The organism is Streptomyces sp. NPDC006743 (assembly GCF_040703815.1).
Lineage (GTDB): Bacteria > Actinomycetota > Actinomycetes > Streptomycetales > Streptomycetaceae > Streptomyces.
In genome coordinates this window covers 1-56,001 of the sequence record NZ_JBEYJA010000039.1, presented here as the reverse complement: position 1 = coordinate 56,001, position 56,001 = coordinate 1, and the positions used below count along the sequence as shown (strand labels likewise).

The 56,001-nt window shown below is 72.0% G+C and carries 50 protein-coding genes, 1 tRNA gene, 1 pseudogene and 1 riboswitch (1 of these 53 only partly in view); of the genes and pseudogenes, 21 read left to right on the top strand and 31 right to left on the bottom strand.

Features of this window, described 5'->3' with window-relative positions:
• From ABZ719_RS26900 to ABZ719_RS26880, 5 genes and pseudogenes are all read right to left on the bottom strand, one after another.
• A protein-coding gene (locus tag ABZ719_RS26900) for a GNAT family N-acetyltransferase (protein ID WP_366727741.1) crosses the window boundary here: on the bottom strand, positions 1-605 show its 5' portion. It extends 262 nt beyond the left edge of the window; only the first 605 of its 867 coding nucleotides appear in the window; the start codon lies at positions 603-605; its stop codon lies off the left edge, out of view.
• A gap of 356 nt (positions 606-961) precedes the next feature.
• Positions 962-1,444: an NUDIX hydrolase gene (locus ABZ719_RS26895; protein WP_366727740.1), complete on the bottom strand. Its 483-nt coding sequence runs from the start codon at positions 1,442-1,444 to the stop codon at positions 962-964.
• A gap of 217 nt (positions 1,445-1,661) precedes the next feature.
• Positions 1,662-1,769: pseudogene (locus tag ABZ719_RS26890) on the bottom strand (LysR family transcriptional regulator); the annotation flags it as partial.
• A 260-nt stretch (positions 1,770-2,029) separates the two neighbouring features.
• Positions 2,030-3,211, bottom strand: coding sequence for a cystathionine gamma-lyase (locus ABZ719_RS26885; protein WP_366727739.1), 1,182 nt, complete (start codon positions 3,209-3,211; stop codon positions 2,030-2,032).
• Between the two features lie 120 nt (positions 3,212-3,331).
• A complete protein-coding gene (locus ABZ719_RS26880) occupies positions 3,332-3,709 on the bottom strand; it encodes a phage holin family protein (RefSeq protein WP_037856278.1) in 378 nt (125 codons plus the stop codon).
• A 47-nt stretch (positions 3,710-3,756) separates the two neighbouring features.
• Here ABZ719_RS26880 and ABZ719_RS26875 point away from each other — a divergent pair, with 47 nt between their 5' ends.
• The 4 genes from ABZ719_RS26875 to ABZ719_RS26860 all read left to right on the top strand — a co-directional run bounded on the left by ABZ719_RS26875 (position 3,757) and on the right by ABZ719_RS26860 (position 6,108).
• On the top strand, positions 3,757-4,074 hold the full coding sequence (locus ABZ719_RS26875; protein ID WP_366727738.1) for a cupin domain-containing protein: 318 nt from the start codon (positions 3,757-3,759) through the stop codon (positions 4,072-4,074).
• Between the two features lie 187 nt (positions 4,075-4,261).
• Positions 4,262-4,474: a DUF5326 family protein gene (locus ABZ719_RS26870; RefSeq protein WP_018566258.1), complete on the top strand. Its 213-nt coding sequence runs from the start codon at positions 4,262-4,264 to the stop codon at positions 4,472-4,474.
• 362 nt (positions 4,475-4,836) lie between these two features.
• A complete protein-coding gene (locus ABZ719_RS26865) occupies positions 4,837-5,571 on the top strand; it encodes a helix-turn-helix domain-containing protein (RefSeq protein WP_366727759.1) in 735 nt (244 codons plus the stop codon).
• Between the two features lie 99 nt (positions 5,572-5,670).
• Positions 5,671-6,108, top strand: coding sequence for an SsgA family sporulation/cell division regulator (locus ABZ719_RS26860; RefSeq protein ID WP_037856285.1), 438 nt, complete (start codon positions 5,671-5,673; stop codon positions 6,106-6,108).
• Positions 6,109-6,190: 82 nt separating this feature from the next.
• Here the strand turns inward: ABZ719_RS26860 and ABZ719_RS26855 are convergent, their stop codons facing one another.
• A complete protein-coding gene (locus ABZ719_RS26855) occupies positions 6,191-7,696 on the bottom strand; it encodes a YibE/F family protein (RefSeq protein WP_366727737.1) in 1,506 nt (501 codons plus the stop codon).
• A 71-nt stretch (positions 7,697-7,767) separates the two neighbouring features.
• Positions 7,768-7,945, top strand: a riboswitch (TPP riboswitch).
• On the opposite strand from ABZ719_RS26855, the gene thiC reads away from it, so the two are divergent.
• A complete protein-coding gene (thiC, locus tag ABZ719_RS26850) occupies positions 7,938-9,743 on the top strand; it encodes a phosphomethylpyrimidine synthase ThiC (RefSeq protein WP_366727736.1) in 1,806 nt (601 codons plus the stop codon). (Overlaps the previous riboswitch by 8 nt.)
• 244 nt (positions 9,744-9,987) lie before the next feature.
• Here the strand turns inward: thiC and ABZ719_RS26845 are convergent, their stop codons facing one another.
• The 3 genes from ABZ719_RS26845 to ABZ719_RS26835 form a co-directional block, all read right to left on the bottom strand.
• Positions 9,988-10,851 carry a hypothetical protein gene (locus ABZ719_RS26845; RefSeq protein WP_366727735.1) on the bottom strand — a complete coding sequence of 288 codons (864 nt, stop codon included), beginning with the start codon at positions 10,849-10,851 and terminating at the stop codon, positions 9,988-9,990.
• Positions 10,852-11,032: 181 nt separating this feature from the next.
• Positions 11,033-12,130, bottom strand: a complete 1,098-nt coding sequence (locus tag ABZ719_RS26840; RefSeq protein ID WP_366727734.1) for a metallophosphoesterase — start codon at positions 12,128-12,130, stop codon at positions 11,033-11,035.
• Between the two features lie 198 nt (positions 12,131-12,328).
• Positions 12,329-13,441 (bottom strand): LacI family DNA-binding transcriptional regulator, encoded by a 1,113-nt coding sequence (locus ABZ719_RS26835; RefSeq protein ID WP_366727733.1) that lies wholly within the window; start codon positions 13,439-13,441, stop codon positions 12,329-12,331.
• A gap of 416 nt (positions 13,442-13,857) precedes the next feature.
• Between ABZ719_RS26835 and hisC the strand changes: the two genes are divergently transcribed.
• On the top strand, positions 13,858-14,937 hold the full coding sequence (gene hisC, locus ABZ719_RS26830) for a histidinol-phosphate transaminase (RefSeq protein ID WP_366727732.1): 1,080 nt from the start codon (positions 13,858-13,860) through the stop codon (positions 14,935-14,937).
• A gap of 192 nt (positions 14,938-15,129) precedes the next feature.
• Here the strand turns inward: hisC and ABZ719_RS26825 are convergent, their stop codons facing one another.
• Positions 15,130-15,504, bottom strand: coding sequence for a cyclophilin-like fold protein (locus tag ABZ719_RS26825; protein WP_366727731.1), 375 nt, complete (start codon positions 15,502-15,504; stop codon positions 15,130-15,132).
• Between the two features lie 211 nt (positions 15,505-15,715).
• Here ABZ719_RS26825 and ABZ719_RS26820 point away from each other — a divergent pair, with 211 nt between their 5' ends.
• The 3 genes from ABZ719_RS26820 to cydD are packed head-to-tail and all read left to right on the top strand — an operon-like array spanning position 15,716 to position 21,806.
• Positions 15,716-17,224, top strand: a complete 1,509-nt coding sequence (locus ABZ719_RS26820; RefSeq protein ID WP_366727730.1) for a cytochrome ubiquinol oxidase subunit I — start codon at positions 15,716-15,718, stop codon at positions 17,222-17,224.
• A gap of 18 nt (positions 17,225-17,242) precedes the next feature.
• Entirely contained in the window at positions 17,243-18,247 is a 1,005-nt protein-coding gene (gene cydB, locus ABZ719_RS26815) for a cytochrome d ubiquinol oxidase subunit II (RefSeq protein WP_366727729.1), read from the top strand.
• Between the two features lie 52 nt (positions 18,248-18,299).
• Entirely contained in the window at positions 18,300-21,806 is a 3,507-nt protein-coding gene (gene cydD / locus ABZ719_RS26810; protein WP_366727728.1) for a thiol reductant ABC exporter subunit CydD, read from the top strand.
• Between the two features lie 265 nt (positions 21,807-22,071).
• Here the strand turns inward: cydD and ABZ719_RS26805 are convergent, their stop codons facing one another.
• The 5 genes from ABZ719_RS26805 to ABZ719_RS26785 all read right to left on the bottom strand — a co-directional run bounded on the left by ABZ719_RS26805 (position 22,072) and on the right by ABZ719_RS26785 (position 26,965).
• The gene (locus ABZ719_RS26805) at positions 22,072-22,998 is read right to left on the bottom strand and encodes an HAD-IIB family hydrolase (protein WP_366727727.1); all 927 of its coding nucleotides are present in this window, start codon (positions 22,996-22,998) and stop codon (positions 22,072-22,074) included.
• Between the two features lie 49 nt (positions 22,999-23,047).
• Positions 23,048-23,950 carry an LLM class flavin-dependent oxidoreductase gene (locus ABZ719_RS26800; RefSeq protein WP_366727726.1) on the bottom strand — a complete coding sequence of 301 codons (903 nt, stop codon included), beginning with the start codon at positions 23,948-23,950 and terminating at the stop codon, positions 23,048-23,050.
• Positions 23,951-23,992: 42 nt separating this feature from the next.
• Positions 23,993-24,454 carry a hypothetical protein gene (locus ABZ719_RS26795; protein ID WP_366727725.1) on the bottom strand — a complete coding sequence of 154 codons (462 nt, stop codon included), beginning with the start codon at positions 24,452-24,454 and terminating at the stop codon, positions 23,993-23,995.
• Positions 24,455-24,464: 10 nt separating this feature from the next.
• Complete coding sequence (locus ABZ719_RS26790; protein ID WP_366727724.1) at positions 24,465-25,013, bottom strand: RNA 2'-phosphotransferase; 549 nt, start codon at positions 25,011-25,013, stop codon at positions 24,465-24,467.
• 182 nt (positions 25,014-25,195) lie between these two features.
• Positions 25,196-26,965, bottom strand: a complete 1,770-nt coding sequence (locus ABZ719_RS26785) for an SDR family oxidoreductase (protein WP_366727723.1) — start codon at positions 26,963-26,965, stop codon at positions 25,196-25,198.
• Positions 26,966-27,232: 267 nt separating this feature from the next.
• On the opposite strand from ABZ719_RS26785, the gene ABZ719_RS26780 reads away from it, so the two are divergent.
• The 5 genes from ABZ719_RS26780 (at position 27,233) to ABZ719_RS26760 (ending at position 31,094) form a co-directional block, all read left to right on the top strand.
• Entirely contained in the window at positions 27,233-28,207 is a 975-nt protein-coding gene (locus tag ABZ719_RS26780; RefSeq protein WP_366727758.1) for an ABC transporter ATP-binding protein, read from the top strand.
• The gene (locus ABZ719_RS26775; protein WP_366727722.1) at positions 28,197-29,114 is read left to right on the top strand and encodes an ABC transporter permease; all 918 of its coding nucleotides are present in this window, start codon (positions 28,197-28,199) and stop codon (positions 29,112-29,114) included. Before ABZ719_RS26780 ends, ABZ719_RS26775 begins: the two co-directional genes overlap by 11 nt.
• Complete coding sequence (locus ABZ719_RS26770; RefSeq protein WP_366727721.1) at positions 29,111-30,022, top strand: ABC transporter ATP-binding protein; 912 nt, start codon at positions 29,111-29,113, stop codon at positions 30,020-30,022. The genes ABZ719_RS26775 and ABZ719_RS26770 overlap by 4 nt, the downstream gene beginning before the upstream one ends.
• A 9-nt stretch (positions 30,023-30,031) precedes the next feature.
• Positions 30,032-30,751, top strand: a complete 720-nt coding sequence (locus ABZ719_RS26765) for an ABC transporter permease (RefSeq protein ID WP_366727720.1) — start codon at positions 30,032-30,034, stop codon at positions 30,749-30,751.
• A 106-nt stretch (positions 30,752-30,857) separates the two neighbouring features.
• Positions 30,858-31,094, top strand: coding sequence for a hypothetical protein (locus ABZ719_RS26760; RefSeq protein ID WP_366727719.1), 237 nt, complete (start codon positions 30,858-30,860; stop codon positions 31,092-31,094).
• Between the two features lie 326 nt (positions 31,095-31,420).
• On the opposite strand, the gene ABZ719_RS26755 is transcribed toward ABZ719_RS26760, so the two are convergent.
• The 9 genes from ABZ719_RS26755 to ABZ719_RS26715 all read right to left on the bottom strand — a co-directional run bounded on the left by ABZ719_RS26755 (position 31,421) and on the right by ABZ719_RS26715 (position 41,453).
• The gene (locus tag ABZ719_RS26755; protein ID WP_366727718.1) at positions 31,421-32,257 is read right to left on the bottom strand and encodes an HAD family hydrolase; all 837 of its coding nucleotides are present in this window, start codon (positions 32,255-32,257) and stop codon (positions 31,421-31,423) included.
• Positions 32,254-33,531, bottom strand: coding sequence for a serine--tRNA ligase (gene serS / locus ABZ719_RS26750; protein ID WP_366727717.1), 1,278 nt, complete (start codon positions 33,529-33,531; stop codon positions 32,254-32,256). The genes ABZ719_RS26755 and serS overlap by 4 nt, the downstream gene beginning before the upstream one ends.
• Before the next feature lie 551 nt (positions 33,532-34,082).
• Positions 34,083-35,015, bottom strand: a complete 933-nt coding sequence (pheA, locus tag ABZ719_RS26745) for a prephenate dehydratase (RefSeq protein WP_366727716.1) — start codon at positions 35,013-35,015, stop codon at positions 34,083-34,085.
• Positions 35,016-35,110: 95 nt separating this feature from the next.
• A complete protein-coding gene (gene efeB / locus ABZ719_RS26740) occupies positions 35,111-36,412 on the bottom strand; it encodes an iron uptake transporter deferrochelatase/peroxidase subunit (RefSeq protein ID WP_366727715.1) in 1,302 nt (433 codons plus the stop codon).
• 6 nt (positions 36,413-36,418) lie between these two features.
• Positions 36,419-38,377 (bottom strand): copper resistance protein CopC, encoded by a 1,959-nt coding sequence (locus ABZ719_RS26735; protein WP_366727714.1) that lies wholly within the window; start codon positions 38,375-38,377, stop codon positions 36,419-36,421.
• Positions 38,378-38,390: 13 nt separating this feature from the next.
• On the bottom strand, positions 38,391-38,870 hold the full coding sequence (locus ABZ719_RS26730) for a copper chaperone PCu(A)C (protein ID WP_366727713.1): 480 nt from the start codon (positions 38,868-38,870) through the stop codon (positions 38,391-38,393).
• Positions 38,867-39,517, bottom strand: coding sequence for an SCO family protein (locus tag ABZ719_RS26725; RefSeq protein ID WP_366727712.1), 651 nt, complete (start codon positions 39,515-39,517; stop codon positions 38,867-38,869). Before ABZ719_RS26725 ends, ABZ719_RS26730 begins: the two co-directional genes overlap by 4 nt.
• A 119-nt stretch (positions 39,518-39,636) precedes the next feature.
• Positions 39,637-40,374 (bottom strand): YcnI family protein, encoded by a 738-nt coding sequence (locus tag ABZ719_RS26720; protein WP_366727711.1) that lies wholly within the window; start codon positions 40,372-40,374, stop codon positions 39,637-39,639.
• A 206-nt stretch (positions 40,375-40,580) separates the two neighbouring features.
• Complete coding sequence (locus ABZ719_RS26715) at positions 40,581-41,453, bottom strand: hypothetical protein (RefSeq protein WP_366727710.1); 873 nt, start codon at positions 41,451-41,453, stop codon at positions 40,581-40,583.
• Between the two features lie 224 nt (positions 41,454-41,677).
• On the opposite strand from ABZ719_RS26715, the gene ABZ719_RS26710 reads away from it, so the two are divergent.
• On the top strand, positions 41,678-42,121 hold the full coding sequence (locus ABZ719_RS26710) for an ATP-binding protein (RefSeq protein WP_366727709.1): 444 nt from the start codon (positions 41,678-41,680) through the stop codon (positions 42,119-42,121).
• A 72-nt stretch (positions 42,122-42,193) separates the two neighbouring features.
• Here ABZ719_RS26710 and ABZ719_RS26705 read toward each other — a convergent pair whose 3' ends face one another.
• The 3 genes from ABZ719_RS26705 to ABZ719_RS26695 form a co-directional block, all read right to left on the bottom strand.
• The gene (locus ABZ719_RS26705) at positions 42,194-43,585 is read right to left on the bottom strand and encodes a PLP-dependent aminotransferase family protein (RefSeq protein WP_366727708.1); all 1,392 of its coding nucleotides are present in this window, start codon (positions 43,583-43,585) and stop codon (positions 42,194-42,196) included.
• 67 nt (positions 43,586-43,652) lie between these two features.
• Positions 43,653-45,113: an aminopeptidase P family protein gene (locus tag ABZ719_RS26700; protein WP_366727707.1), complete on the bottom strand. Its 1,461-nt coding sequence runs from the start codon at positions 45,111-45,113 to the stop codon at positions 43,653-43,655.
• A 112-nt stretch (positions 45,114-45,225) separates the two neighbouring features.
• Entirely contained in the window at positions 45,226-46,773 is a 1,548-nt protein-coding gene (locus ABZ719_RS26695) for a PP2C family protein-serine/threonine phosphatase (RefSeq protein ID WP_366727706.1), read from the bottom strand.
• 501 nt (positions 46,774-47,274) lie between these two features.
• Between ABZ719_RS26695 and ABZ719_RS26690 the strand changes: the two genes are divergently transcribed.
• A complete protein-coding gene (locus tag ABZ719_RS26690) occupies positions 47,275-47,940 on the top strand; it encodes a bifunctional DNA primase/polymerase (RefSeq protein WP_366727705.1) in 666 nt (221 codons plus the stop codon).
• 278 nt (positions 47,941-48,218) lie between these two features.
• Positions 48,219-48,770 carry a hypothetical protein gene (locus tag ABZ719_RS26685; RefSeq protein WP_366727704.1) on the top strand — a complete coding sequence of 184 codons (552 nt, stop codon included), beginning with the start codon at positions 48,219-48,221 and terminating at the stop codon, positions 48,768-48,770.
• A gap of 265 nt (positions 48,771-49,035) precedes the next feature.
• Here ABZ719_RS26685 and ABZ719_RS26680 read toward each other — a convergent pair whose 3' ends face one another.
• From ABZ719_RS26680 to ABZ719_RS26670, 3 genes are all read right to left on the bottom strand, one after another.
• Positions 49,036-50,001, bottom strand: a complete 966-nt coding sequence (locus ABZ719_RS26680; protein ID WP_366727703.1) for a DUF5926 family protein — start codon at positions 49,999-50,001, stop codon at positions 49,036-49,038.
• A gap of 528 nt (positions 50,002-50,529) precedes the next feature.
• Positions 50,530-51,168 (bottom strand): ATP-binding protein, encoded by a 639-nt coding sequence (locus ABZ719_RS26675; RefSeq protein WP_366727702.1) that lies wholly within the window; start codon positions 51,166-51,168, stop codon positions 50,530-50,532.
• Between the two features lie 246 nt (positions 51,169-51,414).
• Positions 51,415-52,242, bottom strand: coding sequence for a glycerophosphodiester phosphodiesterase (locus ABZ719_RS26670; protein WP_366727701.1), 828 nt, complete (start codon positions 52,240-52,242; stop codon positions 51,415-51,417).
• Between the two features lie 256 nt (positions 52,243-52,498).
• Here ABZ719_RS26670 and ABZ719_RS26665 point away from each other — a divergent pair, with 256 nt between their 5' ends.
• Positions 52,499-54,136, top strand: coding sequence for a trypsin-like peptidase domain-containing protein (locus ABZ719_RS26665; RefSeq protein ID WP_366727700.1), 1,638 nt, complete (start codon positions 52,499-52,501; stop codon positions 54,134-54,136).
• Between the two features lie 79 nt (positions 54,137-54,215).
• Positions 54,216-54,302, top strand: a tRNA-Ser gene (locus tag ABZ719_RS26660).
• 174 nt (positions 54,303-54,476) lie between these two features.
• On the opposite strand, the gene ABZ719_RS26655 is transcribed toward ABZ719_RS26660, so the two are convergent.
• Complete coding sequence (locus ABZ719_RS26655; protein ID WP_366727699.1) at positions 54,477-55,232, bottom strand: GntR family transcriptional regulator; 756 nt, start codon at positions 55,230-55,232, stop codon at positions 54,477-54,479.
• Positions 55,233-55,310: 78 nt separating this feature from the next.
• Between ABZ719_RS26655 and ABZ719_RS26650 the strand changes: the two genes are divergently transcribed.
• Together ABZ719_RS26650 and ABZ719_RS26645 are read left to right on the top strand one after the other, a co-directional pair.
• The gene (locus ABZ719_RS26650; RefSeq protein WP_366727757.1) at positions 55,311-55,589 is read left to right on the top strand and encodes a hypothetical protein; all 279 of its coding nucleotides are present in this window, start codon (positions 55,311-55,313) and stop codon (positions 55,587-55,589) included.
• Between the two features lie 12 nt (positions 55,590-55,601).
• Complete coding sequence (locus tag ABZ719_RS26645; protein WP_366727698.1) at positions 55,602-55,919, top strand: hypothetical protein; 318 nt, start codon at positions 55,602-55,604, stop codon at positions 55,917-55,919.
• Positions 55,920-56,001: the final 82 nt, after the last annotated feature.

Here is a 56,001-nt window from a genome sequence, read left to right as displayed (position 1 = left end):
CAGGCAGCCGCGTAACCGATGATCCGGCCGTTGTCTTCCGCCACCCGGAGGTGGTCGGCGAACGCGGGCAGCCGGGTGATCAGAGGGGTCCGGTCCACTCCGAAGACCTCTTCGTCCAGCCGGAGGATGCCGGCCAGGTCGTCGGCCGAGGCCGGACGCGTGACCGGGCCGCCCGGCCGCTCCTCCGGCACGAAGCGGCCGAGGACCATCTCCGACATGCCGGTGACCTTGAAGCCCAGCTCCTCGTACAGCGGACGTCCGTGGGGGGTGGCGTACAGGGTCATCGGTGTGGTGCCCGCCACCGAGACGACGTGCCGCATCAGCCGGCGGCCGACGCCCTGGCGCGCGTGGCGCTGGGCGACCAGGACCATGCCGACGGCGTGCAGGTCCGGTCGCGCGGGCGGCCCGTACTCGGTGACGACGCAGGCGGCGGCCAGTCCCCCGTCGGGGTCGTCGATGCCGAACCCCTTCCCGGCGGAGAGGAGCAGGCCCCACTTGTGTTCCTCACGCTGCCAGCCCCGGTTCTCGGACAGGTCTGCGCAGGCGGTGAGGTCATGGCGCGTCAAGGAGCGGATGGGCAGAGCGGCGGGGGAAGGAGTCGACACGCAGGTCAGGCTGTACGACGGAGGGTGTCGGCGTCCACCCGTTTCGAGAGAGACGTACTTGCTTTTGGCCATGTCCCGGCGGTCGGCCGACCCGAGACCGCCGGGACAGGCTCTCGGCCGTGGCCCGGCTCCGCACCCGGTATCGGCTGTTTCACGTGAAACGTGGACCACAGCTCCCCAAGAGCTGCGGACAAAGGGAGCCCCGGCGGGCGGCGCCCGGCACACTCCCTCACCGCGTTGCCGAAAGGCCCTGGCAGCAGCGCCACAAGGACCTTTTGGCGCCTTGCTATCGCGCGCACCGGACATCCCTCGCTGAGCGGACCCCACTTCTGTCCGCAGCTCCAAGCCGTGGAGGATCAGCCGATATCCGGGGCGTGCAGGGCCCGTACGCCCTCGATGTTCCCGTCCAGGTAGTGCCTCAGAGACAGCGGTACGAGGTGGACGGAGGCGATCCCGATCCGGGTGAAGGGCACGCGCACGATCTCGTACTCCCCGGCCGGCTCGTCGACCTCCGGTCCGTGGCGCAGGGCGGGGTCCATCGACTCCAGGCGGCACACGAAGAAGTGCTGCACCTTCACGCCGGTCGCGCCGCCGTCCTCGCCGATGTGCTCCACGGTGTCCACGAAGCAGGGGACGACGTCGGTGATCTTGGCGCCCAGCTCCTCATGAACCTCTCGGTGCAGGGCGTCGACGACGGTCGTGTCGCCCGCTTCGACCCCGCCGCCCGGAGTGACCCAGTAGGGATCGACTCCTGGTCTGGTGCGCTTGATCAGGATCAGGTCGTCGCCGTCGAGCAGGACGGCGCGGGCGGTGCGCTTGACCACGGGTCGGACGGTCATGGGAGAAATGTGGCCCGGCTGGTTCCACGTGAAACATCGCGGGAACGTCCTCGTGCGCGGATCCGCGGGTGCCGGTCCGGGCAGGCGGCGAGCAGCCGCCGAACACGTGCCGCGCGCCCGACGTGACTCCCGCGCCGGGCCTGCTCAGCCACGGTCGCCCGCCGCGCCCATAGCCACTCGTGTGCCCCCGCGATGTGGGCCAGCGCCGTGAGCCGGTACGTGCCGTACTGATCACCAGGTCGTGGTGGCCCCCCGACGGCCCCTCCAGGGACTCCTCGGCCGTTCCGAAGGAGACACGCGGGGCGAAGCGCTGCCCGTCGCCCCCGGCCGTCCCGCTCGTGCACGAACCGGCGCGTGGACGGTCGCCGAAGGTGCGCAGCACCGCCAGGACCACGGCACCCCTGCCCTCTCGCCGCCCTTTGCCCGCCCTCGGCCACGCCCACCCGTAAGTACGTCGGCAGGTTTCTGCGGCCGGGGTGACGGGAGGCTGACTCAGCGCCAACGGACCTCGTCCCCGGAGTTCTCCGCGCGCGGAACTGAGGACGGTCCGAGTCACGAGGAGGCGGACCGTCCGCCGCGCATCGGTCAGTGCGCCGACGCGTCCAGGGCGCGCAGCACGTCCGCCACCAGGTCTGCCGGGTCCTCGGCGCCGACGGACAGCCGGATGAAGCCTTCCGGGACCGCGTCGCCGCCCCAGCGTCCACGCCGCTCGGCCGTGGACCGCACACCGCCGAAACTCGTGGCGTCGTCCACGAGCCGCAGCGCGTCGAGGAAGCGCTCGGCACGCTCGCGTGTGGGCAGGACGAAGGACACCACACACCCGTAGCGCCGCATCTGACGCGAGGCGATCGCGTACGAGGGGTCGTCGGGCAGCCCGGGGTAGCGCAGTCCGGTCACCTCGGGGCGGCCGCGCAGCGCCTCGGCGACGGCCAGCGCGGAGGTGTTCTGCCGGGCGACACGCAACTGCAGGGTGGCGATCGAACGGTGGGCCAGCCAGGTCTCCATGGGGCCGGGAATGGCTCCGACGATCTTGCGCCACCGTCGCACGGCCGCCATGGTCTGCGCGTCGCGGCCGGTCACGTAGCCCAGCAGGACGTCGCCGTGCCCGGTGAGCTGCTTGGTGCCGCTGGCCACGGAGAAGTCCGCACCCAGGTCCAGCGGCCGCTGGCCCAGGGGCGTGGCGAGGGTGTTGTCGACGGCGACCAGGGCGCCCCGCGCATGTGCCGCCTCGGCCAGCCGCCGGATGTCGCACACGTCGAGCCCGGGGTTCGACGGGGACTCGATCCACAGCAGCCGTGCGCCGTCCAGCACGCCGAGCTGGGCGTCCCCGCCGGTCGGTGCGGTCCGCACCTCGATGCCGTACGCCTCCAGCTGGGTGCGGACCAGGGGCAGCGCCTGGTAGCCGTCGTCGGGCAGGACCACCGTGTCTCCCGAGCGGAGCTGGGAGAAGAGCACCGAGGAGATGGCCGCCATGCCGGAGGCGAACACGAGGGTCTCGACGTCGTCCTCGCCGGGCACCTCCAGCTCGCCGATGGCGCTCTCCAGCAGGGACCAGGTCGGGTTCTCGTCGCGCCCGTAGGTGTACGGGCCCGTCGGGTCGCCGGGCAGGTGGAAGTGGGCGGCGAACACGGGCCCGGGGAGCGTGGGTTCGTGTTTGACCGGCTCGGGGAGCCCGGCCCGTACGGCGCGTGTACCGTCACCGGCACCGGCAGGCGCGCGGGTGCCCCTCCGCGTGCCCTCTGCGCCGTTCGCAGCGGAATCGTTCATGCCGCCCGTCCCTTCACATGCTCTCGTGCCGTGGCGAGCAAGCCCTGGCTCACCGTCTCCCCCACTTTCTCAGGACACGGCAGCCGGGCCGGTGGGGCACCCCTGGGCCGGGTGAGGTCCTCAGTCCTCGTCCGGCAGGACCATGTGCAGGGCCCAGGAGACGACCGAGATGATCAGTCCGCCGACGACGGCGGTCCAGAAGCCCTCCACGTGGAAGCTCAGGTGGACCTTGCCGGCCACCCAGGAGGTCAGCAGCAGCATCAGGGCGTTGACGACCAGGGTGATCAGGCCCAGCGTCAGGATGAACAGGGGGAAGGTCAGTACTTTCACCACCGGCTTGACGAGGAAGTTCACCAGGCCGAACACCAGCGCGACACCGATGAGGGTGCCGGCCTCCTTGGCCTTGTTGTCCCCGGTCAGGGTGATCTTGTCGAGCAGCCAGACGGCGACCGCCAGGGCGCCCGCGTTGGCGATCGTCTTGACTACGAAATTCTTCATGTGTCTGATCGTGGCAGACGAGATCGACGACGAACACGGGCGAGGCGATGAAGGCATTCCGGCTGGACGAACTGGAGGCGGAGCGGGCCGCCAACGACGGTGCGTACCTGCAGTTCCTGCGGGAACGGAACATGTCGGTGGGGCTGTACGCACTGGACGCGGGGGCGAAGGACCCGCAGAACCCGCACCGCCAGGACGAGGTCTACTTCGTCGTGAGCGGGCGCGCCTCCATCACGGTCGGGCTGGAGACGACCGAGGTGGCGCGCGGCAGCGTCGTCTACGTGCCGGCCGGAGTCGCCCACAAGTTCCACCACATCAGCGAGGACCTGCGGGTCCTCGTGGTGTTCTCTCCGCCGGAAGCGTGAGGCGCCGTCTCAGGGTTCCCTAGGGGAAGGGTCAGGGACGGACAAGGGATGCGAAAGCCCCGCTCAGGCCCCCGCCGGCCCTAGCATCGAAGCAGGACGTACGACAGGTCCGACAGGTCCGGCACCGCGGTTCGCGGGCCGTTCGGGAATCCGGCGCAGGGCCGGCGAAGAGGTAAGGACGAGGGCAATGCGAGAGGTCTTCACGGGTCTGCCGTGGTGGGTGAAGTGGATCGCGGTACCGGTCATCGCCCTGGTCGTCTTCGGCAGCCTGATAGCGACGGTCGTCGGCTTCGTGATCGGTCTGCTGTTCAAGCTGCTGATCTTCGTCGCGCTGATCGGCGGGCTGATCTACATCGTGCGGAAGTTCATGTCGAGCTCTTCGTCGCGCGGCGACTGGTGAGTCTCCCGGGGCGCCGGTGAACCCTGACGGGCCGCACCGGTTCCCTCGCGGGAGGGAAGTTTTCCGGACAGGCCGTCCTGGAGCGGTGACAGGCCGATAGGGTCCGGGAATCGACGCGGGGGCCGGCCCCCGCGGGCAGCGTTCCCCCACCCGTGTCTCCCCGCACGGGCTGCCCCCTCGCGCTACGGGAGTGACCCTTGGCCACGGTTGACACCGCACCCGCCGAACCGCACGCGCCTCCGGCTCCCCGGGTGCCGTCCGGTTCCACGGGGCTCCCGGCGCAGCCGCGTTCCGCACCCGCGCTCCAGCGCCCGCGCGTCGGCGTCCCGGAGCAACCGCCCGCACCGGCGGCCCAGACCCTCATCGGATCCGTGCAGCGCGCGATGCGTCTGCTGGAGACCGTCGCGGGACACGAGCACGGCGCCCCCGCCAAGCAACTCGCACGCGAGACCGGCCTCGCCCTCCCCACCGCCTACCACCTGCTGCGGACGCTGGTGCACGAGGGCTATCTGTACCGGGACAGAGGACTGTTCTTCCTCGGTGAGGCGGCCGAACGTCTGAGCAGCCGCGGAGCGGCGCAGAAACGTCGCAGCACGGTCGTCGACTCGCTCGCACAATGGCGTGATCTGATCGGTGTTCCGGTCTACTACGCGATGTACCGGGACGGTGAGATCGAGGTCGTGTGCGTCTCCGACACCCCGGGCACTCCGGCGGTCCAGGAGTGGGCCGACTTCCGGGAGACCGGCCACGCCCACGCCATCGGCCAGTGCCTGCTGGCGCAGCTGGACGAGAGCGCGCGCCGCGACCACCTGTCGCGCTATCCGGTCCAGTCCCTCACCCCGTACACGGTCCGTGACGACCACACCCTGCTGCGACGCCTGGAGCGGACGGGGCGGATGCAGCCCGTCACGGAGCGGCAGGAGTACGCGCTGGGGACGGTCTGCGCGGCCATCCCGATCACCGTGGGCGCCGTGGCCGCGACGATGGCCCTCTCGCTCCCCGCGCACCAGGCCGACCGGCTGCTGCCCGCGGCTCGGCAGCTGCAGAGCGAGGTGGGACGGCGTGTCGGCTCCCTGGCGCTCGCTATCAGTATCTGAAAACTCACTCCTTGTGATCTGCCATATACGTTCAGCAAGATGCCACCAGTGTTGATGGGGATCATTCCCGGCCAGTCGACGGCAGATGACGGGGTAGTGATGCGCGAGTCCGTACAGGCAGAGGTCATGATGAGCTTTCTCGTGTCCGAGGAGCTCTCTTTCCGCATTCCGGTGGAACTGCGGTACGAGGCCTGTGATCCCTATGCCGTACGGCTGACCTTCCATCTGCCCGGAGACGCCCCGGTCACCTGGGCGTTCGGACGCGAACTGCTGGTCGACGGCGTGGGCCGGCCGTGCGGGGACGGTGATGTGCGGGTCTCGCCCGCCGACTCCGACTCGCTCGCCGAGGTGCTGATCCGCCTTCAGGTCGGCGGTGACCGCGCGCTGTTCCGCTCCTCCACGGCGCCTCTCGTGGCGTTCCTCGACCGCACGGACAAACTGGTGCCGTTGGGACAGGAAGGCGCTCTGGCGGACTTCGACACGCACCTCGACGAGGCGCTGGACCGCATCCTGGCGGAAGAACAGAGCGCGGGCTGAAGCGTTTCTTCAACCGGCGGCGTGCGGTGGAGTAACGCTTCACCGCACGCTTCGAGGACAGCTCACCGCTCTCGGGAACAGTTCACCGCTTGCGCCGTCGGCCCCTGCCGCCGCGGGCCGGCGCGGGCAGACCGGCCGCGGCCCTGGGAGGCGCCGCACCCGGGCGGTCGGCCGAGACGACCAGAGCCGCCAGGGCGGTGGTGACCGGTACGGACGCGACCAGGCCGATCGATCCCACGAGCGTGCGGACGATCTCCTCGGCGACGAGTTCGCTGGTCGCCACGGTCCCCACGCTGCTCCGCGCGATCGAGAAGAGCAGCAGCAGCGGCAGGGCCGCACCCGCGTAGGCCAGCACCAGGGTGTTGACCACGGACGCGATGTGATCGCGCCCGATGCGGATACCGGCACGGTACAGCCCCCGCCAGCCCATCGCCGGGTTGGCCTCGTGCAGCTCCCACACCGCCGACGTCTGCGTCACCGTCACATCGTCCAGGACACCGAGCGAGCCGATGATCACGCCGGCCAGCAGCAGGCCGCTCATGTCGATCGACGGATACAGGCCATGGATCAGGCCCGTGTTGTCGTCCGTGTTGCCGGTGAGCGCGGCCCAGCCGATGAACAGCGAACCCAGGATGCCGATCAGCACCAGGGAGATCAGTGTGCCGAGCACGGCCACCGAGGTCCGGGCCGACAGACCGTGGCACAGGTAGAGCGCGATCAGCATGATCGCGCTCGATCCGACCACCGCCACCAGCAGCGGATTCGACCCTTGCAGGATCGCGGGCAGGATGAAGAGGTCCAGCACCAGGAAGCTGATGGCCAGTGCGACCAGCGCCATGACGCCCCGCATCCGCCCGACGACCACGACGGCGAGTGCGAAGATTCCGGCCAGCAGCGCCATGGGGAAACCCCGGCTCACGTCCGTGACCGAGTACTGCAGGTCCCGCGGGGCGGCGGGCTCGTAGGCGGCGACGACCTTCTCCCCCTGGTGCAACTGCCGTGACTGGTCCGGCTGCACGATCTCGGTGAAGGTGCGCCCCTTGTCCTTGCCGGTGTCGACGCGGATCGTGGCCTTCTTGCAGGTGCCGGCCGACTGCGCCGGGGCCGAAGGGCCCTCGGCGGTGGAGGTGTCACCGGCCGGCGTGTCACCGGAGGCGTTCACCGCCTTGCAGCTCACCGACACCACCGAGGTGACCGTGGCCTGCTGCGTCTGCCGGTCGAAGCCCACGCCGGTGCGCTCGTGGGCGGGGCTCCCGCCCGGCCAGAGCACGGCGAGCCCGACCGCCACCGCGGCGGCGAAGGGGATCAGGACCGCGGCGATGACCTTGCGGAGGTGCTGCGAGACCGGGGCGGCAGGACCATGGCTGTGACTGTGGGCGTGGCCGTGTGCGTGGTCGCCTCCCGGACTGTCCGGGCGGCCGGTCCTGTGGTCGTCCGTGCGCAGGGTTCCCTCGGCCTGTCCGTTCTCGTGGCCGTGCTCGTGCCCCTGTCCGCGCTCGTGTTCCTGCCCGTGTTCTCGCCCGTGCCGGGTGCCGGATCCGCGCCGCGGCTCGGGGGGTGGAGGGGGGAACTGCTGCGTCGTGGTCACCGCCAGATCATCGCAAGAACGGCCGGGGCCCACTGTTCACCGCGCCATGGATGACGCTAGCGTGGAGGCACCTTTGCACACGCGGGAGCTCGGAGCACCGGGCTGAGAGGGCGCTGACCTCCGTCTTCGCGATGTTTCACGTGGAACGAGCGACGTTCCGCGGGAAACGCCGCCGGACGGAAGCCGCTGCGTCGACCGCCGAACCTGTTACCGGGTAATGCCGGCGTAGGGAGTAGGTCTCATGACCAACAAGGACGTACGCACGCCTGCCTCCGAGCAGTTGTCCAGCGACGGGGAGCAGACCGCTTCCCGTGAGGAGACCGGGAAGTCCATCGGCTGGCACAAGGCGTATGTCGAGGGCTCACGCCCCGACCTGCGGGTGCCGGTCCGTCAGGTGCACCTCACCAACGGGCAGTCGGTCACGTTGTACGACACGTCGGGCCCGTACACCGATCCGCTCGTCGACACCGATGTCCGCCGCGGTCTGGCTCCGCTGCGGGAGAACTGGATCGTCGCCCGCGGCGACACCGAGGAGTACGCGGGCCGTCCGGTCCGCCCCGAGGACGACGGGGTCAAGCACACCTCGCCGCGCGGGGGGCTGCGCAACCTCGACGCGGTGTTCCCGGGCCGGCCGCGCCAGCCGCGGCGGGGCCGGGACGGCCAGGCCGTGACGCAGCTCGCCTATGCGCGCCGTGGGGAGATCACACCGGAGATGGAGTACGTGGCGATCCGGGAGAACGTCTCTCCCGAGGTCGTCCGTGAGGAGATCGCGGCGGGCCGCGCGGTGCTCCCGGCCAACGTCAACCACCCGGAGACCGAGCCGATGATCATCGGCAAGCGCTTCCTGGTGAAGGTCAACGCGAACATCGGCAACTCCGCGGTGACCTCCTCGATCGAGGAGGAGGTCGAGAAGATGACGTGGGCGACCCGCTGGGGTGCCGACACCGTCATGGACCTCTCCACCGGCCGCAACATCCACACCACCCGTGAATGGGTGCTGCGCAACTCCCCCGTCCCCATCGGCACGGTGCCGCTCTACCAGGCCCTGGAGAAGGTCGACGGCAGGGCCGAGGAGCTGACCTGGGAGATCTACAAGGACACCGTCGTGGAGCAGGCAGAGCAGGGCGTGGACTACATGACGGTCCACGCCGGCGTACGCCTGGCGTACGTGCCGCTGACCGCGAACCGCAAGACCGGCATCGTCTCCCGCGGTGGTTCGATCATGGCGGCCTGGTGCCTCGCGCACCACAAGGAGTCGTTCCTCTACGAGCACTTCGAGGAACTCTGCGAGATCCTGGCCGCCTACGACGTCACGTACTCCCTCGGCGACGGACTCAGGCCGGGCTCGATCGCGGACGCCAACGACGAGGCGCAGTTCGCGGAGTTGCGGACGCTCGGGGAACTCAACACGATCGCCAAGCGTTTCAACGTACAGACCATGATCGAGGGCCCGGGGCACGTCCCGATGCACAAGATCAAGGAGAACATCGACCTTCAGCAGGAGATCTGCGATGAAGCTCCGTTCTATACGCTCGGACCGCTGACGACGGACGTCGCTCCGGCGTACGACCACATCACCTCCGGGATCGGCGCCGCCATGATCGCCTGGTGGGGCACGGCGATGCTCTGCTACGTCACGCCCAAGGAGCACCTGGGCCTGCCGAACCGGGACGACGTCAAGACCGGCGTCATCACCTACAAGATCGCCGCGCACGCGGCCGACCTCGCCAAGGGACACCCGGGTGCCCAGGAGTGGGACGACGCCCTCTCCGACGCCCGTTTCGAGTTCCGGTGGGAGGACCAGTTCAACCTGGCCCTCGACCCGGACACGGCACGGGAGTTCCACGACGAGACCCTGCCGGCGGAGCCCGCGAAGACGGCCCACTTCTGCTCGATGTGCGGCCCGAAGTTCTGCTCGATGAAGATCTCGCAGGACATCCGCCGGGAGCACGGCACCAGCCGGACCGAGATCGAGGAGGGCATGGCCCAGAAGTCCAAGGAGTTCGCCGCGGCGGGCAACCGGGTGTACCTGCCGCTCGCGGAGTAGAAGTGTCGGCTGCCGGGCGGGGGTCGGGCGGGTTTCCGGGCATCTGCCTCCCGCCCGGCGGCCCGGTCTCCGGGTGGTGCGTGGGGAGGCCGGCGGGTCGTGGCTCGGATGTGTGGGGCCTTGCCGCTCGCGTCGCGGGTGTGCGGAGCCGCTGACCGCTCGCGGCGCGGGAGGGCAACCCGTGCCGGACGTGCCGCCGTGTGCGTCCGGTGGGGAGCCCGTGGGCCCGTACCGGCCGGGGTGGTCACTCCGGTCGGTGTTCCGGTCCTCCGAAGTCCGGGCTGCTGAAGTCGGGGCTGGAGAAGCTCGGGCGGGAGCCCGTGACCTGGTCGCCCGGGCTGCTGAAGCCCGGGCGGCCGTAGCCGAGCTGCGGCATGCGGCCGCCCGGCGCCGACGGGTCCGTCCGCTGCGCGGTGGCGGTTCCGGCGGCCGCGAGGGCGTCGCGGAGGAAGGGCAGGATGCCGCGTTCGAGCAGCGCGTCGTGCCAGGCGTCGCGTGCGCGGGCGAGTTCCTCGTCGGCCTCCCCGTACGGCGCGGAGCCCGCGGAGGGGCGGTTGCGCAGCGCGGTGAGCAGCAGAGCCACCCCGGCCGCGAGGATGGCGGCCGCGGTCACGGCGCCGAAGACCCAGCCCACGGTGACCAGGCTCTGGGCGAACGCCGGCACCGGGTCGAGCATCTTCAGGGCGTATCCGACGAGGAGGAAGAGGGCGGCGGCGATTCCCGCGAGGACGGGGGCGAGGACCGCGACCACGGCGGCGGCGCCGGCACCGCTGGTCTCGACGGCGTCTCCGACGGCGGCCGCCAGCCCGGCCGTGGTCCCGCCGGTTTCTGCGGTGCCCCTCTCGCGGACGGACGTCGCGACGGAGGGCGCCGGCCGGCGCAGTTCCTCACGGACCTTCACGTAGTGCTGGTACTCGGTCGCCGCTGCGGCGGTGATCAGGGCGGTGGCGTTGAGGGCCATGGTGCGCAGTTGTCCGGTGGTGAGCCGCTGTCCGACGGCGGTCGGGTCCAGGCGGTCCGGGGCGGAGCGCAGCGCCTCATCGAGGATCCGCTCGTACGCCTGGCGGTCCTCGCTCAGCAGGTGCTGCGGAACGCTGTTCATGTGCATCCCCCGATGCTCCGTAGGGCTTGGGGCTCGCATGACGGCGAGCCGTCGGGCAGAAACGGAGGGGAGCCTGCTACGGATAAGCCGATGGTAGAGCCGTCACGGCGCGCGGTGACAGGGGGTTTCCACAAATTGCGCGCCGAGCTGTGTCCGGCCCGGCCTCGTGGACCGGGTCGCCGAAGGGTCAGACGTCGAGCGGCAGTTGCTGGACCAGCAGCTTTCCGGCCATGGTGACGCCGCCGTCCATCGCGATGGCGAGGCCGTCGGCGTAGACGTGCGGGCCTTCCACGAGCGGGCCCGTGGTCTCGTCGCCGTCCTCGGAGCCGACTTCGCCCAGCAGATAGGGAATGGGGCTGTGGCCGTGAACGATGCGGGTGCCGCCGTACGTGTCGAGCAGTGAGCGCACGGCGTCGGCGCCGCCCTCGTCGCGGAAGGAGAAGCGCTTGGTGAACTTGCGGAACAGGTCCCAGCACTCGTCCGCGTCGTTGCGGGTGAGGGTCTCGCGGACGGTGTCGTTGACCGCTTCGATCGAGTCGCCGTAGTCGAGGTAGGAGGTGGTGTCGGAGTGCACGAGGAGGTACCCGTCGACCTCCTCGACCGCGTCGAGGCGGGCCATCCACTGCAGGTGGTGGTCCTGGAGGCGGTCCATGTCGGACTTCTGGCCGCCGTTGAGCAGCCAGGCGGCCTGGAAGGTGGCGGTGCCCGCACCGGAGTTGACGGGTGTGTCGCCGAACCGCTTGGCGCCGAGCAGGAGGAGTTCGTGGTTGCCCATGAGGGCCTTGCAGTAGCCGCCGGCCGCCGCCGCCTCGGCGGACAGCCGCATCACCAGGTCGATGACGCCGATGCCGTCCGGGCCGCGGTCGGTGAAGTCGCCGAGGAACCACAGCCGCGCGGTGCCCGCGCACCACTGGCCCGCGGAGTCGACGAGGCCCTGCTCCTGGAGGGCGGCGACCAGCTGGTCGAGGTAGCCGTGCACGTCGCCGACGACGTACAGCGGGCCGGGACCGGCCGGTGGCTGCGCGGCCGGCAGCGGAGCGGGCTCCGACACCGCCTGGGCCGTGTCCCCGCGCTGGATGACGGGCAGGTCGCGCTGGGTGGGCGTGTACGCGTCCGGGTAGCCCTCCTCGGGCGCCGAAGGACTCTCTCCCAGGGGCGGCGCCGTGTCGGCGGGGGGCGCGCTGGGGGCGTACGGACCGGTCTCGTTCATGTACGCGGGCACCCGGAAGTCGCGCAATGTCGCCGTCCGTTCCGCCTCGGGTCCCTGACCGGCCCCCTGAGTCATCGACCCCTCCACCATCGCGCCGCATCTGCACCGCATCGGACTGCCTGGTCGCAGCGGCCCGCGGTGTCGTGCGCCCATCATAGGAATGCGGATCGCGCCGTGTGATGACCCAGGGGTGGTGAATCGGAGCAGGACTCAGGTTCACCGCGGCTTTCGCCCCGATTGGGCCCTCTTCGGCGATCCCGCGACGGGCTGTCCTTACTGCTCCTCCGGCGATCTGGGCGGGCTGACGGTCGTGCGCGGCGGGCGCCGCTGCGAGGAGGTGCGCACGATCAGTTCGGTCGGTATGACCTGCTGGACCGGCTGGTCCGACTCGACGCCCTCGATGGCGTCGATGAGGAGCTGGACCACGGCGGTGCCGATGCGGCGCGGTTTGAGGGAGAGCGTGGTGATCGGCGGCTCGGTGTTGGCGTAGACCGTGGACTCGCTGCAGCACACCAGCAGCAGGTCGTCGGGGACCCGCAGGCCGTAGCGGCGGGCGGCGGCGAGCAGGTCCGTGCCGTTCGGGTCGAACAGGCCGTAGACGGCGTCGGGCCGGTCGGGGCGCGCCAGCAGCCGGTCGGCGGCGACGGCGCCCGCGCACGGGTCGTGGGCGGGGTAGGCCTCGTAGACGGGGTCCTGGCCGACGCGCTCGCACCAGCGCAGGTAGGCGGTGGTCGACAGGTGGGTGTACGTGTCGGTCGTGGTGCCGGTGAGCAGGCCGATGCGGCGGGCACCGGCCTCGGCGAGGTGGTCGAGGATGTCCAGGACGGCGGCCTCGTGGTCGTTGTCGACCCAGGCGGTGACCGGGAGGGTGCCGGCCGGGCGGCCGTCGCTGACCACCGGTAACCCCTGCCGGACCAGCTCGCTGACGACCGGGTCCTGGTCGGAGGGGTCGATGACGACGGTGCCGTCCAGGGCGACGTTCGACCACACGTCGTGGCGTGAGGTCGCCGGGAGGATGACGAGCGCGTAGCCGCGGGCGAGCGCGGCCGAGGTGGCGGCCCGCGCCATCTCCGCGAAGTACGCGAACTCGGTGAAGGTGAAAGGTTCATCCCCGTACGTCGTCACGGTCAGGCCGATGAGGCCCGACTTGCCGGTACGGAGTGTGCGTGCTGCGGCCGAGGGGCGGTACCCCAGCCGGTCGGCGACCTCACGGACGTGGCGGCGGGTGGCGTCCGGGAGCCGGCCCTTGCCGTTGAGGGCGTCGGAGACGGTTGTGATGGAGACTCCGGCGGCGGCGGCCACGTCTCTGATGCCCGCCCGGCCCGGCCGACTGCCTCGACGAGAGGTTTCCGCGCGGCTCACCTGGTGCTTCCCTGCTGCTGTCATGGCGAGCCGATAGTAGGGCTCATGCGGTGGGGTAGTGCGGACGCATATGCACGTATTGGCAGGCACGTTTCTGCATGGCCAGGTGGGGTCAACTACCTAAGAAAGCCAGCTAGTTGATCGGTTTTGGCCAAGGACGCGATGCGACGGCACCCGTGAGCCTGTCGAGCCTTCGAGGTCTCGAAGAGGTCTCAACTCACCTGCACGAGCGATGCGCGCCACGGCGCAAGCCACCGGCGCGTAGATATATGTGAGACGCGCCCCTCGTTCGTGCATTTTCGTACAGGGATGCCCTCGATGCGTGGTGGACGGCGCCGGGGAAGCCGGAAGGAGTGATGGCCTCCGACCCATTCGCAGGGACGCCCAATCCTCATAAGGTATGGAGTATTGAGTCGGCGGTGGTCACGAGGAGGACAGCGGTGAGCGAGACGAACCCGAAGCTGCGCGCCGAGCTGGAAGGCATCCCCACCTACAAGCCCGGCAAGCCCGCCGCGGCCGACGGCCCGGTGGCCTACAAGCTGTCCTCCAACGAGAACCCGTACCCGCCCCTGCCGGGCGTCATGGAGACGGTGACGGCGGCCGCCTCCTCCTTCAACCGCTACCCGGACATGGCCTGCACCGACCTGATCAACGAGCTGGCCGAGCGCTTCGGGGTGCCCGCCTCCCACGTGGCCACCGGCACCGGCTCGGTCGGGGTCGCCCAGCAGCTGATCCAGTCCACCAGCGGTCCCGGCGACGAGGTCATGTACGCCTGGCGGTCCTTCGAGGCGTACCCGATCATCACCCAGATCAGCGGGGCGACCTCGGTGAAGGTGCCGCTCACGCCGGGCGATGTGCACGACCTGGACGCGATGGCGGACGCGATCACCGACCGCACCCGTCTGATCTTCGTCTGCAATCCGAACAACCCGACCGGCACGGTGGTGCGCAGGCCCGAACTGGAGCGGTTCCTGGACCGGGTGCCCAGCGACGTGCTGGTGGTGCTGGACGAGGCCTACCGTGAGTTCATCCGCGACCCCGAGGTGCCCGACGGCGCGGTCCTGTACCGCGAGCGGCCCAACGTCTGCGTGCTGCGCACCTTCTCCAAGGCCTACGGTCTCGCCGGGCTGCGGGTGGGTTTCGCCATCGCCCACGAGCCGGTCGCGGCGGCGCTGCGCAAGACCGCGGTGCCGTTCGGCGTGAGCCAGCTGGCGCAGGAGGCGGCGATCGCCTCCCTGCGCGCCGAGGACGAGCTGCTGGGCCGGGTCGGCTCGCTGGTGTGCGAGCGCACGCGCGTGGTCGACGCGCTGCGCGCCCAGGGCTGGACCGTCCCCGAGACGCAGGCCAACTTCGTGTGGCTGCGGCTGGGGGAGCGCACTGTCGCCTTCGCCGAGGCCTGTGAGCGGGCGGGCGTGGTCGTGCGGCCGTTCCCGGGTGAGGGAGTGAGGGTGACCGTCGCGGAGAGCGAGGCGAACGACATCTTCCTCAAGACGGCGGAGGCCTTCCACAAGGAGGGGTGAGCACCCGCCACGGCGTGAACCCGCTGCCGCGGCGTGACCTCTTGCTGCGGCGCGAGCGCTGCGGCCGCGCGCGAGCAGGCGGTCACGAGGTGTCGTGACCGGTACGCCCATGGAGGGGTGGGCGCTGTGGCCGGTCCTTGAGGGTCTGCCCGGCGGCGTGGGTCTCCCGCGGTCGATCCGCCGGGCGGGCCCTCAGTCGTCCAGCCGCTCCACGCGCACGGGGTCGCCGTCGCGGACCGTGGAGAGGCGGCGGGGATCGCCGTCGATCCGGCCGAGGACGTTGCACGGGCCGGCGAGACGGCATTCGTCGCCGTGCGAGATGGGCGTGGGCCCGTAGGGGAGGGCCAGCGCGTCCCCGTCGGTCCAGAAGGCGACCGTGCCGGGTTCGACGACCTGCAGAGCGTCGGTTTCACGTGGAACACGGACGCCGGTGTCGAAGTAGACCTCCTGGCCCCAGGTGCGGGCGGTGGAGACGAGCGGCAGTTCCCCGGCGAGCGCCCGGGCGGTGGGGGTGTCGTCGAGGCGGGCGGTGAGCCGGCCGGCGGGCCAGGAGATCCGTATCTGCATGACCGGCAATTCAACAAGTTGTTGAAGTTGTTGCCAAGGGGCTGACGCGGAGGCGAAGGGGGGACCCCCGGTGCGGAACCGAAAATCGGTACGTCATAATTGCTTGTGAATGTGAACGCGTTCACAAGCGCGTCCGATTGCTGCCGTGTTGCGTAGGACACAATAGGGCAAACCGCCGCCGCACGACCGGCGGCGTAAGGAGAGTGACGACGTGAACCTGGCTTTGGCGCCGGAGACACTGGCGCGCTGGCAGTTCGGCATCACGACCGTCTACCACTTCCTGTTCGTTCCCCTGACGATCTCCCTGGCCGCCCTGACGGCCGGGCTGCAGACGGCCTGGGTGCGGACGGAGAAGGAGAAGTACCTCAGAGCGACCAAGTTCTGGGGCAAGCTCTTCCTGATCAACATCGCCATGGGTGTGGTCACCGGCATCGTGCAGGAGTTCCAGTTCGGCATGAACTGGTCGGACTACTCCCGCTTCGTCGGTGACATCTTCGGTGCCCCGCTCGCCTTCGAGGCTCTGATCGCGTTCTTCTTCGAGTCCACCTTCATCGGCCTGTGGATCTTCGGCTGGGACAAGCTGCCCAAGAAGATCCACCTGGCCTGCATCTGGATGGTCTCGCTCGGCACGATCCTGTCGGCGTACTTCATCCTCGCGGCCAACTCGTGGATGCAGCACCCCGTCGGCTACCGGATCAACAAGGCCAAGGGACGCGCCGAACTCACCGACTTCTGGGCCGTCCTGACCCAGAACACCGCGCTCACCCAGGCCTTCCACACGCTCTCCGCCGCCTTCCTCACCGGAGGCGCCTTCATGGTCGGCATCGCCGCCTACCACCTCGCCCGCAAGAAGCACGTGGGCGCGATGAAGACGTCCCTGCGGCTCGGGCTGATCACCGTCGTCATCGCCGGCCTGCTCACCGCGATCAGCGGCGACACCCTCGGCAAGGTCATGTTCAAGCAGCAGCCGATGAAGATGGCCGCCGCCGAGGCCCTGTGGGACGGCCAGAAGCCCGCCCCGTTCTCGATCTTCGCCTACGGCGACGTCGAGAAGGGCCACAACTCGGTCGCCATCGAGATACCCGGCCTGCTGTCCTTCCTCGCCGACGACAGCTTCAGCTCCTACGTCCCCGGCATCAACGACGTCAACAAGGCCGAGCAGCAGAAGTTCGGGCCCGGTGACTACCGGCCCAACATCCCGGTCACCTTCTGGGGCTTCCGATGGATGATCGGGTTCGGCATGGCCTCCTTCGCCATCGGCCTGGCCGGACTCTGGCTGACCCGCAAGAAGTTCATGCTGCCGCAGCATCTGCGGGTCGGCGAGGACGAGGTACCGCATCTGGTGCTGTTCCGGAACAAGGCGCTCAGCCCGCAGCTGACCGCGTGGTACTGGCGCATCGCCGTCTGGACCCTGGCCTTCCCCCTGATCGCCAACTCCTGGGGCTGGATCTTCACCGAGATGGGGCGTCAGCCGTGGGCCGTCTACGGCGTGCTGCAGACCCGGCACGCGGTCTCCCCCGGTGTCTCCCAGGGCGAGGTCATCACCTCCATGGCCGTCTTCACGACGCTGTACGCCATCCTCGCCGTCGTCGAGGTCAAGCTGCTCGCCAAGTACGTCAAGGCGGGGCCGCCCGAGCTGACGGAGGCCGACCTCAACCCGCCCACGAAGATCGGCGGCGACCACCGTGACGCCGACAAGCCGATGGCCTTCTCCTACTAGGCCGAGGAAGGCACAGTCATGGAACTCCACGACGTCTGGTTCGTCCTGATCGCCGTCCTGTGGACCGGCTACTTCTTCCTGGAGGGGTTCGACTTCGGGGTCGGCGTCCTCACCAAGCTGCTCGCCCGCGACCGGCCCGAGAGGCGGGTGCTGATCAACACGATCGGCCCCGTCTGGGACGGCAACGAGGTCTGGCTGCTCTCCGCGGGCGGCGCGACGTTCGCCGCCTTCCCCGAGTGGTACGCCACGCTGTTCTCCGGCTTCTACCTGCCCCTGCTCGTCATCCTCGTCTGCCTCATCGTGCGCGGTGTCGCCTTCGAGTACCGGGCCAAGCGGCCGGAGGAGAACTGGCAGCGCAACTGGGAGCACGCGATCTTCTGGTGCTCGCTGATCCCCGCCTTCCTGTGGGGCGTGGCCTTCGGCAACATCGTGCACGGCGTCAAGATCGACCGGAATCTCGAGTACGCCGGCAGCCTGGGTGACCTGCTCAACCCGTACGCGCTGCTCGGCGGACTGGTCACCCTGACGCTGTTCACCTTCCACGGCGCGGTGTTCACGGCGCTGAAGACCGTCGGTGAGATCCGGGAACGGGCGCGCCGGACGGCCCTGCGCGTGGGCCTGGTGACGGCCGTCGCGGCCCTCGCCTTCCTGCTCTGGACGCAGGCCGACACCGGGAACGCCCGGAGCCTGGTGGCCCTGGTCGTCGCGGTCGTCGCGCTGGTCGCCGCGCTGGTGGCCAACCAGGCCGGACGTGAGGGATGGTCCTTCGCCCTGTCCGGCGTCACCGTCGTGGCCGCCGTGGCGATGCTGTTCCTGTCGCTGTTCCCGAACGTCATGCCGTCCACGCTGAACGCGGACTGGAGCCTGACGGTCACCAACGCCTCCTCCAGTCCCTACACCCTGAAGATCATGACGTGGTGCGCGGGGATCGCCACACCGATCGTCCTGCTCTACCAGGGATGGACGTACTGGGTCTTCCGCAAGCGGATCGGCACCCAGCACCTCGCCGAAGCCGCGCACTGAGTCCGGTGAGGGGTGTGTTTCACGTGAAACACACCCCTCGGGACCGAAGGGCATGTTTCACGTGAAACCGATCGATCCGCGTCTTCTTCGCTACGCCCGGGCCACCCGGCTCTTCCTGGCGGCCGTCATCGGCCTCGGGGCCCTGGGCGCCGGACTCGTCATCGCGCAGGCCATGCTCATCGCGGAGGTGGTGGTCGGCGCCTTCCAGCACCGGATGCCCGTGGGTGAACTGCACAGGCCGCTCCTGCTGCTGGTGGCCGTCGCCGGCGGCCGGGCGCTGGTCTCCTGGCTCACCGAACTGGCAGCGCACCGGGCGAGCGCCGCGGTGAAGTCCGAACTGCGCGGCCGGCTGCTCGCCCACGCGGCGGCGCTGGGCCCCGGCTGGCTCGGCGAGCAGCGGACCGGCTCGCTGGTGGCGCTGGCCACACGCGGTATCGACGCCCTGGACGACTACTTCTCGCGCTGTCTTCCGCAGCTCGGCCTCGCGGTCGTCGTCCCGGTGGCGGTACTGGCCAGGATCGTCACGGAGGACTGGGGCTCGGCGGCCATCATCGTGGCGACGCTGCCCCTCATCCCCGTCTTCATGACGCTGATCGGCTGGGCCACCCAGTCGCGCACGGACCGCCAGTGGCGGCTGCTGTCCCGCCTCTCGGGACACTTCCTCGACGTCGTGGCCGGCCTGCCGACCCTGAAGGTGTTCGGCCGCGCCAAGGCACAGGCGGAGTCGATCAGGCGCATCACGGACGAGTACCGGCGGGCGACCCTGCGCACGCTGCGGATCGCGTTCCTGTCCTCCTTCGCGCTGGAGCTGCTGTCCACGCTCTCGGTGGCCCTGGTGGCCGTGACGATCGGCATGCGGCTGGTCAGCGGCGGCATGGACCTCTACACCGGCCTGGTCATCCTCGTGCTCGCGCCGGAGGCCTACCTGCCGTTGCGCCAGGTGGGCGCGCAGTACCACGCGGCGGCCGAGGGGCTGGCGGCGGCCGAGGAGATCTTCGATGTGCTGCAGACACCGGTTCCACAGTCGGGTACGGGGGCTGTTCCCGCCGGGGCCCTCGCCTTCGAGGGCGTGAGCGTCCGCTACCCCGGGCGGTCGGCGGACGCCGTGACCGACGTGACCTTCGCCGTGCGGCCGGGGGAGACCGTGGCACTCGTCGGCCCGAGCGGAGCCGGCAAGTCGACGCTGCTGAACGTCCTGCTCGGCTTCCTGCACCCCACCACGGGCCGCGTACGGGTCGGAGGGACCGACCTCCTCGACATCGATCCGGAGCAGTGGCGGTCACGCATCGCCTGGGTGCCGCAGCGGCCCCACCTGTACGCCGGGACGATCGCCGAGAACGTCCGTCTCGCGCGGCCCGGCGCGGACGACACGGCGGTCCGCGCGGCGCTGGCCGACGCGGGAGCGCTCGGCTTCGTCGACGCGCTGCCCGACGGGGTGCGGACCGTGCTCGGCGAGGACGGCGCGGGCCTGTCGGCGGGACAGCGGCAGCGGCTCGCGCTCGCCCGGGCCTTCCTCGCCGACCGCCCCGTCCTGCTGCTCGACGAGCCGACGGCGGCTCTGGACGGGGCGACGGAGGCCGAGATCGTGGAGGCGGTGCGCCGGCTGTCCGCCGGACGCACCGTGCTGCTCGTGGTGCACCGTCCCGCACTGCTCGACCTCGCGGACCGGGTGGTGCGGCTGGAGGACACCGAGGCGCGGGAGGGGACGAGCACGGCGGTGGCGACCGGCACCGGCCGGCCCGCGGAAACGGACACGCGGCCGCCCGAAGCCCTGGCACCCCTGAACGCCCCCACCTCCGTGCCGGCGGCGGGCGCGGTCCTCGCACGGGTCCGCGCGACGGCGGGCCGCCGGCGCGCCCGTCTCGCTCTCGCACTGCTGCTGGGCAGCCTCGCCCTCGGCAGCGCCGTCGGTCTGATGGCCACCTCTGGATGGCTCATCTCGCGCGCCTCCCAGCATCCGCCCGTGCTCTACCTGATGGTGGCCGTCACAGCGACCCGCGCCTTCGGCATCGGCCGGGCCGTCTTCCGCTACGCCGAGCGGCTGGTGTCGCACGACGCGGTGCTGCGGATGCTCGCCGACACCCGGGTCGCCGTCTACCGGAGGCTGGAGCGGCTCGCGCCCGCCGGGCTGCGCCGGACACGCCGGGGCGACCTGCTGACACGGCTGGTCGCCGACGTGGACGCCCTGCAGGACTACTGGCTGCGCTGGCTGCTGCCCGTCGGTGCCGCCGTGACCGTCTCCGTCGCGTCCGTGGCCTTCACGGCCTGGCTGCTGCCGGAGGCGGGGGCGGTCCTCGCCGCGGGACTGCTGCTGGCCGGGGCGGGTGTCCCGCTGGTCACCGCTGCCGTCGCACGCCGGGCCGAGCAGCGACTCGCCCCCGCACGCGGCGCCCTGGCCACACGGGTGACCGACCTGCTCACGGGGACCGCCGAACTCACGGTCGCCGGGGCGCTGCCGGCGCGCAGCGCGGAGACCCGGCGCGCCGACACCGTACTGACCCGGATCGCCTCGCGTGCCGCCAGCGCGACCGCGCTCGGCGACGGGCTCACCGCGCTCGTCTCCGGGCTGACCGTGGCGGCCGCCGCGCTCGTCGGCGCCCAGGCCGTGGCCGGCGGACGGCTGAGCGGGGTGGCCATGGCCGTCGTCGTCCTCACCCCGCTGGCCGCCTTCGAGGCGGTCCTCGGCATGCCGCTCGCCGGGCAGTACCGGCAGCGCGTGCGGCGCAGCGCCGAGCGCGTGTACGAGATCCTGGACGCGCCGGAGCCCGTGCGCGAGCCGGAGACGCCGCGGCCCACGCCCGAGTCCCCCTTCCCGCTCACCGTCCGGCATCTCACGGCCCGCCACCCGGGGCAGGACAGGGACGCGCTCGCCGGGCTGGACCTCACCCTGGAGGAGGGGCGCAGGGTCGCCGTCGTCGGGCCGTCCGGGGCCGGCAAGTCGACGCTCGCGCAGGTCCTGCTGCGCTTCCTCGACCCGCGGGCGGGGGTCTACAGCATCGGCGGGACCGACGCCTGCGCCCTGGACGGCGACGCCGTACGGCGGTGGGTGGGGCTGTGCGCCCAGGACGCGCACCTCTTCGACAGTTCGGTGCGGGAGAACCTCCTGCTCGCGAAGAAGGACGCGAGCGAGTCGCAGCTGCGGGACGCGCTCGGGCGCGCCCGGCTGCTGGACTGGGCCGACAGCCTGCCCGACGGCCTCGACACACTCGTCGGGGAGCACGGGGCGCGGCTGTCCGGGGGCCAGCGGCAGCGGCTGGCACTGGCCCGTGCGCTGCTCGCCGACTTCCCCGTCCTCGTCCTCGACGAGCCGGCCGAGCATCTCGACCTGCCGACCGCCGACGCGCTCACCGCCGATCTGCTGAGGGCCACCGAGGGCCGTACGACGCTGCTCATCACGCACCGTCTGGCCGGGCTGGAGGCCGTGGACGAGGTGATCGTGCTGGACGGGGGCCGGGTGGTCCAGCGCGGCCCGTACGCGGAGCTGGCCGCGCTGCCGGGCCCGCTGCGGCGGATGGCCGAGCGGGAGAGGGCGGCGGAGCTGCTGGTGGGGGCCCGCTAGGGGCTTTCGTGCGGATCGGGCCGGACCGGGGGTGCGGTGCCGGGCCCGCGAGCCCGGCATGCTCCCCCACGAACGGACCTGGGGAATCCGGGCCGGTCAGTGCCCGTGGTGCACGTCAGGCGCCTACCGGGCACGACAGGCCGCCGGGGCCGCGACGAGTGGGCCGCTCCGGTCCGCGCCGCGGACCGCCCGGTGCCTGTCGACACGGCGTCACTGCGGAACCCAGGTGCCCCGGCGGATCAGGCGGATCAGGCGTGTGCCGCCGTCACCGCCGCTGCTCGAGGATCCGTTCGATCACCAGCGCCACGCCGTCCTCGTTGTTGGCCGCGGTCCGGCCGGTCGCCGCGGCGACGGCGTCCGGGTGTGCGTTGCCCATGGCGTACGACTGACCGGCCCAGGTGAGCATCTCGATGTCGTTCGGCATGTCGCCGAAGGCGACGACCTCCTCGTGCGAGATGCCGCGTTCGGCGCAGCACAGGGCGAGCGTGCTGGCCTTGGAGACGCCCGGGCCGCTGATCTCCAGCAGGGCGCTGGGGCTGGAGCGCGTGATGGTGGCGCGTTCCGCGACGGCGAGCCGGGCCACGGTGAGGAAGCCGTCGGGCTCCATCGTGGGGTGGGCGGCGAGGATCTTGAGGATCGGCTGTCCGGTGGCGGCGCCTCCCGGGGCCAGCAGGTCCTCCACGGGCGCCAGCGTGTCCGGTGCCTCCATGAGCAGCTTCGGATAGTCCGGCTCCTGGTGGAACCCGTACGTCTGCTCGATCGCGTACGCCGTTCCGGGCGCCGCCTCGCGCAGCAGCCGTACGGTGTCCAGAGCGTTCTCCAGGGCGAGGTCGCGCACCTTCACGAACCGGTGGGCGCCGGGGCCGCCGTGCAGGTCGACGACGGCCGCTCCGTTGCCGCAGATCGCGAGGCCGTGACCGTGCACGTGGTCACTGACGACGTCCATCCAGCGGGCGGGCCGGCCGGTGACGAAGAAGACCTCGATGCCTGCCTCCTCGGCGGCGGCGAGGGCGGCGACCGTGCGTGCGGAGACCGACTTGTCGTCGTGCAGCAACGTTCCGTCAAGATCGGTGGCGATCAGCCGTGGCGGAACGGCGGGTGCGCCTCCCTGGGCGAGCGAGGTCGTGAGCGGGGAAGAGGCCGGGGGCTCGGGCTGTCGCGTCGCTGAGGTCACCGGCTCATTGTCCCGCATATGCCCGCACGCCCGTGCGGGACTGCGCACATCTGAGAGGTCGCCTCCGTCACGCCAGCTGGGCGGGGGCTTCCATGGCGATCCGTTCGAACACCTTCTCGTCCGCCGCGAAGTCCGAGCCGGCGATCGGCCAGTGGATCACGATCTCGGTGAAGCCCAGGTCCCGGTGACGGCCCGCGAAGTCGACGAAGGCGCCGACGGATAGCAGGGGCTGTCCGCGGTCGGGGGTGAACCCGGTGAGCAGGATCTTGTCGAGCGTGCGGACGTCACGGCCGACCGTCTCGCACGCGGCACCGAGCTTCTCGATCTGGCCGCGAAGGGCCTGGACGGACTGCTCCGGCGTGCCGTTCTCGAACAGTTCGGGGGCGCCGGTGGTCACCCAGGCCTGCCCGTAGCGCGCCGCGAGCCGCAGGCCGCGCGGGCCGGTGGCCGCCACGGCGAACGGCAGCCGGGGCCTTTGCACACACCCGGGGATGTTCCGTGCCTCGTGCGCCGAGTAGAACTCACCCTCGTACGACACCGAGTCCTCGGTCAGCAGGCGGTCCAGCAGCGGTACGAACTCGGCCAGCCGGTCGGCGCGCTCCCGTGGCGTCCAGGGGTCCTGACCGAGCGCGGTGGCGTCGAAGCCGGTGCCCCCCGCGCCGACGCCCAGGGTGAGCCGGCCGCCGGAGATGTCGTCGAGCGAGATGAGTTCCTTGGCCAGCGTGACGGGGTGCCGGAAGTTCGGCGAGGTCACCAGGGTGCCCAGACGCATGCGTTCGGTCACGGTCGCGGCGGCGGTCAGCGTGGGAAGGGCACCGAACCACGGGCCGTCCCGGAAAGTGCGCCAGGACAGGTGGTCGTAGGTGTAACCGGTGTGGAAGCCGAGCTGCTCGGCACGGGTCCACGCCGAACGGCCGCCCTCGTGCCAGCGGCGGTGCGGAAGGATGACGGTGCTCAGACGCAGACTCATGAGCCCGAGCCTAAGCGGGTCCGGCCGTTTCACGTGAAACGGTCACCGCATGCGGCTGTTCAGCCACGGGGTGAGGCCGATCACCGGGACCGGCTCCTTGTACGTACGGTCGCCGGGCAGCGGAACGACCAGGCGGTAACCGGGCGGGAAGCGGCGCGCCCTGACGAACGCCGTGCCGTCCCACAGCGCACGGAGGAAGGCGGGGACGTCGTCGCGGGGCAGGTCGTGGAACTCCACTCCCTCCACGGTGATCAGGGCGTCCTCCTCCGGGTAGAGCCGTACGGCCGTGCGGGGCAGGCCACCGAACTCGACGAAGGCCTCGTGCGGGAGCGAACCGTCCGGGTCGGTGGTGACACCCACGCCCGCTGCGCTGCGCCGCGAGGTCTGGTCGGCGCCGATGTCATGGGTCACCTCGATCTCACGCCCGTAGGCGGAGGCGAGGGCGCGGCAGGCGGCGACGGCGGCTTCGGTCGTGGCGAGACGGTGACGCATGCCGTCGATCATGCCCGACCGGTCAGTGGCCGGAAGCGAAGCGCAGGTACCGGGGCGGTACGGCCTGCGTCAGCCACACGCCGTTGGCGCTGACCCGGAACACGTGCCCGTCGCGGTGCATGGCGCCGGCGTCCACCGTGAGCACGACCGGCCGGCCGCGGCGGGCGCCCACCCGGGTCGCGGTCTCCCGGTCGGCCGAGAGGTGCACGTCGTGCCGGTTCATGCGGCGCAGACCCTCGGCGCGGATCGCCCCGAGGCAGCGGGCCACCGTCCCGTGCCAGAGGTACGGCGGCGGGGTGGCAGGCGGCAGCCCGAGGTCGACGTCGACACTGTGACCCTGGCTCGCCCGGATGCGGTCGCCGCGGATCTCGAAGCGCCGCTTGCCGTCGGTGGCGACCACCTGGTCCAGCTCCTCGCGGGTGATCCCGAAGCGGTGCGCGCTCGCCGCCGCGAGCAGGGCGTCGATCCCGGCCCATCCCGCCTCGTCCAGCGTGAGCCCGATCCTTCCGGGCTGGTGGCGCAGGTGCCGGGAGAGGTACTTCGACACCTTCACCGTGCGTCTCTCGTCCATGCCACCAGCTTGCCGGGAGAGACGAGCCTCACGCAGAACTTTTTTGCCGGGGAGGTTTGATCCACAGCGATGTGAAGTTATCCACAGGATCGGGCAGAAAACTGTGGACAACCGAAGGGTCCGCGGGGGCTTCGCCCGGGACGGCCGACGTTTCCGCCCGGGACGGCCGTGGCGGGCGGCTCTCACAAGGGTGGGCGCACCCGGGCCAGCCTGCGCAGCGCCCGCGGGGTGAAGCGGGACATCGCGTGCAGCAGCCGGGCCTCCGGGGTCACGGGTACGACCGCGGCGTCCCGGACGACCGCGCGCAGGATCGCGTCGGCGACCTTCTCCGGCGGATAGCCGCGCAGCCCGTACAGGCGGGCCGCGCGCTTCCGGCGGCGCTCCTCCTCGGCCGCGTCGGCCCCCGCGAAGCGCGCCGTGGAGGTGATGCCGGTGTCGACGAATCCGGGACACACCGCCGTGACCCCGATCCCCTGCCCGGCCAGCTCCGCCCGCAGGCACTCGCTGAGCATCAGCACCGCCGCCTTGGAGGTGCTGTAGGCGGGCAGCGCCCGGGAGGGCTGGTAGGCCGCCGCCGACGCGGTGTTGACGATGTGTCCGCCCTGGCCGCGTTCGGCCATCTGCCTCCCGAAGAGCCGGCAGCCGTGGATCACGCCCCACAGGTTGACGTCGAGGACCTTGCGCCAGTCCTCCGTGGTGTGGTCGAAGAACGAGCCGGACAGGCCGATGCCGGCGTTGTTCACCAGCACGTCCACCACGCCGTACTCGGCGGCGACCCGCTCGGCCAGCTTCTCCATCGCCCGCTCGTCACCGACGTCGGCGGTCTCCGCCCAGGCCTCCCGCGCACCCAGCGGCCGGGCCAGTCCGGCCGTGCGCGCCGCGGCCCCGGCGTCCCGGTCCACGGCCACCACGCGAGCCCCGGCCCGGGCGAAGGCGAGCGCGGTGGCCCGTCCGATGCCGCTGCCCGCGCCGGTGACCAGGACCAGCTGGCCGGCGAACCGGTCGGCGTACGGTCCGGTGGCGGCGGGCGAGGGCCGTCCGGCCCCGTCGGCGGTCACGAAGTCGGCGATCCAGTCGGCCAGCCGGTCGGGCCGGGTGCGGGGGACCCAGTGCTGCGCCGGAAGGGTCCGGCGCACCAGACGCGGGACCCACTGTTCCAGATCGTCGTACAGCCGTTCGGAGAGGAAGGCGTCGTTCACAGGGGTGATGAGCTGCACGGGGGCGTGGGCCCGGGCGTCCGGCCGCGGCCTGCGCAGGCGCGCCCGTACGTTGTCGCGGTACAGCCACGCGCCGTGCGCGGCGTCCCGCGGCAGCGAGCGGGTCGGGTAGTCGCCGGCGGGAACCTTCTCCACGCGCTGCAGGATCTTCGGCCAGCGCCGGCCGAGGGGGCCGCGCCAGGCGAGTTCGGGCAGGACGGGGGTGTGCAGCAGGTAGACGTACCAGGACCTGGCGCCCTGGCCGAGGAGCTGGCCCACCCGGCGCGGAGTGGGGCGGGCCAGGCGGGAGTTGATCCAGTGGCCGAAGTGGTCCAGGGAGGGGCCGGACAGGGAGGTGAAGGAGGCGATCCGGCCCTCGGTGCGCCGGACGGTGACGAACTCCCAGGCCTGCACCGAGCCCCAGTCGTGCCCCACCAGGTGCACCGGTGCGTCCGGACTGACCGCGTCGGCGACCGCCAGGAAGTCGTCGGTGAGCTTCTCCAGCGTGAATCCGCCGCGCAGGGGCCGGGGCGCGGTGGAGCGGCCGTGACCGCGGACGTCGTACAGCACGACGTGCAGCCCGAAGTGTCCGGCGAGGCGTTCGGCCACCTCGGACCAGACCTCCTTGCTGTCCGGGTAACCGTGCACCAGGATCACCGTCGGCCTGCGCGGATCCCCCAGTTCGGCCACGCACAGCTCGACCTCGCCGGTCCGTACCCGGCGCTCCCGCGCCCCCTTCAGCGGCGACACGCGCATCACCTTCCCTCCGCCCGGCGGCACGCTCCCCGTGCTCGCCTTCGCCGGGGACCGGGTGCCCGTCACGTGACTCCGGCGACTGTGGCAGTTGTTAGACGGAACGTCAATAGAGTGGGGGCGCGGCCTGGTAGGGCCGGGATGTCCCGGAACATGGGCTACCCCAGGGGTGCGCCCCCTAGGGCCCCGTAATACTCAAGAGGGACCGCAAGACGGCTCTGGGGTCTGACGACTCGCGTGGCGGGCGTCACTATCGTCGAAGACGTGACTGTGATCGCGACCGAAAGCCTGAGCAAGCGGTTCCCCCGGGTGACCGCGCTTGACCGGCTCTCCGTGGACGTCGGACCCGGTGTGACCGGACTCGTCGGCGCCAACGGAGCCGGCAAGTCCACACTGATCAAGATCCTGCTGGGTCTGTCCCCCGCCACGGAGGGCCGTGCCAAGGTGCTCGGCCTCGACGTCGCCGGCGAGGGCGCCGCGATCCGCGAGCGCGTCGGCTACATGCCGGAACACGACTGCCTGCCACCGGACGTCTCGGCCACCGAGTTCGTCGTCCACATGGCCCGCATGTCCGGCCTGCCGCCCACCGCCGCCCGCGAGCGCACCGCCGACACCCTGCGCCACGTCGGCCTCTACGAGGAGCGCTACCGCCCCATCGGCGGCTACTCGACCGGCATGAAGCAGCGCGTCAAGCTCGCCCAGGCCCTGGTGCACGACCCGCAGCTGGTCTTCCTCGACGAGCCGACCAACGGCCTCGACCCCGTCGGCCGCGACGACATGCTCGGCCTCATCCGCCGCATCCACACCGACTTCGGCATCTCGGTCCTGGTCACCTCCCACCTGCTGGGCGAACTGGAGCGCACCTGCGACCACGTCGTCGTCATCGACGGCGGCAAGCTCCTGCGCTCCAGCTCCACCACCGACTTCACCCAGACCACGACCACCCTCGCCGTCGAGGTCACCGACAGCGACGAACACCCGGACGGCACCCGCGCGGTCCGTGAGGCGCTCCACGCGCGCGGGGTGCAGACCGAGGACGGCACCGGGCTGCCGGGCGCGGGACACGTCCTGCTGCTCACCGCCCAGGGCGAGGAGACCCACGACCTGGTGCGGGACGTGATCGCCGACCTCGGCCTCGGCCTGGTCCGCATGGAGCAGCGCCGCCACCACATCTCCGAGGTCTTCCGGGACGAAGACGAACAGCGCGAGGGACAGCGGAAGGAGGCGGCCGACCATGTCGCTTGAGCAGCCCCTGCGGAATCCGGCCCCGCCCGCGGGCGACCAGACCCGCATCCACAACATCGGCTACCGCAACTACGACGGCCCCCGCCTCGGCCGCGCCTACGCCCGCCGCTCGCTGTACTCGCAGTCCCTGCGCGGCTCCTACGGCCTCGGACGCTCGGTGAAGTCCAAGGTGCTGCCGATGCTGCTGTTCGTGGTGATGTGCGTGCCCGCGGCCATCATGGTCGCCGTCGCGGTCGCCACCAAGGCCAAGGACCTCCCCGTCGACTACACGCGCTACGCCATCATCATGCAGGGCGTCATCAGCCTGTACGTCGCCTCACAGGCACCGCAGTCCGTCTCGCGCGACCTGCGCTTCAAGACCGTGCCGCTGTACTTCTCGCGGCCCATCGAGACCGCCGACTACGTCCGCGCCAAGTACGCGGCACTGGCCTCGGCGCTGTTCATCCTGACCGCCGCACCGCTGCTCGTCCTCTACGTGGGCGCGCTGCTGGCCAAGCTCGACTTCGCCGACCAGACCAAGGGATTCGCCGAAGGACTCGTCTCCGTGGCCCTGCTCTCACTGCTCTTCGCAGGCATCGGCCTGGTCATCGCCGCCATCACCCCGCGCCGGGGCTTCGGCATCGCGGCCGTGATCGCCGTCCTGGTCATCTCCTACGGCGCGGTCTCCACCCTGGAGGCCATCGCCGACGCCCAGAACAGCACGAGCGCCATCCCCTGGATCGGCCTGTTCTCACCGGTCACCCTCATCGACGGCATCCAGACGGCCTTCCTCGGCGCGACCTCCGCCGCCCCCGGCGCCGTCGGCCCCGGCAGCGCTCAGGGCGTCGTCTACGTCCTGGTCGTCCTCGGCCTCATCGCCGGCGCCTACGGCCTCCTGCTGCGCCGCTACAAGAAGGTGGGACTGTGACCACGCTCAGCATCGACCACGTCTCCCGCTGGTTCGGCAACGTGGTCGCCGTCAACGACATCACCATGACGATCGGCCCCGGCGTCACCGGCCTGCTCGGCCCCAACGGCGCCGGCAAGTCCACGCTGATCAACATGATGGGCGGATTCCTCGCCCCCTCCACCGGCACCGTCACCCTGGACGGCCGGCCCGTGTGGCGCAACGAGGAGATCTACCGGCACATCGGCGTCGTCCCCGAGCGCGAGGCGATGTACGACTTCCTCACCGGCCGCGACTTCGTCGTCGCCAACGCCGAACTGCACGGCCTGGGCGCCAAGGCGGCACAGAAGGCGCTGGCCACGGTCGAGATGGAGTACGCGCAGGACCGCAAGATCTCCACGTACTCCAAGGGCATGCGGCAGCGCGTGAAGATGGCCAGCGCCCTGGTGCACGACCCCTCGCTGCTCCTGCTCGACGAGCCGTTCAACGGCATGGACCCGCGCCAGCGCATGCAGCTCATGGACCTGCTGCGGCGCATGGGCGACGAGGGCCGCACGGTGCTGTTCTCCTCCCACATCCTGGAGGAGGTCGAGCAGCTCGCCTGGCACATCGAGGTCATCGTCGCCGGACGGCACGCGGCCAGCGGTGACTTCCGCAAGATCCGCCGCCTGATGACCGACCGCCCGCACCGCTACCTGGTGCGCTCCAGTGACGACCGCGCCCTCGCGGCGGCACTGATCGCGGACCCGTCGACCTCCGGCATCGAGGTGGACCTCGCCGAAGGAGCGCTGCGCATCCAGGCCGTCGACTTCGGCCGGTTCACCACCCTGCTGCCGCGGGTGGCCCGGGACCACGGCATCCGGCTGCACACGGTCTCGCCGTCCGACGAGTCCCTCGAGTCCGTCTTCTCGTATCTGGTCGCGGCGTAGGAGGCCGAAATGTACGACCCCACAGTCGCCCGGCTCACCTACCGAGCCCTGCTCGGCCGCCGCCGGGCCCTCATCCTCGGTGCGCTGCCCCTGCTGCTGATCGTCATCGCGGTCGTCGTGCGCGCCCTCACCGGCGCCGACGACCAGACCGCGGTCAACGTCCTCGGCGGCTTCGCGCTCGCCACCATGGTGCCGATCATCGGCGTCATCGCCGGGACCGGTGCGATCGGTCCGGAGATCGACGACGGCTCGGTGGTGTACCTGCTGGCCAAACCGCTGAAGCGGCCGGTCATCATCTTCACCAAGTTGATCGTGGCGATCGCCGTGACCATGGTGTTCTCGGCGGTCCCGACACTGATCGCCGGACTGATCCTCAACGGCAACGGCCAGCAGATCGCGGTGGCCTACACCGTGGCCGCCCTGGTCGCCTCCATCGCCTACGCCGCCCTGTTCCTCCTGCTGGGCACGGTCTCCCGGCACGCGGTGGTCTTCGGCCTGGTGTACGCGCTGGTCTGGGAGGCGCTGTTCGGCTCCCTGGTGCCCGGCGCGCGCACGCTGAGCATCCAGCAGTGGGCCCTGGCGGTCGCGCACAAGGTCGCCGGCGGAGACCTGGTGACCTCCGAGGTGGGCCTGACGACGGCGACGGTCCTGCTGGTCCTGGTGACGGTGCTGGCCACCTGGTACGCCGGTCAGAAACTGCGGTCCCTGACCCTCGCCGGCGAGGAGTGAGGAACGGGCGGGCGCCGCGGTCCGGCGGCCCCGCTCGCCCTTGACGGAGGCTTCACCGCCGTACGCCCACACTGGGCGCAGTGGACGGAAGACCAGGAGGACGGAGATGAGGGGCGAGACTCCGCGGGGCGAGGACCGGCGCACGAGCGGGGACGGATGGGACGACGTCGTCCTCGACACCGACTTCGTACGGGCCGCCGAGGCCACCGAGCCCTCGGCCCGGGCCCGGATGCTCGCCGCCCGCTGGCGCGGCCAGGCTCCCGAACCGCAGCCGTGGCGCTCCGACGAGCCGCTGGCGGGGTGGTTCTTCAGCAAGGTGCGCCGCCGGTGGCGACGCCGCTGACGGGCCGGGCCGGTCTGCGGCACCGGCCCGCACGGCCGCACCGGCTGCCGCACGGCCTGCACCGGCTTGTGCGGCCTGAAGACCTGCACGGCCTGCACCGGCCTCTACGGCCTGAATGACCTGTACGGACAGCGCCGGCCTGCACGGCTACGGACCGCACCGGCCCGTGCCGTCTGTACGGCGGCGTCGGCCCGCACGGCCCAGGAACCCCGCCGGTCGGCACGGCGTGACAGGCATGTACCGCCTGCATCGGCCGTCTCCGGTGCGACCCGTCGGTGCAGGCCGGAGCGGCCGACGCGGCCCGGAGTAGTGGGCGAGGCCGGGTCTCAGCCCAGCAACCGCTCCACCACGACCGCGATGCCGTCCTCGTCGTGGGAGGCGGTGACCTCGTCCGCGACCGCCTTCAGGTCGTCATGGGCATTGGCCATGGCCACGCCGTGGGCGGCCCAGGCGAACATCGGGATGTCGTTGGGCATGTCGCCGAAGGCGAGCGTGTCGGCCGCCTTTAGACCCAGCCGCCGCGCGGCCAGGGACAGCCCCGTCGCCTTGGACAGGCCGAGCGGGAGAAGCTCCACTATGCCCTCGCCGGCCATGGTGACCGAGACGAACCCGCCCGCGATCCGCAGGGCCGCCTCGGCCAGTTCGTCGTCGGACAGGGCCGGGTGCTGGATGTAGATCTTGTTGAGCGGGGCGCTCCACAGGTCCGAGACGTCCGTGAGCGGCGTGCCGGGCAGGGCGCCCGTCAGGGCGTAGCCGGGCCCCACCAGCACCTCGCCGTCCAGGCCGTCCCGGCTCGCCGCCAGGTACAGCGGGCCGACCTCGGCCTCGATCTTGGCCAGGGCCACTTTGGCCAGCTGCCGGTCCAGCGTCACCGAGGTCAGCAGGCGCCGCTCCCCGGCGTCGTAGACCTGGGCGCCCTGACCGCAGACCGCGAGGCCGCTGTAGCCGAGGTCGTCGAGGATGTGCCGCGTCCAGGGGACCGCGCGGCCGGTGACGACGATGTGCGCGGCACCGGCGGCGGCGGCCGCCGCCAGGGCCTCACGGGTGCGCGGCGAGACCGAGTCGTCCGAGCGCAGCAGCGTCCCGTCCAGGTCGGTCGCGATCAGCCGGTAGGGCAGGCCGCCGGAGGTCTCGCCGACGCCCTGGGAGACGGTGGCGGTCACTTGGCCAGCGGCTCCAGGACCTCCCGGCCGCCGAGGTAGGGACGCAGCACCTCGGGCACGCGCACGGAACCGTCGGCCTGCTGGTGGTTCTCCAGGATGGCGACGATGGTGCGGGGCACGGCGCACAGGGTGCCGTTGAGGGTGGCGAGCGGCTTGACCTGCTTGCCGTCGCGGACACGGATCGACAGGCGCCGCGACTGGAACTCGGTGCAGTCCGAGGTCGAGGTCAGCTCGCGGTACTTGCCCTGGGTCGGGATCCACGCCTCACAGTCGAACTTGCGTGCGGCGGAGGCGCCCAGGTCGGCCGAGGCGACGTCGATCACGCGGAACGGCAGCTCCAGCGACGTCAGCCACTGCTTCTCCCACTCCAGCAGCCGCTGGTGCTCGGCCTGCGAGTCCTCCGGGGCGACGTAGGAGAACATCTCGACCTTGTCGAACTGGTGCACGCGGAAGATGCCGCGGGTGTCCTTGCCGTGCGAGCCGGCCTCGCGGCGGAAGCACGGCGAGAAGCCCGCGTAGCGCAGCGGCAGCCGCTCGGCGTCGATGATCTCGTCCATGTGGTAGGCCGCCAGCGGCACCTCGGACGTGCCGACCAGGTAGAGGTCGTCCTTGTCGAGGTGGTAGACGTCCTGAGCGGCCTGGCCGAGGAAACCGGTGCCCGCCATGGACTGCGGACGCACCAGCGCCGGCGTGAGCATCGGGGTGAAGCCGGCCGCGGTGGCCTGGCTGATCGCCGCGTTCACCAGGGCCAGTTCCAGCAGGGCGCCGACACCGGTGAGGAAGTAGAAGCGCGAGCCGGAGACCTTCGCGCCGCGCTCCACGTCGATCGCGCCGAGGAGCTGGCCCAGCTCCAGGTGGTCCTTGGGGTCGAAGCCCTCGGCGGCGAAGTCGCGGATGGTGCCGTGCGTCTCCAGCGTGACGAAGTCCTCCTCGCCACCGACGGGCACGTCGGGGTGGACGAGGTTGCCGAGGCGGAGCAGCAGTTCCTGGGTCTCCGCGTCGGCGGCGTCGCGTTCCGCGTCGGCCGTCTTGACGTCGGCGGCGAGCTGGCTCGCCTTCTTCAGCAGCTCGGCCTTCTCGTCGCCTGAAGCCTTGGGGATGAGCTTGCCCAGCGCCTTCTGCTCGGCGCGCAGCTCGTCGAAGCGGACGCCGGACGACCTGCGCCGCTCGTCGGCAGACAGGAGGGAGTCGACGAGGGCGACGTCCTCTCCACGGGCACGCTGCGAGGCGCGCGCACGGTCAGGGTCCTCACGGAGCAGACGAAGGTCAATCACGTGCTCAAGGCTACCGGTGCGGCGTTCGGGCTCACGACCCAGTATTCCGGACCGCACCGCCGCATGGCCGTACCCGCCGTCGTGGACGAATTGCGCGTCGTGTCAATGGAGGGTGTCCGGCACCCTGGAAGGGTGCGGGCGGTGGCGGTCCCGTTGACCGGACTGCCTTGTGCGCAGGGGGACTTGAGAGGTGAGTTGTCCACAGGAATCCCCACCCCGCGTTGAGTTATCCACAGGCTGTGCGCAACTCCTGTGGACTCCGGAATTGATCACTCCAGAAGTGTCGGCCGCGGGAAGAATTCCCGGATCGAACCGGCCGGACACCCACTTTCGGGTGGAAAGGGGTCGCCCCAAAAGATGAACCAAAGGAAACGGGTGGACGAAGGGTGACCTGCGGGGTGGCGAGCCGGATGAGGGGATGTAGGGCGATTTGTCGACCGAGTCGCCCTTCGGTGTCGACTTGTCCCCAGGTCGAGAAGAGGACCTGTGGATAACTTCTGTGGACAATGAAGATCTGCAGGTAGGACCGGTCACATCCGGTCGGAGAGCGACTAGAAACGGCCGTCCTGGCAGCGGGCCACCCAGTCCGCCGCGGCCGCGAACTCCTCGTCCGAGGTCCCGGCGAGCGGCGGCCGCGGGGCCTGCGCGCCGACGTCCGCGCGCGGGTACGAACCCAGGAAGCGCACCTGCAGACAGATCCGCTTCAGGCCCATCAGGGCCTCGGCCATCCGGCGGTCGGTGATGTGCCCCTCGGCGTCGACGCAGAAGCAGTAGTTGCCGATTCCCGCGCCCGTCGGCCGGGACTGGAGCAGCATGAGGTTGATCCCCCGGCCGGCGAACTCGCCCAGCAGGTCGCGCAGCCCGCCGGGATGGTCGTCGCGCTGCCACAGCACCACGGACGTCTTGTCCGCGCCGCTCGGGGCGGCGGGCCGTGCGGGGCGGCCGACGAGGACGAACCGGGTCTGCGCGTTCTCCGCGTCGTGGATGCCGCTCTCCAGGGCCTCCAGTCCGTACCGTGCCGCGGCGAACTCACCGGCGAAGGCCGCGTCGTAGCGGCCCTCCTGGACCAGTCGGGCCCCGTCGGCGTTCGAGGCGGCCGATTCCCACCGGACGTGCGGCAGATGCGTCTTCAGCCAGTTGCGCACCTGGGGCTGGGCGGCCGGATGGGCGGTCACCGTCTTGATGCCGGCGAGCGAGGTGCCGGGCCTGGCCAGCAGCGCGAAGGTGATCGGCAGGAGCACCTCGCGGTAGATCACCAGAGGCCGGCCCGCGACCAGTTCGTCGAGCGTGGTGGTGATGCCGCCCTCGACGGAGTTCTCGATCGGCACGAAAGCGGCCTCGGCCTCGCCGTCGCGGACCGCGTCCAGCGCGGACTGCACGGACACGTAGGGGACCAGTTCCCTGGTGGCCGCCTCGGGGAGGGTGCGCAGCGCCACTTCGGTGAAGGTGCCCTCGGGGCCGAGGTAGGCGTAGCTCGCTGACATGTCCTCAACCCTAGGCCCTCCGGTCCGGGGCGGGCCGGGTGCGCGGGCCCGGGCCCGGGTGCGGCGTCACCCGGGTGCGGCGCCGAGCCCGGGGCTCATCCCTCCAGCAGCCGCTGCCCGACGTACTCGCCCTTGCCCGCGCCGCCCGGCACGGCGAACAGGCCGCTCGCCTCGTGCCGGATGAACTGCGACAGCGCGTCGCCGCGGTCCAGCTTGCGCTGCACCGGCACGAAGCCCCGCAGCGGGTCCGCCTGCCAGCAGATGAACAGCAGACCCGCGTCCGGTGTGCCGTCCGCGGCGAAGCCGTCGTGGTAGGAGAAGGGACGGCGGAGCATGGCCGCGCCCCCGTTCTGGTCGGGGCGTGTGATGCGGGCGTGGGCGTTCACGGGGACGACGTAGGAACCGTCCCTGCCGGTCTTCTCCAGGTCCATGGCGGTCGTTTCGGTTCCTCCGCTGAGCGGTGCGCCGTCGGACTTGCGGCGTCCGATGACGTTCTCCTGCTGGGTGAGGGGCAGTTTCTCCCAGTCGTCCAGGAGCATGCGGATACGGCGTACGACGGCGTAGGAGCCGTTCGCCATCCAGGCCGGCCGGCTCTCGGCGGGGACGAAGATCCGCTGGTCGAAGTCGGCGTCGTGCGGTTTCGGGTTGTTGGTGCCGTCGACCTGGCCCATCAGGTTGCGGGCCGTCATCGGGTGCGCGGTGGCGCCGGGGGAACGGTTGAAGCCGTTCATCTGCCAGCGCACGCGGGCCGCGGCGCCCGCGTCCTTCTGGACGGCGCGCAGGGCGTGGAAGGCGACCAGGGCGTCGTCGGCGCCGATCTGCACCCACAGGTCGCCGTTGCTGCGGGCCTTGTCGAGCCGGTCGGAGGAGAAGTCGGGCAGCGGGTCGAGGGCTGCGGGCCGCTGCTTCTGCAGGCCGGTGCGGTCGAAGAACGTCCGGCCGAAGCCGAAGGTGACCGTGAGGGAGGAGGGGCCCGCGTCGCGGGCGACGTCCGTGTCGCCGTGCGCCGCGGGCTCGCCCGCCATCAGCCGTTCGGCGGTGTCCGACCAGCGGCGCAGCAGTGCGGCGGCCTCCTTGCGGCCCGCGCCGGGTGCCAGGTCGAAGGCGATGAGGTGGCCGCAGGCCTGGAGGGGGTCGGTGATGCCGGGCTGATGTTTCACGTGAAACGCCGCCCGGCCCGCGCCCAGGGCGGTCAGGGGGGTGGCACCGGCGGGTGCGGAGGTGTAGCCGACGGCCGCGCCCGCCGCGCCGAGGACGAGCCCGGTGGCACCGGCCGTGCCGAGCAGCCGCCGGCGTGAGACACCGGTTCCGCCGGATGCTCCGGCCTGCCCGGCCTCGGGGCGGGTCGGCGAGGAGGCCGGTGCGGCGGCGGCCTTCGGGGTGGACTGGTCGGTCATGGTGGGTCAGCCGATCTGCATGTTCTTGGAGACGGTCACCTGGTCGATGTCGGAGGTCCGTACGGTCACGGCGACCTTCCAGGAGCCGGCCATGGGGATCTGTACTCCACTGGCCGCCCAGTGGCCGGTGGTGATGTGGTCGGGGGTGACGGACAGCGGACCGATCTTCTGGGCGGTCAGGGTGAAGGCGGTCTTGATCTCGGGGACGTCGAACGCCTTCCCGTCCGGCCGCTGCACGTAGACGTGCATCTCGTTGCCGCCCACGCGCGCGGGGTCGATGTCGAGCCGGACCACGCCCTTGCCGTCCTGGCCGCCGGTGTCGAACGGCATGTCGAGGGTGACGGCCCCTGCCTCCGATGAGGAGGCGGAGGACGAGGAGGCCGAGGACGACGCGGCGGCCTTGGCCTCTTCCTCCGTGCGGCCGGGCTCGGTCTGGGTCAGCACCGTGGTGACGGCGAGCAGGATGACGGCGACCGTGGCCTCCGCCATGACGGAACGGCGCAGCCCGAACCGGTTCGGGTCGGCGGTCCGCTCCCGTTTCTGCCGGGCCGCGTCCACGGCGGCCCGCTGCCGGGCCAGCTGGGCGGCGCGCCGGGAGTCGCCGTCGGCCGGCCCCGGTGCCTGCGTGGTGCTCTTCCGCGCGCCCACGGGTTCTGTCCGCGCCGGGTCCTGGGCCCGCTGCGGACCGTGTTGCGTCCCAGGGTTCGCGGGGGCGGTCGCGGCCCGGCCGGTGACCGTGCCGGCCAGCCGGCCCGTCCAGCGCCGGGAGGTCCAGGCGACGCCGACCATGAGGACGACGAGGCCGGCCTTGACGAGGAGCAACTGCCCGTAGCGGGTGCCGGTCAGCGCCGGCCACGAGCCGACCTGGCGCCAGGACTGGTAGACGCCGGTGGCGACGAGGGCCACCACGGAGCCGAAGGCGACCCGGGAGAAGCGGCGTACGGCCGGGGCGCCGACGGGGGTGTCCGCCGGTGCCCGGTACAGCGCGACCAGGAGTGCGGCGAGTCCGCCGAGCCAGGCGGCCACGGCGAGCAGGTGGACGACGTCGACCGGCATCGCGATGCCGGGCTGGAGGCCGACCGAGGCGTGTTCGGCCAGGGCCCAGCTCGCCGCCAGTCCGGCGGCGACCACGACGCCGCCGATCGCGAGTCCGAACGTCAGGTCCCGTTTCTCCTCGTCCTCGCGTTTCTCGTAGGCCCCGAAGAGGACCGCGACGAAGAGGGCCGCGGCCGCGAGCAGCAGCAGCCGCGAGACGAGGGCGGCGCCCGTCTTGGTCTGGAGCACCTCGCCGAGCAGGTTCAGGTCGAGGACGTCGCCGAGTTTCCCGGAGGTGGTGTAGGAGCCGCGCAGGAGCAGCAGGGCCAGGGTCGCCGCGGTGAGCGCGACCCAGCCGGACACGACGAGCCGCTGCACGGCCCGCACTCCGGCCCCGCGCTGCCAGCAGGCGAGGACGAAGGCGGCGCCGCCGGCCAGGACGATGAAGCCGGCGTAGGAGACGTAGCGCCCGATGCCGTACAGCCAGCCGACGGGTCCGCCGCCCACGTCCTGGCCGCCGGCCACGACGGAGGTCTTGGAGGGTGCTCCGACGGAGAAGGTGTAGGCGCCGGCGACCGGGTGGCTGTCGGCGGAGACCACCTGGTAGGTGACGGTGTACGTGCCCTTGGCCAGCCGGCCGCGCAGTCCCAGGGTGTACGTGGTGCCGGTGGTGTTGGACGGCCTGCCGGTGTCGACCCGGCGGCCGGCCGGGTCGAGGACGCGCAGGGAGTCGTCGTTCATGGCGACCTTCTCGGAGAAGGTCAGGGAGACCCGGGCGGGTGCCTCGGCGACCACCGCCCCCTGCCGGGGGTCGCTGCCGGTCAGCGCGGCGTGCGCGGAGGCCGGTGCGGCGCCGGCCAGGAGCGCGCCGGTGGCGGCCAGGAACAGCAGCACCAGGTTCCGGACGCGGGGGGCGATGGTCTGCGTCAAGGTGGTCCCTCCCTCAGTGTCCGGTCTCGGGGCTGTACGTGGCCGCCTTCACCGGCATCTCGACCCGCAGGTCGCCGGAGTGGGCGAAGTGCAGTTCGACGGTGACCGTCTGGCCCTGGCGGGGCTTGTGCTTGAGCATGTCGAACATCAGGTGGTTGCCGCCGCTCCTGAAGACGAGCCGCCCGTGGGCGGGAACGGGGAGCGAGCCGGCCTCCCGCATGGTCCCGCCGACCGTCCGGTGCGCGGTGACGGAGCCGGCGGCGTCGCTGGTGACGGAGGTCAGCTCGTCCTCGGCGTCGCCCTTGTTGACGATCGTCAGGAAGCCGGCCGCCATCGAGTCGGAGACCGGCTGGGGCATGTAGGCGGCGCTGACGGACAGTTCGGCCTTCCCGCCGGGCTCCGCGCCGGAGGCGGAGCCGCCGCAGCCGGTCAGCAGCACCGTGCCGGCCAGGGCCGCCGCCGTCAGCGCGGTCACCGCGCTGAGGCGCCTCACGGGTTCTGTCCCTCGACGAGCTTGGGCAGGTCCTTGGTGTAGTCGGCGACGCCGGCGTCCTCGTCGTAGACCACGTAACCGCTGTCGTTCTTCGGGGAGAAGGCGACCACCTGGGTGCCGTGCACGGAGACGAGCTTGCCGTTCTTGTCCTTCCTGGTCGGTTCGATGGTGATGCCGACGCTGCGCGCACCGGCCTGGATGGTGGCGAAGTCGCCGGTGAGACCGATGAACTGGGGATCGATGCCGTTGAGCCACTTGCCGAGTTCGGCGGGGGTGTCACGGCCGGGGTCGGTGGTGACGAACACCACGCGCAGCTTGTCCTGCTCCGCCTTGGGCAGGGCCTTCTTGGCGACCGCGAGGTTGTTCATCGTCAGCGGGCACACGTCGGGGCAGTGGGTGTAGCCGAAGTAGAGGAGGGTGGGCCGGCCGGCGGTCTCCTTGCGGAGGTCGTACTTCTTGCCGTGGGTGTCGGTGAGGACCAGGTCGGGCTTGTCGAACGGCTGGTCGAGGACCGTCGAGGGCTTCTTCGAGGTCTCCTCGGCGACGACGGTGGCGGGGGCGGCGCTGTCGTCGCCGCTGCCGCAGGCGGACAGGGTCATCGTCGCGGCGGCGAGCAGGGCGGCCGCGGCGAACGTCTTCTTGCGCATAGAAAAATGTCCCAGATGTGATAACTCCGGCGCGCACCGGGGCCGTGGGCCTGTGCCCTGGTACGGGGGCCGTACGGCGGACGGCGTGCGGCCCCGGTGCGCGGCGCGGGCGTGCAGGGTCAGGCGGCGGTCCGGCGGCGTCCGGCGAACACGCCGTAGGCGACGCCGGCCGCGCCGACGACGATGCCGGCGATACCGAGGACGCGGGCGGTGGTGTCGCTGCCGCTGCCGTTCGCGGCGGCGGTGGTGGTGGCGGCGGGCTCGGAGCCGGCCGAGGCGTTTCGAGCCGCGCCGCCGTGGGCGTCGTCCGCGGCGGTCAGCTGGAGCGTGGGCGCCGGGTTGTCGGGCTCGGCCTGGCCCTTCTGCTGCACCTCGATCCAGCGGACGACCTCCTTGTCGGAGTACGTCTGCAGGGCCTTGAAGACGAGCTGGTCGGCGTCCTGGGGCAGGGCGCCGAGGGAGAGGGGGAACTTCTGGAAGTAGCCCGGCTGGACGCCCTTGCCGTCGGCGGTCCAGGTGACCTTGGAGACGGCCTCGGAGATCTTCTCGCCGTGCATCTCCAGCGGCTTGGCCAGCTTGGACTTGGTGACCTCGATCTTCCAGCCGTCGATCGGCTCCGGCATCACGGAGGCCAGCGGGTGGTCGGCCGGGAAGCTGACCTCCAGCTTGGTGGTGGAGGCGTTGTCGCGCTCGTTGGGCACCTTGAAGTCGACGACGGCGTAGCCGCCCTTGGCCGCGGCGCCTTCCGGCTGCACGGTGACGTGCGCGAACGCGGGGACGGACACGGCGAGGACGGCCGTGCCCGCGAGGGCGCCGACGGTGGCGAGACGAGAGGTCTTGCGGCTGATGGCCTTCATCACGAAGAGCACTCCACTTCGAGTGGGTCCGGTTGTTCCGGTGGTGTTCCGGTGGTCGGGAGAGGGCGCGTGCGCCGGATGTCCGCCGGTGTGTCCGACGGTGCGGATCACCCGGGGAAGGGCACGCGCGTGTGCCGCACGACGGCGGCCACTCCCTCCGGCGGGACCCGGTCGGCCGGGTCCGGTGGAGCGCTGGTCGCGTCGCGTCAGGCGGCGAGGGTGAAGGGGGCGGCGGGCGGGCCGCGGCGGATCACCGAGTGCTGGAGCGCGGTGGTGGAAGGAGGGGGCAGGACGGAGTCGGCGGCGCGCGGGAAGCGCGGCCCCGTGCCCGGTGCCGTCGGCAGCCCGGCACACAGGACGCATGCCAGGGCGAGCGCCCCGCGCAGGGACCGTACGAGCGCGCCCTCGGCGACGCCGTGCGCCTCCAGCGCCATGAGGCGGAGCAGCGCGAGGTCGCCGTGGCGCAGCAGCCAGCCCGCGGCCAGTGCGGCGAGCACGTGCCCGAGCAGCATGGGCAGGGACGGCAGCAGTGCCAGCAGCGAAGCGACGGGGCCGGCGGTCGGCAGGGCGTCCGCCGGGTGGGCCGCGCCGGCCGGGGCCGGGGCGGTCGCCGGGTAGAGATGGGCGTCGACGAGGATCCGGTAGGCGCGGGCCGGGGTGATCCCGGCGGTCGTGGTGCCGCACATGTACCGTGCGGCCCGCTCCACCAGCGCCGCGTCGGACAGCGCGTGTCCCGCGTGCGCCGCGGAGCCCGACGGTCCCGGCATGCTCGCCGACGTCATCGGCCCCATGGCCGTCACGCCGTGCTGGCCGAGGGCGAACAGGGCGTGCAGCACGGTCTGGCCGAGTGCGAGCAGCGCCGCGATGCCGGGCAGCGAGCGGGCGCGCCCGGCCAGCGGAACGACGACCACGAGTGCCCCGAGGAAGCCCGCGCCCAGCGTCCACAGCGGGACCGACGCGCACGAGCCCAGCGTGTGCCCGGCCGCGGCCAGCACGACGCAGACCGCGGCGAACACCGCGGCCCGCAGCAGCCGGAGACCGCGCCCGGCCGGTGCCGTGCGCGAGTGGGGGGCAGTCATGGCGCGCTCATCATCCCACTGGGCACCGGGGCGCCGTACGGCAGGTCCACAAGATGCGGTACCTCCAGGTGGGTCACGTTCTGCGGCGGATGGTCCCACGCATACACCGATTCCGTCCGCACCACATCCGCCGGTCGGGCGTTTCCGCGTCAACTCGGTGCTTACGGCCGGGCACGCGGGGCAATACGTAACGGTATGTCGAGCCGCGGCCGGGAGGCTGGAGCATGAGCATCTGGTGGTCACTGCATCTGCGGCGTGACGCCGCGAGCGTGCCGCTCGCCCGCCGGCTCCTGCTCGGCACCATGGAGACGGCGGGCGTCGACCCCGACGTCTCCTACGACCTGTCCGTCGCGTTGAGCGAGGCCTGCGCGAACGCCGTCGAGCACGGCGGGGACGCCGCCTGCGGAGCGTACCGCGTGACCGCCTACCTCGACGGGGAGAAGTGCCGCATCGAGGTGGCCGACACGGGCCCCGGTTTCCCGGCCGGCGGCCACCGGGTGCCGCTGCGCGCCCCGCACGCGGAGGCCGAGCACGGCCGCGGCCTGTGCCTCATCCGGGAACTCGCCGACCACGTCCATATCGGCAACAAGCCGGGGCGCGGCGGGGCGGTGGTGAGCTTCGACAAGATCCTGAAGTGGCGCGAGAACGCCCCTCTGGTGGCGGTCTAGTACCCACAGGCCCAGCGCCCAGGGCCCGGCGCCCTGGACGCTCCCGGTCCCAGCGGGCCGGTCTCCGGCCCCTCAGACCTCGTCCAGGATCTTCGCCAGGACGTCCAGTGCCTCGGGGTAGGTCCGCTCCCTCGGCGTCCCGTAGCCGACGACGAGGCCCTGCGGCCGTCCCGCGCCGGGGGTGTGCCAGTGGTCGGCCAGGCGGCCGAGGGCCAGGGACTCCTCCTGAGCCCGGGCCAGCACCGCGTCCTCGTCCTCGACGTCGACCAGGGCGTGCAGCCCGGCGGCGATCCCGCGCACCCGGCGGCGCGGGCCCAGCCGGTCCAGGAGCTGGTCCCGGCGGCGCCGGTAACGCAGCCGGCACGCGCGCACGTGCCGGTCGTAGGCGTGGCTGTCGATCAGTTCGGCGAGCGCCAGCTGCCCGATGGTCTCGGTGTGGTGGTCGCTGTGCAGCTTGGCGTCGGCCACCGCGTCCACCAGGTGCGGCGGAAGGACCATCCAGCCCAGGCGCAGCGCGGGGCCGAGGGTCTTGGAGGCGGTGCCGAGGTAGGCGACGTGACCGGGCGCCATGCCCTGGAGCGCGCCGACGGGCTGGCGGTCGTAGCGGAACTCACCGTCGTAGTCGTCCTCGACGATCAGGGCACCACGCGCGCGTGCCCAGTCGGTCAGGGCCCGCCGCCGCTCGGGGTGCAGGGTCACCCCGGTCGGGTACTGGTGCGCGGGGGTGACGACGACGGCGCCGTGTTCGCCCAGGTCCTGCGCCCGCACGCCCCGCTCGTCCACCCGTACCGGCACCACGGTGCCGCCGTTGTGCCGGACCACGTCCCGGTGGAAGGGCAGTCCGGGGTCCTCCATGGCGACCGAGGCGCCGTCCAGCACGCGGGTCAGCAGGGCCAGGCCCTGCACGTACCCGGCGGTGATCACGATCCGCTCCGGCGGCGCGATGACCCCGCGGGCCCGGCCCAGGTAGCCCGCCAGCGCGGTGCGCAGTTCGATCCGGCCGCGCGGATCGCCGTAGTCGTACGCCAGCGAGGGCGCCGTCGCTATGGCGCGGCGCAGCGCCCGCAGCCAGGCCGCCGCCGGGAAGGCGCCCACGTCGGGGCTGCCGGGCCGCAGGTCGAGACGGGGCGCACGCGCGCGTGCCGCCGCTCCGGGCTCCTGCCGGTCCACGGCGGGCAGGGCGGCGACGCGGGTGCCGGAGCCCTGGCGCGCCGTCAGGTACCCCTCGGCGACCAACTGGTCGTAGGCCGCCTTCGCGGTGCCCCGGGAGACGCCCAGTTCGGCCGCCAGCCGCCGGGTCGCCGGCAGCCGCGAGCCGGGCGTGAGCCGCCCGTCCCGCACGGCGTCCCTGAGCGCCTTCTCCAGGCCCGCACGGCGGCCCGCCGCCGCGTCCGGTTCCAGGTGCAGGTCCACCCCGACCGCGGACCAGAAGCCGTCCGCGTCCCCGAAGTCCCCGATGTCCACGAAAACCCTCCCCCTGGGCATGTGTACGGCCGGGCACCGCTCGGGTGCCCGGCCGCTGTGTCCGGTGTCAGCCCTTCAGGGCCGCCATCCACGTCTCGACCTCGTCCGAGCGGCGCGGCAGGGCGGCGGACAGGTTCCGGTTGCCGTCCTCGGTGACGAGGATGTCGTCCTCGATGCGGACGCCGATGCCGCGGTACTCCTCGGGGACCGTCAGGTCGTCCGCCTGGAAGTACAGGCCGGGCTCGACGGTGAGGACCATGCCCGGCTCCAGCGTGCCGTCCACGTACGTCTCCGTGCGCGCAGCGGCGCAGTCGTGGACGTCCATGCCGAGCATGTGGCCGGTGCCGTGCAGGGTCCAGCGGCGCTGCAGGCCCAGCTCCAGGACCCGCTCGACGGGGCCCTCCACGAGGCCCCATGCGACGAGCTTCTCGGCGAGCACGCGCTGGGCGGCGTCGTGGAAGTCGCGGTACTTGGCGCCCGGCTTCACCGCCGCGATGCCCGCCTCCTGGGCCTCGTACACGGCGTCGTAGATCTTCTTCTGGATCTCGCTGTACGTGCCGCTGACCGGCAGGGTGCGGGTGACGTCGGCGGTGTACAGGGTGTGGGTCTCCACGCCCGCGTCCAGCAGCAGCAGGTCGCCGGAGCGGACCGGGCCGTCGTTGCGGACCCAGTGCAGCGTGCAGGCGTGCGGGCCGGCGGCGGCGATGGTGCCGTAGCCGACGTCGTTGCCCTCCACGCGCGCGCGGAGGAAGAACGTGCCCTCGATGTAGCGCTCGCTGGTCGCCTCGGCCTTGTCGAGGACCTTCACCACGTCCTCGAAGCCGCGCACCGTGGAGTCCACGGCCTTCTGCAGCTCGCCGACCTCGAAGTCGTCCTTGACCAGGCGGGCCTCGGACAGGAAGACGCGCAGTTCCTCGTCGCGCTCGGCGGTGACCTTGTCGGTCAGGGCCGCCTCGACGCCGGCGTCGTGGCCGCGCACGACACGGACCGGGCCGGTGGCCTCGCGCAGCTTCCCCGCCAGCTCGCGCACGTCGGCGGCCGGGATGCCGTACAGCGCCTCGGACTCGGTCAGGGAGTGGCGGCGGCCGACCCACAGCTCGCCCTGCCCGTCGAGCCAGAACTCGCCGTTCTCCCGGTCGGAGCGGGGCAGGAGGTAGAGGGTGGCGCGGTGGCCGTCCGCGGTGGGCTCCAGCACGAGGACGCCGTCCTCGGTCTGGTTGCCGGTGAGGTAGGCGTACTCGACCGAGGAGCGGAAGGCGTACTCGGTGTCGTTGGAGCGGGTCTTCAGGTTGCCCGCGGGGATCACCAGGCGCTCACCGGGGAAGCGGGCGGACAGCGCGGCGCGGCGGCGGGCGGTGTGCTCCGCCTGCCCGACCGGCTCCAGGCCGCGCAGCTCGGTGTCGGCCCACCCGGACTTCATGTTCTCGGCGAGCTCGTCGGACACGCCCGGGTACAGGCCGTTCTTGCGCTGCTTGATCGGCTCCTCGCTCTCGGTCTCCGGGGTCTCCGGGGTGAGCTCGTCCGCCACGGTCTTCCTCCTCGATACGGCACTGGACCACCCCCATCGTACGGTCGTACGGAAGGGGCCCGGGGGGAGAGCGCCTGTTACGGGAGCGCCGTCACCTGCGGTGTCCGCGGGCCTACTCGAAGCGTGCCGCCAGCAGCACCACGTCCTCCGTGCCGCCGGTCACGTCCAGGCCGTCGGGCAGGACGGTGCGCAGCACGTGGTCGGCGACGGCGTCCGGGTCGTGGCGCACCGCGCGCGGGACGCCGGCCGCGGCGGAGTGCAGCCGCGCGAAGGCGCGGTCGACGGTCTCGCCGGTGCGGTGCAGCAGCCCGTCGGTGTAGAGCAGCACCGTTTCGCCTGCGCCGACCTGGAACTCCACGCTGGGCGCCTCCCAGCAGGCGAGCATGCCCAGGGGGGCGGACACGGTCGTCTCGACGTACTCGGTGCGCCGGTCGCCGACCAGCAGCGGCGGGCAGTGCCCGGCGCCGGCGACGGTGATCCGGCGCAGCTCGGGCTCGCAGTAGGCGAACAGGGCGGTCGCGCAGCGGGCGGGCTCGGTCAGCCGCAGGAGCAGTTCCAGGTCGGACAGGACGGCGACGGGGTCCTCGCCCTCCATCACCGCGTACGCCCGCAGGGAGGCGCGCAGCCGGCCCGCCGCGGCGACCGCGCCGGGACCGGTGCCGGTGACGGAGCCGACCGCGAGGCCGAGGGCGGCGTCGGGCAGGGGCAGCGCGTCGTACCAGTCGCCGCCGCCGTGCGAACCGGTGCGGCGGCGGGCGGCGAGGTGCACGCCGGGTGTGCGCGGCAGCCGGGACGGCAGCAGTTCCTCGGTCATCGCCGCCATGCACGCGCGCGTGCGTTCGCACTCGATCAGGCGTGCGAGGTGCTCGGTGGCGAAGCGGACGTAGAGGCCGGCGAGGTGGCGCTGCCGGTCGGTCGGTTCGGCGGGCTCGTCGTAGAGCCACAGGGCGGCGCCGAGCCGGCCGGCGGCCTCGGTGGTCAGGGGCAGCGCGTACCCGGCGGCGTAGCCGAGGCGGGCGGCCACCTCCCGGTGGCGGGGGTCGAGGCTGTCCTCCGCGAACAGGTCGGGGCGCACGATCTCGCCGTCGCCGCCGGGCAGTCCGGCCGCGGTGTCGAGGAGGGCGCCGTAGGGCATGGCGTGGCGCGGGACGGTCTCGATGTGGCCGAGGTCGGCGCGGGCCAGGCCCAGACCGACGGTGGTGTCCGGGCCCAGGCGGTCGTCCGGTTCGAGGACGAGGAGGCCGCGCCGGGCGCCCACCAGGGCCGCTCCGGCGTGCAGCAGTTCCTCCAGGGCGGCGTCGAGCCGGCCGGTGCGGGTCAGCCGCTCGGTCAGGTCGTGCAGGGTCGTGAGGTCGGAGACCCAGCCCGCGAGCCGGTCCTGGAGGAGGGCGCCCGCCGGGTGGGCGGTGTGCGGGGAGTGCGCGCTGTGGCCGACGGCGGCCGGAGAGGCGTCCGGGGCTGCGGAGGCGGACGCGACAGTGTGGGCGGGTGCGGGAACCGTTGAATCGATTCCGGCCACTTTCTGAGGATGAGGGGCGTTCATGGTGTCCGGCTTTCCGGCCGGTGCGTACTGCTCAAAAGCATCGCAAACCCCCATGTCATTCTGCGCCGCCAGCAGTGTCTCCACATGTACACGCACTCGTGAGGGGATGTCCAGCATTGTCCTGCTGGGATTCCTGGTGTCAGAGGGCCTGCCGTGGTTGTCCTCCTGGACTCTTGCGCATCAACGAAGTTGGCTTGAAACTGCCTCGGGTAACGGCCTATTGCGGTCGACTGGTTTCGTTCCACAGAGCGTCACAGCGGTCGTGATGGGTACGTACTCGGAGAAGGCCAGGGGTGGTTGGGAACCGCCCGGAACCTGGTGACGGACCCGGGCGTCCTATCCACCGACGGCCGTGCCCCATCCTCGCGTGACGGCGGCGGAGAGCAGAACGAGCGACGGCAAAACGCCATGCTCCGCCACCCCGCGCCACGCCCATGCTCTTGAGAGACGCGTATGGGCAGGCTGTCGCGGAAGCAGCCGGTGCCCGGCCCGAAGGGGTTCCCCGTGCCGAAGGCAGGGGTGTGATGCGCCAACAGGTACGCCCAGTGAAGTGATCGACACATGGTGTGATGTGGCCCACGGTGTTGCCAGCGGTGCAACGGAAAGGAACGAGCGCTCATGCGCGAGATCCCCGGAAGGCGACGCAGGCTCCTGTCCCGGCGCGGCGACGGGAGGGCCGAGCCGATCGACGCGGCCCTGACCTTCGCCGCCCAGTGGCAGTGGCCCGTGCTCCCCGGCGTGGCACGGGACCCCGGGCGGCCCGCCCGCTGCGGCTGTCCCGACCCCGAATGCACGGTGCCCGGCGCGCACCCCTTCGACCCGGGCCTCCTCGCGGCCACCACCGACGCCCGGATGGTGCGCTGGTGGTGGACCAACCGGCCCGCCGCGCCGATCGTCCTGGCCACCGGCGGCAGGGCACCCTGCGCGGTGAGCCTGCCGGCCCTCGCCGCGGCCCGCGCCCTGCGCGCGCTCGACCACGCCGGGGTGCGGCTCGGCCCGGTCGTCGCCTCGCCCGCGCGCTGGTCGATCCTCGTCAGGCCGTACTCCATGGAGCAGCTCGGCGAACTCCTCTACGCCAAGGACTTCGTGCCCGGCTCGCTCCGCTTCCACGGTGAGGGCGGCTACCTCGCCCTGCCGCCCTCCGAGACGGGGGCCGGGCCGGTCCGCTGGGAGCGCGCCCCGCTGCCCGGGTCCGCCTCGCCCTGGGTGCCCGACGTCGAGGCCGTGGTGGACGCCGTGGTGGACGCCCTCACTCGTAAGGGTGTGAGCGCGCCCGAGTTGTAGGGGTGTCGGGCGCGCCGGGGTCAAACGCCCGTTCTGGTGGTTATCGTCCCTTCATGCTGCGCGATCTCCAGGGACACGGAAGCGGACACCCGAGCGGACGCCGAGGCGGCCACGAAGAAGGACACCGGGGCGGACGGCCGGACGGGCACCGGGACGGAGATCCGTGCGGACGCTCGGACGGCCGGGAGACCGGCTGCGCGCACCGGCACGACGGGCCCGGATCCGGGGACGGGCCGGGGAGCGGGTCCGGGCGGTGGCGCGGTGCTGATCCCCGGCGGATGCGTCTGCTCGCGCTCACGGGGGTCGTGGCGTGCGCCGTCGCGCTGCCGCTGGCCGTGGCCTCCGCCGGACAGGTGGGTGACCGGGCCGGCGCCGCCGGCGCGCCGTCCACCGCGCCCGCCCGGCCGCGGGGCGACGAGAAGATGCCGTCCGCCGCTCCCGCCCGTACACCCTTCCTGCTCGGCCTCGGGCTGGCGACCGCCGCCCGCTGCGGCCCCGAGGTCTCCTCGCCCGACGGGGTCGAGGCACAGACGTGCGTGCTCACCCAGGGTGCCGACACCTGGGCGCGCGCCTACTACCGCAACGCCACGGGCCGGCCCCTGGACGCGGCCCTGACCCTCATGGGGCCGGGCGAGCGCACCGTACGCACGCAGTGCGCCCTGGACGGCGACGACGAGCCGGACACCTGTGAGACACCTCGCGAACGCACCCGCGGCGCGTCGGCCGCCTACACGGCCGTCACCGAGTTCGCCGGGCGCGCGGAGCGGGCCGGGAGCGGACCGCTGCTGCTGCGCTCGGGAAGCAACTCGCCGACGGGGACGGGGAGTTGACCGACGGCTGCGCTCGGTGAGCGGCGGCGCACATGGAAAGACCCGGTTGCTGGCGACGGGGGATGCACCAGCAACCGGGCTATTGGAACGGTAACAAGAGATCGGCGGTTCGCAAATTCGATCCCGGGTTTCCAGTCACCTCGTGGGTCGTCTTTCCGGTCACACCGACTCGCCCGCGCGGCACGGGAGTTGGAACTGGAGCTGCCTGTTCCGCGCGGGGCGTCCGGCTGGCCGGTCGGTCAGCACCGGCCCGCCGGCCGGCGGCTCAGCTGAGGGTGACCTGGCGGTTGGTCAGGCCGCCGCGGGCCCGCCGCTCGTCACCCGTCAGCGGCGTGTCGTCGGCCAGGGCGCCGGCCAGCCGCTCGGCGAACTCGGCGGCCGGCTTCTCCGCGTCCTGGGCCCCGAAGCCGCTGGGCAGGTCCCAGACGGGCACCGTGAGGCCGTGGGCGCGGAAGGAGCCGACCAGGCGGGTGCCCTCGCCGAGGCTGGAGGCGCCCGCCGCGTGCAGCCGCGCGAGAGCGTCCAGAAGGTGCTCCTCGGGGTGCGGCATGACCCACCGCAGGTGGTTCTTGTCCGGGGTCTCGCACCAGTAGGCCGCCTCCACGCCCTGCAGGCGCACGGTCGGGATGGCCGCGGCGTTGGCCCGCTCCAGGGAGGCCGTGACCTCCGCCGTCGCGTTCTCCGCGTCCGGGACCCAGAACTCGAAGCCCTCGTGCACCACCGGCTCGAAGGGGGCCGACAGGTCGAGCAGGTCCTGCAGCCGGGGGCCGTCCGCCGGGGCGCGGCGGCCCTGCACCGGGTTGCCGGGCTCGGCCTCCAGCGCGCGCAGCAGGGTGTCGGCGAGGTCGCGGCTGATGTCGCCGGACGCCGTGTCGTTCTGCAGGCCGATGAGCACGGAGCCGTCCTCGCGGCGCAGCGCGGGCCAGGCCATGGGCAGCACGGTGGCGAGCCGCACCGACGGAACGCCCTCGGGCAGGCCGTCCTTGAGCGTCAGCTCGGCCGTGGCCGCGGGGACCAGCTCGCGCAGCGCGACCCAGTCGCACTCACCGGGCAGGCCCTCGAACGGCCGCTGCACCAACTCGGTCGCCGCGTGCGCGGCGGCCCGGCCGTGGCAGGCCTTGTAGCGCCGGCCGCTGCCGCACGGGCACGGCTCGCGGGCGCCGACCACCGGGATCTCTCCGTCCGTGAGCTGCGGGCGCTTGGCCTTCGTCTGGGGTCGCTTCTTGGCCATCTGGGTGTCTCCCGGTTACGGCTCGTCTTGTACGGGCGCGAGCCTAGTCGTTCACACCCGCGGCGGCGGGAAGCTGTGGACGAGACGGGCGTTGTGGACAACTCGGGGCCGGGTGCTCGATGACGTGTACGAGCGGTGCACGTGAAACGGGGCGTGCGAACGGGTTTTATGGAGGGTGGTCCGAGCGGACGTGCGAACCGCCTGCACCACGGCCAGGACCGAGCGGTGGGCGCGAACCTGGCGGGCCGCACCAGGGGCGGGTCCCAGCGGTGCGTGGGAACCGGCTGGACGAGGGTGCGTGTACGGGCGGCGTGCGAACGGGCCGTAACGAGGGGCCGCGTGCCGGGGGCGCGTGCACCGGACGCGTACGAACGCTGAGCATCGCGGGACGGGCGTGCCGGCGCGCGCGCGCGCGGGCGCGGGCAGGGCCACCGTGCAGGTGTCGCGTCGCCGGTGCACGGCCGCCGCGCGTGCGGGAGGACGGGTGAGGGGCGGGGCGGGCCCCGCCCGCCCCTGTTCACCTGTGCTTCAGCCCAGATCGTCGAAGGCGTCCACGAAGTCGAGTTCGGGCAGCGCCGCCACCGCCGGTGCGGCGACGCGCGTGGCGAAGTCGTCGCGGCGGTGGCCGGCGTCCGGGTCGTGGACGTCGGCGTGGACCACCACCCACACGGTGACCTCGCCGCGGACGTCGTCCCGCACTCCCCAGTCGTCGCAGAGCGCCGTGATGATGTTCAGCCCACGGCCGCCGTGCGCGGTGACCGAGGGGGTGGCGGGGGCCGGGCGGGTCGGGCCGCCGCCGTCCGTCACCTCGACCAGCAGCCGGCCCCTCGCGTCGACGCGCCAGGCGGCGCGGACGTCACCGTCGCCGGCCAGGGCGCCGTCCAGTGGACGACCGTGTTTGCAGGCATTGCTCAACAGTTCGGAAAGGATCAGAACGGCATCGTCGATGACCGATTCCGCCACGCCACCCCTGCGCAACTGTGCGCGCATCCGGTGCCTTGCTTCCCCCACGCCCGCAGGGCCATGGGGTACGGCCATGCTCGACGACGTGGGCACCTCCTGTGCCACCACCAACGCCACCCCCGAGACCTCCTTCGCCCCACGCCACGGTGTGGATGCCCCATTGGCCTGAACCGGAAACCGGCCATTCGCCGCCCGGCGACGCATTCGCAACGATCGAACACACGCCGAACGCGCCGGAGCACTCCCTGTGACTGAGTGGCTGGATCTCGCCGGTGTGGCGGGGCCTGCCGGGGTGGGCCGGCAGCCGGCCGAAGACTCACCAGGTGGCCCGTTCGGCGGTGCGGCCGAAGAACCGGCGGACGGCCCGGTCCGCGGGCCGGTCGGGACCCGGCGGCCGGACCGGCCGCGGCCGGTCGGCACGGCCCTTTCGGCAGGCCCGTTCGGCGGGTCTCAGCGGCCGAGCTGGTGCAGGACCGCGCCCGGGCGGTTGGTGATGATGGCGTCCACGCCCAGCTCGACGCAGAGGGCGACGTCCTCCGGCTCGTTCACCGTCCACACGTGCACCTGGTGACCGGCGCTTTTCAGCCGCTCGACGTACGCCGGATGACCGCGCACGATGCGGATCGAGGGCCCTGCGATCCGGACGCCCGCGGGAAGCCGCCCGTCGCGCAGCCGGGGGGAGACGAACTGCATCAGGTAGACCGTCGGCAGCGTCGGGGAGGCCGCCCGCACCCGGTGCAGGGAGCGTGCCGAGAAGCTCATCACGCGCACCGCCGACTCGGCCGGGGAGGCCGGGGCGTCCAGGCCGAACCGCTTCAGCAGGGCCAGCAGCCGCTCCTCGACCTGCCCGGCCCACCGGGTGGGGTGCTTCGTCTCGATGGCCAGCTCCACCCGCCGGCCCGCGTCGGCGACGAGTTCCAGCAGCCGCTCCAGGGTGAGGACGGCGGTGTCCTCGGGGTCCTCGGGCCGTACGACCCAGTCGGGTTCCTCGTCGCGGCCCCGCCAGGTGGCCCGGGAGCGCCAGGAGCCGAAGTCCAGCGCGGCGAGGTCGGCGAGTTCCAGGGCGGACACCGCGCCGCGGCCGTTGGACGTACGGTTGACGCGGCGGTCGTGCACGCACACGAGGTGGCCGTCCGCGGTCAGGCGTACGTCGCACTCGAGGGCGTCCGCGCCGTCCTCGATCGCCGTCCGGTAGGCGGCGAGGGTGTGTTCCGGTGCGGCCTCGGAGGCTCCGCGGTGTGCGACGACCTGGATGTGATGCTGCCGTGCGTGGGTCACCGCGTCATGGTGCCACCGCCGCGGGCCCGCGTGGGGGCGGACGACTGTCGATAATGTGTCCGTTTAGGGCTTGATGCCCTATATAAGGAATGGCGTCCGACCCACAGCATCGGCTTATGGTGCTCTGACGGCTCGTGGGAAAAGCTGACGACATACAGATGCACATGCACAGCTGGAGCACGCCGGTCGTCGGCGGCCAGGACGAGCATGACCGAGTGCGACCGACAACAACAGCCGTGGATCGAGGAGAAGAGCTGTGAGCACCGAGAACGAGGGCACCGAGGTACCCCCGGCCCCGTCCGCACCTCCCGTGCCGGTGGAGACCCCCGCAGCTTCCCCGCAGCCCCCCGCTCCCCAGGGAGGCGGCACCCCCACGCCCCCGCCGCCCAGCACGCCTCCGCACGTGCCCGGGACGCCCGCGCACGCGCCCGGCGCCCCGCGGCAGGAGGGCGCACCGGCCGGCCCGCAGTCCGCGCCCGCCCCCGCGGGCGCACACCCGGCAGCCCCCGGGGGCGCGGCGGATGCCGCACCCGCACAGCCGCACGCCCCGGCCGAACAGGCCTTCGGTACGCAGCCCCCCGCCGGACACGCGTCGTCCGGCTTCCCGCACGGGCAGCAGCCCCCGCAGGGTCCCGGCGGCGGGCCCGCCGACGGGTCCTGGCCGCCGCCCGCACCCCCGGCCGTGCCCGCCTACGCGGACGGCGGCGCGGGTGCCGGGACCGGCTGGGGTGCGGCGTACCAGCAGCCCGCGCCGAAGCCCCGGGGCCGGCGCGGTGGTCTGATCGCCGCCGTCCTGGTGGCCGCACTGGTCGCGGGAGGTCTGGGCGGCGGCCTCGGCTACACCCTGGCCAAGAACGACGACGGCGGTTCCACCACGGTCGCCGCCTCCGATTCCGGGGCCTCCCAGGTCAAGCGCGACCCGAACTCGATCGCCGGGGTGGCCGCCAAGGCGCTGCCGAGCACCGTCACCATCGAGGCGGAGAGCACCAACGGCCAGGGCGGCACCGGCACCGGTTTCGTGTTCGACACCCAGGGCCACATCGTCACCAACAACCACGTGGTGGCCGACGCCGTCGACGGCGGCAAGCTCACCGCCACCTTCCCCGACGGCAGGAAGTACGACGCCGAGATCATCGGCCACGCCCAGGGGTACGACGTCGCGGTCATCAAGCTGAAGAACGCCCCCTCCGACCTCAAGCCGCTCGCGCTCGGCGACTCCGACAAGGTGGCCGTGGGCGACGAGACGATCGCCATCGGCGCGCCCTTCGGCCTGTCGAACACGGTGACGACGGGCATCATCAGCGCCAAGAACCGCCCGGTCGCCTCCAGCGACGGCAGCAGCGACAGCAAGGCCTCCTACATGAGCGCCCTGCAGACGGACGCCTCCATCAACCCGGGCAACTCCGGTGGTCCGCTGCTCGACGCGCGCGGTGCGGTGATCGGCATCAACTCCGCGATCCAGTCCTCCGGCAGCGGCGGCGGCCTGGGCGGCGCCGGCCAGTCCGGCTCGATCGGCCTGGGCTTCGCCATCCCGATCAACCAGGCCAAGTACGTCGCCCAGCAGCTGATCAAGACGGGCAAGCCGGTCTACGCGAGGATCGGCGCCTCGGTCGCCACCGTCGAGGAGGGCTCCGACGGAGCGAAGATCACCGACCAGGGCGCGGGCGGCGGCGCCGCGGTCGAACCGGGCAGCCCGGCCGACAAGGCCGGCCTGAAGTCCGGTGACGTCATCACCCGGCTCGACGACACCGTGATCGACTCCGGTCCCACGCTCATCGGCGAGATCTGGACGCACAAGCCCGGCGACAAGGTGAAGATCACGTACAAGCGCGACGGCAAGGAGCACACGGTCGACCTCGTCCTCGGCTCCCGCGTCGGCGACAGCGCCGCCTGACGCCGACGCCGACTGGCCCGCACGCGCGCGCGGTGACCCGATAGTCTTGTCCCCGCGCCGCCGGTCACCGGTGGGGCGGGGAGGCGTGCCCGAGCGGCCGAAGGGAACGGTCTTGAAAACCGTCGTGGCAGCGATGTCACCGTGGGTTCAAATCCCACCGCCTCCGCAGCGTTGAGCAGTGAGCACGGCCCCTGACCTGGCAATACGGTCAGGGGCCGTTGTGCTGTGCGCTGCCCGCCTGTCACCGCATCTCCCCGTGGTTTCCCGCTCGATCGGGCACGGAAGGGGCACGGGCTGAGCGCGGCGCTCGAAGATCCAACCGGCGGCGGGGCGGGTGCTGCTATCGGTTGATCGGGATCTCGTAGACGATCTCGCAGTGAGCGGCGGGCACGATGATGTCCGCTGTCTCCACGGGGCGCCCTTGGTCGCTGTAGTACGTCCGCCGGATGTGGGTGACGAGCGCGGCCTTCTGGATGCCGAGTAGGGATGCCTCCTCGGCGGTGGCCTGCCTGGGCTCGGGCTGTTCCACGGCGTGGCTGACGGTGACGCCGATCGCGGCCATGCGGTTCACGACGCCTGCCCCGGCGTGCGGCCCTCCCTCGGGGAGCACGACGAGAGTGCCGGCGGTGAGGTCGTACGGCTCCCAGCTCGTCGACAACTGCACCGGCTTGCCGTTGGCGAGGAACTCGTACGTCGTCCGGACGCACAGCTCGCCCTCGGCGATACCGAGCCGACCCGCGATGTCCGCCGGCGCCGGGACTTTGGCGTCGGTCCGGCTCTCCCAATCCCCCTGCTTGCCCGCGGCCTTCATGTCCGCGCGGAACGGGGACCCGGTGGGCTGCTCGCGCGCAGAGGAACGCACGACCCGCACGCGCTGCCGCGGCTCGGCGACGTACGTGCCCGAACCCGCGCGCCCCTCCAACACACCCTGCGAGATCAGCAGTTCCTGCGCCCGGCGCACCACGTTCTCGCCGACGCCGCACTCCTGGCCGATCTGCGCGCGCGAGGGCAGGCGGTCACCCGGCTCCCACACGTGGTCCGCGATCCGCCGCCGTAGCTCGTCGGCGATGCGGAGATAGGGCGGCTGCTCAGGCATATGGAAAATCTAGTCCACTAGCTCTAACCTAGTTAACTAGCTTCACTCAAAGTGATCGCCGGTGACGGAGGCTGCCCTGTGCCTGCTTGCGAAGTGAGCGCGGAGGTCATCGCGGCCCGGTTATCGGCCGTCGGGCTCACCACCCGTGTGGAGGAGCACGAACGGTGCACGTCGATCGAGGCGGAGGTACCGGAATCGCTCTCCGCCGACTCGTGGCGGGAGGTCCTGGACGCGGTGTCCGAGGCTGACCGATTCGGGCTCCTCGCCACCAGCTTGAACGGCCGCACCCTCTGGGCGGTCGTAGCCAAAGCGGTCCCCACGGCGGGCGATGCCGGGGGACCGAGCCATCAGCGATAGGAGCTGAGCAGCGTGCTCAACCGTATCCGCCGTGCCGTCTCGCTCACCAGAGAGCGGCACTTCCGCAAGGGCAGGCACCGCCGCCCCTCGACGTCCTCCCGGCCGCCGACCGCCTTCACGCTGTCCATGTCCACGGACGGGCACGTAACCGACGTCACCGGGCAGGGAGAGGACACCGCGAACCGCCTGGGTTTCCTGGCGGGTGAGGACAACGCGCTCGTCCGGCCGTATGTGACGGCCTGGGAGCGGCGCGTACGGCAGCGCCCGGTGGTCGTGGTCCGGCATCCGCCAGCTGAGGCATGGTCAGCTCTCGCGGGGGCTTCCCAATGAAGTTGTCAAGCCGCTGCGGTGACGGGCGGTACGACTTGATAGCACCGTCGGTCGCGGATCAGAGCCCACAGCACGTTGACGC

What these genes read in the sequence shown, in the direction of transcription:
- ABZ719_RS26895 (WP_366727740.1), bottom strand. Translation starts at nt 1,444, where the DNA reads ATGACCGTCCGACCCGTGGTCAAGCGCACCGCCCGCGCCGTCCTGCTC.
- ABZ719_RS26885 (WP_366727739.1), bottom strand. Translation starts at nt 3,211, where the DNA reads ATGAACGATTCCGCTGCGAACGGCGCAGAGGGCACGCGGAGGGGCACC.
- ABZ719_RS26880 (WP_037856278.1), bottom strand. Translation starts at nt 3,709, where the DNA reads ATGAAGAATTTCGTAGTCAAGACGATCGCCAACGCGGGCGCCCTGGCG.
- ABZ719_RS26875 (WP_366727738.1), top strand. Translation starts at nt 3,757, where the DNA reads ATGAAGGCATTCCGGCTGGACGAACTGGAGGCGGAGCGGGCCGCCAAC.
- ABZ719_RS26870 (WP_018566258.1), top strand. Translation starts at nt 4,262, where the DNA reads ATGCGAGAGGTCTTCACGGGTCTGCCGTGGTGGGTGAAGTGGATCGCG.
- ABZ719_RS26860 (WP_037856285.1), top strand. Translation starts at nt 5,671, where the DNA reads ATGCGCGAGTCCGTACAGGCAGAGGTCATGATGAGCTTTCTCGTGTCC.
- thiC (WP_366727736.1), top strand. Translation starts at nt 7,938, where the DNA reads ATGACCAACAAGGACGTACGCACGCCTGCCTCCGAGCAGTTGTCCAGC.
- ABZ719_RS26845 (WP_366727735.1), bottom strand. Translation starts at nt 10,851, where the DNA reads ATGCACATGAACAGCGTTCCGCAGCACCTGCTGAGCGAGGACCGCCAG.
- ABZ719_RS26840 (WP_366727734.1), bottom strand. Translation starts at nt 12,130, where the DNA reads ATGACTCAGGGGGCCGGTCAGGGACCCGAGGCGGAACGGACGGCGACA.
- ABZ719_RS26835 (WP_366727733.1), bottom strand. Translation starts at nt 13,441, where the DNA reads ATGACAGCAGCAGGGAAGCACCAGGTGAGCCGCGCGGAAACCTCTCGT.
- ABZ719_RS26825 (WP_366727731.1), bottom strand. Translation starts at nt 15,504, where the DNA reads ATGCAGATACGGATCTCCTGGCCCGCCGGCCGGCTCACCGCCCGCCTC.
- cydB (WP_366727729.1), top strand. Translation starts at nt 17,243, where the DNA reads ATGGAACTCCACGACGTCTGGTTCGTCCTGATCGCCGTCCTGTGGACC.
- cydD (WP_366727728.1), top strand. Translation starts at nt 18,300, where the DNA reads ATGTTTCACGTGAAACCGATCGATCCGCGTCTTCTTCGCTACGCCCGG.
- ABZ719_RS26805 (WP_366727727.1), bottom strand. Translation starts at nt 22,998, where the DNA reads ATGCGGGACAATGAGCCGGTGACCTCAGCGACGCGACAGCCCGAGCCC.
- ABZ719_RS26800 (WP_366727726.1), bottom strand. Translation starts at nt 23,950, where the DNA reads ATGAGTCTGCGTCTGAGCACCGTCATCCTTCCGCACCGCCGCTGGCAC.
- ABZ719_RS26795 (WP_366727725.1), bottom strand. Translation starts at nt 24,454, where the DNA reads ATGATCGACGGCATGCGTCACCGTCTCGCCACGACCGAAGCCGCCGTC.
- ABZ719_RS26790 (WP_366727724.1), bottom strand. Translation starts at nt 25,013, where the DNA reads ATGGACGAGAGACGCACGGTGAAGGTGTCGAAGTACCTCTCCCGGCAC.
- ABZ719_RS26785 (WP_366727723.1), bottom strand. Translation starts at nt 26,965, where the DNA reads ATGCGCGTGTCGCCGCTGAAGGGGGCGCGGGAGCGCCGGGTACGGACC.
- ABZ719_RS26775 (WP_366727722.1), top strand. Translation starts at nt 28,197, where the DNA reads ATGTCGCTTGAGCAGCCCCTGCGGAATCCGGCCCCGCCCGCGGGCGAC.
- ABZ719_RS26765 (WP_366727720.1), top strand. Translation starts at nt 30,032, where the DNA reads ATGTACGACCCCACAGTCGCCCGGCTCACCTACCGAGCCCTGCTCGGC.
- ABZ719_RS26760 (WP_366727719.1), top strand. Translation starts at nt 30,858, where the DNA reads ATGAGGGGCGAGACTCCGCGGGGCGAGGACCGGCGCACGAGCGGGGAC.
- pheA (WP_366727716.1), bottom strand. Translation starts at nt 35,015, where the DNA reads ATGTCAGCGAGCTACGCCTACCTCGGCCCCGAGGGCACCTTCACCGAA.
- efeB (WP_366727715.1), bottom strand. Translation starts at nt 36,412, where the DNA reads ATGACCGACCAGTCCACCCCGAAGGCCGCCGCCGCACCGGCCTCCTCG.
- ABZ719_RS26725 (WP_366727712.1), bottom strand. Translation starts at nt 39,517, where the DNA reads ATGCGCAAGAAGACGTTCGCCGCGGCCGCCCTGCTCGCCGCCGCGACG.
- ABZ719_RS26720 (WP_366727711.1), bottom strand. Translation starts at nt 40,374, where the DNA reads ATGAAGGCCATCAGCCGCAAGACCTCTCGTCTCGCCACCGTCGGCGCC.
- ABZ719_RS26715 (WP_366727710.1), bottom strand. Translation starts at nt 41,453, where the DNA reads ATGACTGCCCCCCACTCGCGCACGGCACCGGCCGGGCGCGGTCTCCGG.
- ABZ719_RS26710 (WP_366727709.1), top strand. Translation starts at nt 41,678, where the DNA reads ATGAGCATCTGGTGGTCACTGCATCTGCGGCGTGACGCCGCGAGCGTG.
- ABZ719_RS26695 (WP_366727706.1), bottom strand. Translation starts at nt 46,773, where the DNA reads ATGCTGGACATCCCCTCACGAGTGCGTGTACATGTGGAGACACTGCTG.
- ABZ719_RS26690 (WP_366727705.1), top strand. Translation starts at nt 47,275, where the DNA reads ATGCGCGAGATCCCCGGAAGGCGACGCAGGCTCCTGTCCCGGCGCGGC.
- ABZ719_RS26685 (WP_366727704.1), top strand. Translation starts at nt 48,219, where the DNA reads ATGCGTCTGCTCGCGCTCACGGGGGTCGTGGCGTGCGCCGTCGCGCTG.
- ABZ719_RS26680 (WP_366727703.1), bottom strand. Translation starts at nt 50,001, where the DNA reads ATGGCCAAGAAGCGACCCCAGACGAAGGCCAAGCGCCCGCAGCTCACG.
- ABZ719_RS26675 (WP_366727702.1), bottom strand. Translation starts at nt 51,168, where the DNA reads ATGCGTCGCCGGGCGGCGAATGGCCGGTTTCCGGTTCAGGCCAATGGG.
- ABZ719_RS26655 (WP_366727699.1), bottom strand. Translation starts at nt 55,232, where the DNA reads ATGCCTGAGCAGCCGCCCTATCTCCGCATCGCCGACGAGCTACGGCGG.